This window comes from Burkholderia sp. DN3021 (assembly GCF_049805555.1).
Taxonomy (GTDB): domain Bacteria; phylum Pseudomonadota; class Gammaproteobacteria; order Burkholderiales; family Burkholderiaceae; genus Burkholderia; species Burkholderia pyrrocinia_C.
Genome location: NZ_JBNCAB010000041.1, coordinates 1 through 57,671, shown reverse-complemented (window position 1 = coordinate 57,671; position 57,671 = coordinate 1). Strand labels below are relative to the sequence as shown.

Here is a 57,671-nt window from a genome sequence, read left to right as displayed (position 1 = left end):
GACATCGTCGGCCTGAACATCCCGAACGGCGTGCCGCTCGTGTACGAACTCGACGAGGACCTGAAGCCGATCCAGCACTATTACCTCGGCGACCAGGACGCGATCGCGCAGGCGCAGGCCGCCGTCGCGAAGCAGGGCAAGGCGGGCTGACGCCCGTCGCGCCGGGCGAGCCGCGTCCGGCGCGGCACGCCGCGCGAACCTTCGCGGCCCCGCTGCGGTCGAATCCGCTTTCGAACCCGCAGCGCGCCCGGCGGCGCCCCGCCGGGCCTGCTCCGGGCCCGGCTCATGGCACCTGTTCGCCGCTTTTCGCGGCGTTCCACTGAGTTATCGGACGAACAGTTATACTTGTCCGCTACATCCCCGCTACCGCCACGCGCTTCCCGACCGCACCAGACTCTCTATGCGAATGAAATTGAAGAACATCGGCCTGATTGCCGCGGGCCTCGCCACGGGCGTGTTCGCCACGCTGCAGATTTCCGCGTCGGCCGAGCAGACCGCCACGGCGCCGCTTCCCCTCGACCAGCTCCGCCTGTTCGCGGAAGTATTCGGCCAGATCAAGCGCGAGTACGTCGAACCGGTCGACGACAAGAAGCTGCTGACGGCGGCGATCAAGGGCATGGTGTCGAGCCTCGATCCGCACTCGTCGTTCCTCGACAAGACCGACTATGACGAGCTGCAGGAGCAGACGAAGGGCCGCTTCGCGGGTCTCGGCATCGAGATCTCGCAGGAAGACGGCCTCGTCAAGGTGATCTCGCCGATCGAGGACACCCCCGCATTCCGCGCCGGCATCCGTCCGGGCGACCTGATCACGCGCATCAACGACAAGCCGGTGCGCGGCATGACGCTCGACAAGGCCGTCAAGCAGATGCGCGGCGAGCCGGGCACCAAGGTCACGCTGACGATCTTCCGCAAGAGCGACGACCGCACGTTCCCGGTCACGGTCACGCGCGCGATCATCAGGGTCCAGAGCGTGAAGATGAAGATGCTCGACCCGGGCTACGCATATATCCGCATCACGAGCTTCCAGGAGCGCACGACGCCCGATCTCGCCGCGAAGCTGCAGGACATCGCGCGCCAGCAGCCGAACCTGAAGGGCCTGGTCCTCGACCTGCGCAACAACGGTGGCGGCCTGCTGCAGAGCGCGGTCGGCGTTGCCGGCGCGTTCCTGCCGCCCGACTCCGTCGTCGTGTCGACCAACGGCCAGATCCCCGATTCGAAGCAGGTCTACCGCGATACGTACGACAACTATCGCCTGCCGTCCTTCGACGGCGATCCGCTGAAGAACCTGCCGCCGGTCTTCAAGACCGTGCCGATGATCGTGCTGACGAACGCGTATTCGGCGTCCGCGTCGGAAATCGTCGCCGGCGCGCTGCAGGATTCGAAGCGCGCGCAGATCATGGGCAAGACGACGTTCGGCAAGGGCTCGGTGCAGACGGTTCGCCCGATGACGGCCGACACCGCGCTGCGCCTGACGACCGCGTATTACTACACGCCGAGCGGCCGCTCGATCCAGAACAAGGGCATCGCGCCCGACGTGCCGGTCGATCAGTACGCGGACGGCGATCCGGACGACGTGCTCGTGACGCGCGAGGTCGACTACACGAACCACCTCGCGAACACGCAGGACCCGAACGAGAAGAAGGAACAGGAAGAGCGCGAGCAGCGCCGGATGGATCAACTGCGCGTCCTCGAAGAGCAGAACGACAAGAAGACGCCGGAGCAACGCCAGAAGGATCGCGATCGCAAGCCGATCGAGTTCGGCAGCGCCGACGACTTCATGATGCAGCAGGCGCTCAACAAGCTCGAGGGCAAGACCGTCCAGGAATCGAAGTCGCTGCTCGCCGAGAGCACGACGAAGAGCCCGGCCGGCAAGGCTGCCGCGGCCTCGAAGGCATCGGGCGCGGGCGCGAAGCCGGCCGCACCGAAGCCCGCGTCGGCGCCGAAGTAAGCGCCGGCCGGCATCCGACGGGCCATCGCGGGAAGACCGCGATGGCCCGTTTTTCATGTGCGCCTAGAATACGCAGATACGCCCGCGCCACCGGCGGCGGCATGCTTCGCCCGATCTCCCCATGAACGACGATCAACTCCTTCGCTACTCCCGCCACATCCTCGTCGATGAAATCGGCATCGAGGCGCAGCAGCGCTTTCTCGACGCGCACGCGATCGTCGTCGGCGCGGGTGGCCTCGGCTCGCCTGCCGCGATGTACCTCGCGGCATCGGGAGTCGGCACGATCACGCTCGTCGACGCCGATACCGTCGACCTCACGAACCTGCAGCGGCAGATCCTGCACGTGACGGCATCGGTCGGCCGCGCCAAGGTCGAATCGGGGCGCGACGCGCTCGCGCAACTGAACCCCGAGGTGAAGGTGAACGCGGTCGCGGAGCGCGTCGACGACGCGTGGCTCGACGCGCACGTGCCGGCCGCGACCGTCGTGCTCGACTGCACCGACAACTTCGCGACGCGGCATGCGATCAACCGCGCGTGCGTCGCGCACGGCGTGCCGCTCGTGTCGGGCGCCGCGCTGCGCTTCGACGGCCAGATCAGCACGTTCGATTTCCGCGATGCAACCGCACCCTGCTATGCGTGCGTGTTTCCGGAAGACCAGCCGTTCGAGGAAGTCGCATGCGCGACGATGGGCGTGTTCGCGCCGACGGTCGGGATCATCGGCGCGATGCAGGCCGCCGAAGCGCTGCGCGTGATCGGCGAAATCGGCACGACGCTCAACGGGCGGCTGATGATGCTCGATTCGCTGCGGATGGAATGGACGACGATGAAAATCGCGCGCCAGGCCGACTGCCCCGTGTGCGGGGGCCGGCACTGACGCGCGTCGGACGCATGCGCCGGCCGGCGCATGCATGACCCTTCACGGCGGTTAGCGGCGACGCTGGCGCCTGAGCGGCATAAGCGGCATAAGCGACCTAAGCGGCCGCATCCGCGCGCGGCTCGGCGACCGACAGCCGCTTCAGCGCCGCCTGCACTTCCTCCGGCTCGAATGCGGCAAGCACGTCGGCCGTCGGTTTCTCGAGCGCCTTCAGGTGCGCGCGCAGGATCTCCTGCTTCACGACGAGCAGCTGGCTCGGGTGCATCGAGAACTCGGTGAGCCCCATCCCGAGCAACAGGCGCGTGAGCGCCGGATCGCCCGCCATCTCGCCGCACACCGACACGGACACGCCCGCGCGCTTCGCTTCGCGCAACGTATAGGAGATCAGGTGCAGCACGGCCGGATGCAGCGGGTCGTACAGGTGCGCGACCGCGTTGTCCGCGCGGTCGATCGCGAGCGTGTACTGGATCAGGTCGTTCGTGCCGATCGACAGGAAATCGAACCGCTTCAGGAACAGCGGCAACGCGATCGCCGCGGCCGGAATCTCGATCATCGCGCCGATGCGCACGTTCGGATCGTACGCGAGCCCCGCGTCGTCGAGCTGGCGCTTCGCCTCGCGGATCAGGTCGAGCGTCTGGTCGATCTCCTGCGCGTGCGCGAGCATCGGGATCAGGATCTTCACCTGGCCGAACGCGGACGCGCGCAGGATCGCGCGCAACTGCGTGAGGAACATCTGCGGCTCGGACAGGCTCCAGCGGATCGCGCGCAGGCCGAGCGCCGGGTTCGGCGCCGTCTCGTAGCCCTCGTCGAGCGCCTCGAGCGGCTTGTCCGCGCCGACGTCGATCGTGCGGATCGTCACCGGCATGCCCTTCATCCACTCGACGGCCCGCTTGTATGCGGCGAACTGCTCCTCCTCCTCCGGCATCTCCTTCTGATGCATGAACAGGAACTCGGAGCGGAACAGGCCGACGCCGACCGCGCCGGCCTCGACGGCCGCCTTCGCGTCGTCGGGCAGCTCGATGTTCGCGTACAGGTCGATCTTGGTGCCGCACAACGTTTGCGTCGGCGAGAATTTCAGGCGCTGCAGCTTGCGTTGCTCGAGCAGCTTCTCGGACTGGCGGTACGAATATTCCTCGAGGACGATCGGCGCGGGATCGACGATCACGATGCCCTGGTCGCCGTCGACGATGATCAGGTCGTCCTGGCGGATCAGCGCGCTCGCATGCTGCACGCCGACCGCGGCCGGAATGCCGAGGCTGCGCGCGACGATCGCCGTGTGCGACGTGCGCCCGCCGAGGTCGGTGACGAACGCCTGGAACGACTGCGTCTTGAACTGCATCATGTCGGCCGGCGCGATGTCGTGCGCGACGACGATCATCTCGTTGGTGCCGTTCGCGGCCGCGCGGTCGAGCGCCTGCGACGCGGACGGCGCACCGGCGAGTGCCTTCAGCACGCGCTCGACCACCTGCTCGATGTCGGCCTTGCGCTCGCGCAGGTATTCGTCCTCGATGTCGTCGAAGTGGCGCGTGAGCAGCTCGAGCTGCTCGGTCAGCGCCCACTCGACGTTGTAGCGGCGCGTGCGGATCAGGTCGATGGTTTCCTGCACGAGCATCGCGTCGCTCAGGATCATCATGTGGACGTCGATGAATGCGCCCACTTCGCTCGGCGTGTCGTCGGTCAGGTCGGCGCGCAGCGCTTCGAGTTCGTGATGCACGACGTCGAGCGCCGTGCGGAAACGCTCGACTTCGGCGTCGATCTGGTTCGCCTCGATCAGGTAATGGGCGACGTCGAGCGCCGCCGGCGCGATCAGATACGCTCGCCCGATCGCGATACCTCGTGAGACGGGAATGCCTTGCAGCGTGAAGGACACGCGCACCTCCTCTGTACAAGTAAAGCCGCGGCACACTGCTGCGATGCGCTTATGACCCCGGTTAGCGATTATAAATTCCGCGACTCCCCGCTGACTGCATGCACTGCAGCATTGCGCATTCCACATCAATGCTTCCGACGAAAAAAATGCCGCGAAATCCGCGGCATTCTGGCTGGAAACGGCAACGATCCCGCGCGATGGTTACTGGCCTTCGCCGAACTTGTCGGCGATCAGCTTCAGCAGCGCGTCCATCGCTTCCCGCTCGTCGGCCCCTTCGGTCTCGATCGTCACGGTGCTGCCGATGCCCGCCGCCAGCATCATCACGCCCATGATGCTCTTCGCATTGATCTTGCGCCCGTTGCGTGTCATCCAGACTTCCGACTGGAAGTTGCCGGCCAGTTGCGTAAGCTTGGCCGATGCGCGCGCATGGAGCCCCAATTTATTGACGATGGTGGTTTCTTGTTGAAGCATGATTCTCGGTCGGGTCGGTCGGGACCGCCGGCGTCGCGCGTCGGCGGTGCTGTCTAAAACGGAAAACGGATGATCAGTGCGATTCGGTGCGCGGTTGCGGTTCGGGCGGAATCGGCGCGCACTGGCCGCAGCCGGCTTCCGTCGGCGGCGGCGGCGTGCCGGCCGCCACTTCGTGGACGCCCTTCGCGCCGCCGGACAGCGCCTTGTCGACGAGCTTGTCGAGCGGCACGGTGCGATAGCAGACGGCCCGCACGAGCATCGGCAGGTTCACGCCCGCCAGCACGCGCACGTTGTCGATCTTCGCGAGCTGGCCCGCGATGTTCGCGGGCGTCGCGCCGTACATGTCGGTCAGCACGACCACGCCGTTCTCTTCCTTGAGCCGCGCGAGTTCCGCGTGCGCGAACGCCATCACCTGGGTCGGATCGCTGTCCGCCATCACGTCGATACAGCCGATGCGCGCGGGCACGCCGCCGTAGATGTGCGCGATGCAGTCCCGCAGCGCGGTGGCGAGCGGTGCGTGCGCGATGATCAGGATCCCGGCCATGTCAGATCGCTCCCGGCCGCCCCTGGCGGGCCGATACCCCGCGGCGGGGCAATGAGCGTAGCGAGTGTGGGAAACGTTTCATGTTCAGCCTTGCAACAGTGTCGGCCCGACCGCCGGGCCTTCGGTGCGCCGATCACGGCACCGGGCGAGCGGGCATTGTAGCAGGCCGGTCAAGCTGCTCCGGCGACGGGGGACCTGCGCGGGCCGCCGCCGGGGTTGCGCGGGAAAACGGCCTACGCGGCCGCACGCTCCAGCGCGTCGATGAACATCGCGGCGACGTCGAAGCCCGTCTGCTCCATGATCTCGCGGAAGCACGTCGGACTCGTGACGTTCACCTCGGTCAGCCAGTCGCCGATCGCATCGAGGCCGACCAGCAGCAGCCCGCGCGACGCGAGCACGGACCCGAGCGTCCGGGCGATCTCGCGATCGCGGGCAGTCAGCGGCTGCGCGACGCCGAGCCCGCCCGCGGCGAGATTGCCGCGTACCTCGCTGCCCTGCGGAATCCGCGCGAGCGAATACGGCACGGGCTCGCCCGCGATCAGCAGGATCCGCTTGTCGCCGGCCTTGATCTCGGGAATGAACTTCTGAATCATCAGCGAACGCGTGCCGTCGTGGCCGAGCATCTCGATGATCGCGCCGAGATTCATCCCGTCGGCCTTCACGCGGAACACGCCCATCCCGCCCATCCCGTCGAGCGGCTTCACGATCACGTCGCCGTGCTCGGCGTGGAACGCGCGCAACCGCGCGGCATCGCGCGTGACCAGCGTCGGCGCGACGAATTGCGGAAACTCGCCGATCGCCAGCTTCTCCGAATGGTCGCGGATCGACTGCGGCTTGTTGAACACCCGCGCGCCCGCGCGCTCGGCGAGTTCGAGCATCCACGTGGCCGTCACGTACTCCATGTCGAACGGCGGATCCTTGCGCATCAGCACCGCGCCGAACGACGTCATTTGACGGGATTCATGCGCGGCCGCCTCATACCACGGATGACGATGCAGGTCGGCCGTATCGCCGACGATCGTCACGCGCTGCACGTCCGCCTCGACGCCCGACCCGGTCCACGCAAGCTGGTGCGGCTCGCACGTGTAGATCACGTGCCCGCGCCGCGCGGCCTCCGCCATCATCGCGTAGGTCGAATCCTTGTAGATCTTGAAGCGCTCGAGCGGGTCGGCGATAAAGAGAATGTCCATGCGGGTCCTGTACGTAGCGAAGGTCCGTTACACCTGGATGGCTTCGGGATCGGTCTTTTCCAGTTCGATCGACGACGCGATCAGCGACAGCCGCGCGACGACGCCGTACATGTAGAAACGGTTCGGCGGCGCGGCGCCCGGCTTGGCGCCGGCATCCGGCAGCGCGGTGTGCTCGAAGCCGAGCGGCACGTAGTGCATGCCGGGCGCGTTCAGGTTCTGGTCGCGCTCGCGGCCGCCGTGCGTGCGGTAGAAACCGCCGACCACATAGCGGTCGATCATGTACACGACGGGCTCGGCCACTTCGTCGCCGACGCGCTCGAACGTATAGACGCCTTCCTGCACGATCACGTCGCGCACCGCGAGGCCGGCCTTCGACTCGGCCATCTGCGCGCGCTCGGCCTTCGACATGCGGCCGATCTCGGCCGCGTCGTGCACGGTCATCACGCCGCGCCCCGCCGTGCCCGCGTCGGCCTTCACGACGACGTACGGCTTCTCGCTGATCCCGTATTCGCGGTACTTGCGCGCGATCTTCTTCAGCACGCCGTCGATCGCATCGGCGAGCGCCTGCTCGCCTTCATGCGCCTGCCAGTCGACCCCCTCGACGTGCGCGAAATACGGATTCACCATCCACGGATCGACGCCGACCATCTTCGCGAACTTCTTCGCGACGTCGTCGTAGCACGAGAAGTGCGTCGACTTGCGGCGCACGGCCCAGCCCGCGTGCAGCGGCGGCAGCAGGTACTGCTCGTGCAGGTTTTCCAGCACGGCCGGGATGCCGGCCGACAGGTCGTTGTTCAGCAGGATCGAGCACGGATCGAAATTCTTCAGGCCGAGGCGGCGCTGCGAACGCTCGAGCGGTTCGAGCACGATCTTCTGGCCGTCGGCCAGCGTGATCGGCGTCATGTCGGTGATGCTCGGGTCGAGTGAGCCGAAGCGCACGTTCAGGCCGGCCTGGCGCATGATCGTCGCGAGCCGCGCGACGTTTTCCAGGTAGAACGCGTTGCGGGTCGGCAGCTCGGGAATCACGAGCAGGTTCTTCGCGTCCGGGCAGATCTTCTCGATCGCGGCCATCGCGGCCTGCACGGCGAGCGGCAGCACTTCGGACGGCAGATTGTTGAACGCGCCGGGGAACAGGTTCGCGTCGACGGGCGCCAGCTTGAAGCCGGCGTTGCGCAGGTCCACCGAACAATAGAACGGCGGGGTATGTTCCTGCCATTCGAGCCTGAACCAGCGTTCGATCGCAGGCGTCGCGTCGAGGATCTTCCGCTCGAGTTCGAGCAGCGGACCGTTCAACGCGGTAACGAGGTGGGGAACCATGAATCACTCGCGAGCGGGAGAATGAAGATTGTAGAGCAATTGCCCTGTCCATTTGGGGATTGTTCCCGGCTTCGCAAGGGTTTGGGGGAAGTTTTCGGCTATTGACCCGATAGCGCGAAGGGTTATGCGCTACGGCAGCACGCGGCAGGAGAAAAAAAGCCCGCCGGGTGGGCGGGCCGAAGTCGCTGCGCTCATTCGTGGCGGGCGCCGTCTCCGCGGCGGCCCGCCGTGCGTCCTTACGACTTATTCGACATGCTCGCCGTGCAGGATCACGTCGAGGCCTTCGCGCTCTTCCTCTTCGGACACGCGCAAGCCCATCGTCAGGTCGATCAGCTTCAGCAGCACGAAGCTCAGCACGCCGCTGTAGACCAGCGTGATCAGCACGCCCTTCGCCTGCAGCAGCAGGCTGCCGTCGGCGCCGCCGATGTCCTTGACCGCGAACACGCCCGTCAGCAGCGCGCCGAGAACCCCGCCCACGCCGTGCACGCCGAACGCGTCGAGCGAATCGTCGTAGCCGAGCTTCGACTTGAGCCACGTGGCCGACCAGAAGCAGATCACGCCCGCCGCGATGCCGATCACGAGCGCGCCCGCCACGCCGACGAAGCCGGCGGCCGGCGTGATCGCCACGAGACCCGCGACCGCGCCCGACACGATACCGAGCACCGACGGCTTGCCCTTCGCGATCCATTCGGCAAACATCCAGCCGAGCGCCGCGCAGGCCGTCGCCACTTGCGTGGTCAGCATCGCGAAGCCGGCACGGCCGTCGGCCGCGACCGCGGAGCCCGCGTTGAAGCCGAACCAGCCGACCCACAGCATCGAGCCGCCGATCATCGTCAGCACGAGGTTGTGCGGCGCCATCGATTCGCGACCGTAGCCGACGCGCTTGCCGAGCACCAGGCACGACACGAGGCCCGCGATACCGGCGTTGATGTGCACCACCGTGCCGCCCGCGAAGTCGAGCACGCCGTCGGCCGACAGCCAGCCGGTCGGCTCCCACACCATGTGCGCGATCGGCACATAGACGATCAGCGACCAGAGCGTCATGAACACGAGCATCGCCGAGAACTTCATCCGGTCGGCGAACGCACCGCAGATCAGCGCCGGCGTGATGATCGCGAACGTCATCTGGTAGACGAAGTAGACCGATTCCGGAATCGTCGTCGCCAGGTGGCTGACGGTCAGCGTCGTCGCCTTGTCGCCCTTGATGTAGTTCATCCCGTGCAGGAACACGCGCGACAGGCCGCCGATGAAGCCGTTGCCCGGCGTGAACGCGAGGCTGTAGCCGACCACCGTCCACAGCACCGTGATCACCGCGGTGATCGCGAAGCTCTGCATCACGGTCGCGAGCACGTTCTTCTTGCGGACCATGCCGGCGTAGAACAGCGCGAGGCCGGGGATCGTCATGAACAGCACGAGCGCGGTGGAGGTCAGCATCCACGCGGTGTCGCCGGCGCTGATCTTCGACGAATCGACGGAGAACGGCGCGGTCGGCGCGGCGGGTGCGGCCGGCGCAGACGCTGCGGCGGCGGCCGATGCGTCGGCGACAGCGCCCGAAGCCGGTGCGGCTGCGGCCGCTGCGGCGGATGCGTCGGTTGCAGCCGGCGCCGAAGCTGCCGGAGCAGCGGCAGCCGATGCGTCGGAAGCCGTTGCGGCGGGCGCGGACGCAGCCGCGGCGGACGCCGCGTCGTCGGCGAGCGCGGGGCCGACGCCGGCCGCGATCAGCGAGCCGGCCATCAGCAGGGACATCAGAAGTTTGCGCATCTTGGGTTTCCTCTTGTCGCTTGTCTTGTCTGTTCTGTTACAGCGCGTCAGCGCCCGTCTCCCCGGTGCGAATCCGGATCACTTGTTCGATCGGCGTGACGAAGATCTTGCCGTCGCCGATCTTGCCGGTGCGCGCGGCCCGCTCGATCGCCTCGACCGCCTGGTCGACGAGATCGTCGGACACGGCCGCCTCGATCTTCATCTTCGGCAGGAAATCGACCACGTATTCGGCGCCGCGATACAGCTCGGTATGCCCTTTCTGGCGCCCGAACCCTTTCACCTCCGTCACCGTGATACCCGAGACGCCGAGCGCCGACAGCGCTTCGCGCGTCTCATCGAGCTTGAACGGCTTGATGATTGCGGTAATGAGTTTCATGAAGTCCTCTCGCTGGGTTGTCCCGTCGAATTGGTTGGATGTTGTAACGGACTCTTCTCAGCAACTCGCATGCCATGTTCGTCCGAGCGCCGTCTCGAAGGGCTCTGTAACGGGGTCGCATCCCGTGATGTAAGGCGCGGAAGCCCGGCCGAATGGCCAACATGGCCCGGTTTGCTGGCGCGGCGAAAGGATCGTTGCTAGAGTGCACGCACGTCCCGGCTCGCCGGGACATTCACCCATGCGGGCGCCATGCCCGGAATTCGCGCTCCGGGCGCACCATTTCCGGTCATGCGTGCATCATGGGCACGTACGCAACTGAAGATGCACAATTTTTGTGCAAGGAAGGGGAATCACATGAAGCAACCCAGCGACGTTTTCCACGATCTGCAGTCGCGCGTCAGCGATCTGCTGAAAAACTCGCCGGCCAAGGACGTCGAGCGCAACGTGAAGGCCATGCTGTCGCAAGGCTTCTCGAAGCTCGATCTCGTCACGCGCGAGGAATTCGACACGCAGGCGCAGGTGCTCGCCCGCACCCGCGTGCGCCTCGAGGAACTCGAAAAGCGCGTCGCGGAGCTCGAGCAGAAGCTCGCGGCACCGCAGGCCTGACGCCCGCCACCCGACCGCAAGGTCCGGGGGGGGGGGGGCCCCCCCCCCCCCCCCCCCCGCGGGGGGGGGGGGGGGGGCGCGCCGCCCGCCCCCCCCCCCCCGCCGCCCCGAAGCCGTACCGCCGTTCTTCGTAGTCCGTCGTTCTTCGCAGCTCCCCGCTCTTCGCTGTTCATCGCTCTTCGCAGTCCGTCGATCCGCAGTCCCTCGTTCTTTCCCCGCGCCACGCCGGCAAGCGCGCACCGATTCCTCCGATTCCCGCGGCATGCGGCCCCGACGGCCGTCGCCCGTCCGTTTACAGGAGCCTCGCCATGTCGCTCGCCGTGGTGCGCAGTCGCGCGCCCGCATCCGGCCGCGCGCCGGACGTTACCGTCGAAGTCCATCTCGCCAACGGGTTGCCGTCGTTCTCGATCGTCGGCCTGCCCGATCTCGAAGTCCGCGAAAGCCGCGAGCGCGTCCGCGCCGCGCTGCAGAACTGCGGATTCGAGTTCCCCGTGCGCCGCATCACCGTCAACCTCGCGCCGGCCGATCTGCCGAAGGAGTCGGGCCGGTTCGACCTGCCGATCGCGCTCGGCATCCTCGCCGCGAACGGCCAGATCCCGGCCGATGCGCTGGCCGGCCGCGAATTCGCGGGCGAGCTGTCGCTGACCGGCGCGCTGCGGCCGATGCGCGGCGCGTTCGCGATGGCGTGCGGTGCGGCACGGGACTGGCGCGCGAGCGAAACCGGATCGGGCCTCGGTTCCGGTCCGGGCCCGGATTCGGTCGCCCTGTCCGGCTCCGCGGCAACGGCGCGCCCGCCCGAGCTGTACCTGCCGCTCGACAGCGCGGCCGAGGCGGCGCTCGTGCCGGGCGTCACGGTATTCGGCGCGCCCGACCTGCCCGCGCTGTGCGCACACCTCGCCGATGCGCCCGACGGGCGACTGATGCCGGTCGCGGCGCCCTGCCTCGACGGCCTGCCGGCGCCAGCCGCGCCCGACCTCGCGGACGTGGTCGGCCAGCGCGGCGCCCGGCGCGCGCTGGAAGTCGCCGCCGCGGGCGGTCATCACATGCTGATGGTCGGCCCGCCGGGGGCCGGCAAGTCGATGCTGGCCGCGCGGTTGCCTGGCCTCCTGCCGCCGCTGACCGACGACGAGGCGCTGACGTCGGCCGCGCTCCTTTCCGCGAGCCGCCTCGGCTTCTCGCCCGCGCAATGGCGCCGGCGGCCGTTCCGCGCGCCGCATCACTCGTCGAGCGCCGCCGCGCTGGTCGGCGGCCGCAACCCGCCGCAGCCGGGCGAAATCACGCTCGCGCACCTCGGCGTGCTGTTCCTCGACGAACTGCCGGAATTCGACCGACACGTGCTCGAGATGCTGCGCGAGCCGCTGGAAGCCGGCCGCATCACGATCTCGCGCGCAGCGCAGCAAGCCGACTTCCCGGCCGCGTGCCAGTTGATCGCCGCGATGAACCCGTGCCCGTGCGGCTGGCACGGCGATCCGTCCGGGCGCTGCCGCTGCACGCCGGACGTCGCCGCTCGCTACCTGCGCAAGCTGTCGGGGCCGCTCGTCGACCGCATCGACATCCAGATCGACCTGCCCGCGCTGTCGCCGGCCGAACTCGCGTCGCGCGCGTCGGCGCCCGGCGAGCCGAGCGCAGCGGTGGCCGCGCGGGTTGCGCAGGCGCGCGCGCTGCAACTCGGCCGGCAGGGCAAGACGAATCACATGCTGAGCGGGCGCGAGACCGACGACCTGTGCCGGCCGACCGACGAAGGCGAGCGGCTGCTGCGCGAGGCCGGCGAGCGCTTCGGCTGGTCGGCGCGCGCGTATTTTCGCGTGCTGAAGGTCGCGCGGACGATCGCCGACCTGGCCGGCGACCCGCTGCCGACGGCCACGCAGATCGCCGAGGCGATCCGCTACCGGCGCGTGCTTACGTCGCTCTGAGCGCCGTCGGAGGACAAAATCCGGCTGCCGAGACTTGATCTATGCACAATTTCGCGAATCCGGCCCCGGATTGCAGCTCGCCGGGGCCCACTCATCGAAAAATTCGCATCTCTTTGTTTTTATTGATTTTTCAAAACCCGACGAATTGTAAAACGGGTCAGAGGGTCGCCCGGCGCGGTTCGGCAGCCCCGCGAAATCACGCTGTTCCTCGACGAATTTGAGGTTAGGTGTTCTTTTAGGTTGTATGTCTGCTTTATATATCTATCGAGACACTTTGGGGAATACCGGGGGGAGGTCAACATTTGCTTGTGGACAAGTCATACACCCCCTCAGCCATTCACACGCCAGAGTCCGAGCCTACCAAGGCTCGCTGCTAGCCCGAGGCGCGCGGTCCGCCACTTCGACAAAGCAACCGCACGCTGCTTTTGCGCATCGGCGAGAGCCATCTGTGCGTTCAGCAATTCAGTGAATACTCCCACGGGTCGCAGAAGTACGCGCGCACGCCGGTGGCGGCGCTCAATTCAGCGTGCCGGACCATCTCTCGGCCCTGATCATAGGTCAGCGTCTGACGCAGCGGCGCCACCAGGGTTCGCCGCGTCGTCGGTGGCGCACGGGATCAGGCCACCCGCGATGCACGCGTAGTCAGGGGCGTGCAGATTACGGTATTGCTGGCGCCCTGCACAAGGGAGCCTTAGTCATCATTCATTTCAAATCGGGTCAATCAGTCGACCGCACAATTCGAACGACTACAGTCGAGGTGCTTACGCGCCGCCCCCTCTTACAGGCCGTATCTAGTCAAAGAACTCAATCAGCGCGATTGGAGTGCAGCCGATTACGCGCGATTACATCCTGCCAGTTCGATCGCCCGCAAGCACTTCCCTGGCAACCGATTACGGGATAGACGCCATAATTTCCTCAAGTGTTGTTTACACAATCTCCGGATATCGACTCCGGGAAATTCGGACGTTTGGAATCTATATTTTTATCTTATTTTTTGCAACCCCACGTACATTAAACAATTGTTACGTCAAGACAGTGCCAAGGCAAAATTACAAATGAAAACGATATAACGCGAACCCAAGCCAAGTGCGAGCCTCATGAAAAATGCTGAAAACTCATTTTGCCGATCACTTTTCTCCTGTGAAGATTCGAGGCAAAAGTCCACAGTCGATGGCTCGCGCATACGAGCCGCTTATTTCGTCCGATAGCCCGATAATAGCCGGCACACGGATTCCGTCGCTGCCTCGTTAGCATCGACCGTATCAGTGTGTTGCATCGGCTTCACACAGAGCTCGCCGACCCACGTCACGGGCCACTCACTCAAGCCGCCGACAGCGATGTATTCCACATCAGCTCGCCCTGGGCGGTGATTCCGGCGAGCCGTGCAGGCTGCGGGGCACTTTGCCATTCAGCCCGCTCGTCCAGTGCGCCCGGCGCTTGAATAACCCAGTAAAACTCCCCCGACGACCAACCCGTCTCTTTGCACCATCTCACACCTTGCGCAAAATCGCTTCGTCAACTCGATGGTAGCCGAGATCGTCGGCAGACAAACGTGGTCAGTGATTTTCTTGTCGAAATTCCCATCGAATCTCACTATTTGCGCCGCAAGATCGAAAGCACCGTTATGAATTTCCGCTGACGATTTGTAAGGGCGTTAACCAGGATCGGATCACTCATGAAAACACACCTGTCCACCGATATTCTCATCGAGATGGCGCCCATACCCGGCCAAGGAAAGTTTCATCACTTTCAAGAGCACTCATTTCAGGGTCAGATAATCGGCCACCGAAAACTCAACCTGTCAACGTTAACAGCTATTCCTTTATCTTCTCGGCGAGTGGAATCAACGAAAATTCGCGGGCCTGCCGTTTAGATCCTAGAATTGTCGAAAACCAACGTCGGCAACTACCATTTAAGGCGGGCATATGGACCGGGGATTTCCATCGCAAGCGGTTACGGTCGCTGCGAATCAAACCTGGCACTCGACGGGAATCACGGTCGACGGCGACCTTGGCGTGACCATCGCCTATCAATCCGGCATGTGGCAAGTGGATGACGACGGCGTGGACTTCGATGCGAACGGTAACCCGATGTACGACGCCTCTGGTAGCAGTGCTCCGTTACCCGGCTGCGCGGTAGGCGGGCTTGTCGGGCGGATCGGCACGGGCCATCCGTTCCGGGTCGGCGACGGTCCCACGGTAGTTCCGAAAGGCGAGTCGGGCCCGCTCGAGCTGGTCATCAATGACGATCTGACCTACACGTCAAATCCGAACCAAGCGCTCGTTGACGCGCTCGCCATCCAAGCACCGAGCGATTTCATAACGTTGGCCGTCAGCTCTTCCAACGGAAACGGCGCTGTCGGCAATATCGGCTTCGAACAAAAGAACAGCAATGTCACCGCCTACGACTTTACCTGCTGGCTGGAAAGTTTTGATGGGGGAACCAGCTTTCCGCAGCTGCAATACACCCAGACCATCACGATGCTCCTGACGGTACGCGGCGGCCGCGCGTCCTTCCCGCATGTGACGGCCAATACGTTGACGAAGAAATCATCATGACCGACCTGGAGAAATGAGCATGTCCCATCTCGCCTCAACGGACAAAGATATTCCCGTGCGCCCCCTCAGCGACGCAGAGCAACGCCTGGTGCGCCATATCGACGAGCATTGGAATCGCGCCCGCGCGTTGACGGAATTGCGCGACGGGTTGCAGACCGCGGTCGAGATCGAACTGGCGACGGTGCCGCTCTATTTGTTCGCCTACTACTCGATCAACCGCACCCCGGAAGGCTTTCCGGCAACGGACCTGTCCCGCTTCGCCGGCCAGGCGGGGGGCATCATGATGAGCGTGGCTGTCGAGGAAATGCTGCATTTGTCCTTGTCGTCCAACATGCTTTATTCGCTCGGCGTACAGCCCCAGCTCTATTTGCGCTCGCCCTCACCGTACCCGACCGACCTACCCGGTCATGCGAGGCTCGGCCCGGACCATAAGCCAATGGCGCTTCCGCTGGCTAAATTCTCGTCCGAGCAGTTATGGCATTTCCTCGAAGTCGAATACCCGGCCGCAGCGGACGCCCCGCCCGAGCTGAACAATTGGCAAACAATCGGCCAGATCTATTCCTACCTTCGGTGCATCATTAGCTCGCAGCACATCACCGACGACGATTTCAAAGCGGGGCGGGCGCCGGCCCAGATCCAGCCGTCCAACTATTCGCCGAACAATATCGACTCGGTCTATCCGACTGCCAGCTTCAATTTCGGTTGCCCGGTACCGACACCGGTTGGCGGCTCCGCGGCGAACGCAGCCGCCTATGCGAGCCGCGGCGACAGCCATGCCGGCCGCAGCGCGCTGATGACCATTGCGTCACGCCAAGATGCTTTGAAGGCGATCCAGACGATCGACGCCGAAGGCGAAGGCTTCGGCCCTCACAAGTTCGACGATGAGTCGCATCACGAACTCTCGCATTACTACAAGTTCCTGACTTTGCAATCGCAACTCGCAGGCTACGATCCCCACGACGAAAAACTGCCGAACCTGCCGCCTCCGCCGCCGCCGGCGGCACGTCAGTTCGGCCGCGAAGAGCTGGCAAAAATCATGTTCGATTTTCCCGACAATCCGGTGGCCGCCGCATACCCGCCTGGGCGCCGCGAGCTCGCCGACATCGTCAGCGGCCTATATCAGTACATGCTGATCATGACCGAGAGCATCTTCCTCATTGAACCAAGTCAGCAGAAGCTGTATTTCAATCAAACGCTGCACCGATCGATGATTTGGATCCTGGATAAGGTCATCCAGGCCATGCGGAAAATCCCCTTGTCCGGGACCGACAGCTACCCCAGCACTTTAAAGTTGGCGCCGACTTTCGAGAATATCAATCTTGGCCCGCGTAACCAGGCCTTCGCTACGCTGGTCGCGATGTGTAACGGGATGGACGCCAAATATGGCAGCGAATCTTGGTACAGCAGCGACGCGCAATACTTCGTCGACATGATCCCCTCGTTGCCGGATGTCAGCGGCCTATGGCAGGCACAGCCCGATCAGCCGACCTTGGGCAAGCCCGGCTGCGATGTCAGTAAGTATCAGGGCATTCCAGTGTTCCCCGGGGCGCCGCCCGCGCCGGGCGTCTTACTGCCTGGCGAGGTACGGCATGCCTGTATGGGACTGAACCAATGCAAGGGGCAAGGCCGTACTCGTGATAACGCGTGCGCAGGCCAAGGGTATTGCTCGACCGCGCTTGAATTCAACTTTGCCGAACCGAACTCGCCAAGCGTATCGGATCACACCTGTCGCGTCCAAAACGCGTGTGCAGGTCAAGGTGGTTGCGGCCTGTATGGCACAGGACGGGAGCAGGAAGCGCCTGGTGCGAACGCTTGCTCCACACAAGGCTGCTGTGCCACGCCGATCAATGCCGAGCGCTTCAGCACCGACGGGCGCAACCGCGGCAAGAGCGTCTGGCTGCGTGCACGTGAAGTGTTCGCCGAGCAAACCTGGCCCGAACTGCGCAAGAAAAACGCGGCGTTGCCGCCCCAGCCGCCACAGCCACCGCATCCCGAATTGTTCCAGTACGGCCCGACCATCGAATGGATCCAGGAATATAGCGGTCATGGCATGACGGCGTGCGGCTCCAGCGGCATGAGCGGCGCCGGCAGCTGCAGCTAAGGAGCGCCGCATGATTGAACTTCGAAGGGGTGCGGCCGGACACCAACTGGGATTCGGTGTCGGGCTGCGCAACCAGCATTTCGACCACATCTTGACAACGCGGCCGCCGGTCGATTGGTTCGAAGCGATCTCGGAGAATTTCATGGATTCGGGTGGACGGCCGCGCGCCGTCCTGCGACAGATCGCTGAGCGATATCCGATCGTGCTACACGGTGTATCGATGTCGATCGGCAGTACCGACCCGCTCGATCGCGACTATCTAGCCCGCTTGCGGCGGCTGGCCGACGAGGTATCGGCGCGCTGGGTCAGCGACCATCTGTGCTGGACCGGCGCGCTCGGGATCAACAGTCATGATCTCCTTCCGCTGCCGCTCAACGAAAGGACGCTCGAGCATGTGAGCGCCCGGGTCGTCGCGGCACAGGAGTTACTGGGACGGCCGTTGGTGTTGGAAAATCCCAGCACCTATGTCCGCTTTCGCCAGTCGACTACGGACGAACCCACCTTTCTGCGCGAGCTCAGCCGCGCAACGGGCTGCTGGCTGCTTCTCGATGTCAACAACGTTTATGTCAGCTGCTTCAATGCCGGCACCGATCCAATGGATTACCTGAACCAGTTCCCATTCGATCGCGTCGTGCAATTGCATTTGGCGGGACATCAGCATTGCGGCACTCATATCGTCGACACGCATGATCGCCCGGTTTCTCCTGCGGTGTGGAATCTGTTCCGCCTGGCTTGGCAACGCAGCGAGCAAGCTGCCACTTTGCTCGAATGGGATGGCGATGTGCCGGCCTTTGAGCGCGTGCACGCCGAATTGATGCGGGCGCGACAGATCATCGACGGCGACGCGCCCACCCGAGTCGAAGCTACCGGGCGGCCGCAGCCAGACAACGTCGAGGCCGTGTCCACCCCAGTTGCGTTCCTCGTGCCCGAGATCATGAGCAACAGCGCCGTGTGCTCGTCATGAACGCAGGAGACGATCGCTTGCAGTCGCTGCAACGCTGGATGCTCGACGCGCTGATCGCACCGGATGGCACCGATGCCGACACCATCGCCGACACGTTTCTACCGGGGCCGAATCTGTCATCCTCGGCTTGTCTGGCGATCTATCAGCGCAGCTATATTCTGCGCTTGCGAAAATGTTTGGAAGAGCAGTTTCCCGCCAGCCGCCACAGTTTGGGAAGCGCTCTTTTTGCCGATTTCGCCGACGAATATCTGCGGACGTATCCGTCCGACAGCTACACGCTGCACGAACTCGGTCGGCGCTTTCCGGAATGGCTCGAGGACAATCGTCCTGATCGGGACCAACCGCCGGAAAGACGCGAGTCATGGATCGACTTCATGATCGACCTGGCCGCTTATGAGCGCGATTTGTACCGCCTGTTCGACGCACCGGGCCACGAGGGACTGCCCTGGCCCGACGCGTCGGTCGACGATGAGGCACTGATCCTCCAGCCTTGCTTGGCTCTGATCGAGTATCGCTATCCTGTCGCCTGGTATTACCACGAGGTTCGCGCCGGCCGCTCGCCACGGTTTCCCGCTGCCAAGGATTCCTATGCGGTGATCCTACGTCGCGACTTTCTCACCCACACTTTTCCGGTCACCCGCCTACACCATCGATTCTTGTCGCTGGTGGAACGAACCCGACACGTCCCAACATCGATCAAGGCAATCGCGGTCGAGGCGGAGTATCCCGTTGATGAGGTATGGCGATCCTGGCGCCACGAGGTACGCCACCCTTGGCTAGAGGCGGGCTTCTTCATCGAGAGGGCGGTACTGGAAGGCTAACGGAACGCTGCCAGGCTTTAGATTCGTACAGCAACGGAGGAATGCGGGTGCCTCCGATGACTCTCAGCGGCCATGAAGAGACATTGGACGAACTCGGAAGGACTGTCGACAATCCACCCCTCGTCTGCGGCGGCTCGATGGCGGACTCGTTAGTGTATTCACGCTATCCGCTATCGGCGCGTGCTTACGTCGCTCTGAGCGCCCTTGGAGGACAAAATCCGGCTGTCAAGACTTGACTTATGCACAATTCCACGAATCTGACCCCGGATCACGGCTTGCCGGGGCCTTTCCGGCACGGAATCCATATCCCTTTGTTTTTATTGACTTTTCACAAAACAGGAACAAGCCGCGAAACGGGCCGGAGGGCCGTCCGGCGCGGCTTGGCGGGAAATCCGGCCGACTTTTCAACAAAGTTATCCACATGCGCTGTGGATAGCCGAAAAAACCTCGCAAAATCCGGTGACTAGCGCAGAAAGCTGCGAATGAACTTTCAGTTGTCACACAGTGTCTGAGCGCCCTCTCCGGCCGTCGTCAATCGAGTTTGAACGAGCCGAAAAACTGGTCGAACTGCTCCTGGGCGATCGGCCCGTCGGCGATCACGACAGCCTGGTACGCGTGCCGGCCGCGCGCGGCAAGCCGCGCGACGATCGTCTTGCGTGCGCGATCGCCGCCGGCCGCCGCACCCGCGATGCGCAATTCGAGCCCGTTCACCGCGCCGCCGGCCGCCAGCGGCACGGGCACCGAAGCCGTCTGCGGCGCACCCTCGAGATTGCGCGACAGCCCGGCGCGCAGGAACTCGAGCGCCGCGCGGCGCGTGTCGTCGCGGTCGTCGGGCAGCGTCAGCGTGCCGACCGCGAACACCGCGCCGTCGACGTGCGCGGCCTGCATCCGCATCGGCATCGACGTGCCGCCGAGCGCAACCGGCTGCTCCTCGACGGTTGGCTTCGCCGGCAGGTCGATCGTGTAGCCGGCGTCGTTGTGCAGCGTGCGCCAGTCGTACGACGGCGAGCACGCGGCCAGCACGGCGCTCGCGCAGGCGAGCGCGGCGAAGTGTCGCAGCGGACGAAACAGGGGGCGCAACGAATCGAAGACTTCCTTCGGCATGGCGTGGATCGGGCAGGCAAAACGGCCATTATCCGCCGAACGTGAAAACCGGGATGCGTGGTGGCCGCCGGTGCGCGCACCGCATTCGCGCTAAAATGAGCGACGATTTCGACGTCCTTTGCATCGATCCGCGTCATCGACCGACTCCGAGAGCCCCGCAGATGAACACCACGCCTCCCGCCCGCCGCAGCGCCGGCCCTGTCCGCTACATCGTCGCCGCCGTCGTCGTCGCGGCCATCGCCGTAGCCGGCTTCTTCGCGTTCAACGGCAAGTCCAGCGCGCCGGACGCGACGTTCACGCTGCTGTCGGGCCAGAAGGTCTCGACCGCCGGCGACCTGAAGGGCAAGGTCTATCTCGTGAACTTCTGGGCGACGAGCTGCGCGACCTGCATGCAGGAAATGCCGCAGATGGTCGATACCTATAACCGCTTCAAGGGTCAGGGTCTGGAATTCGTCGCGGTCGCGATGAACTACGATCCGCCGATGTACGTCGCGAACTACGCGCAGACGCGCCAGCTGCCGTTCAAGGTTGCGCTCGACGACGGCAGCGTCGCGAAGCAGTTCGGCAACGTGCAGCTCACGCCGACGACCTTCGTCGTCGACAGGAACGGCAAGATCCTGAAGCGCTACGTCGGCGCACCGCAGTTCGCGGAACTCGATGCGCTGCTCAAGAAGGCGCTCGACAGCAACGCTGCCTGAGCGCCGCCCGACAACGCTCGAAGGGCCGCGCGCAGCGCCCTTCCCCGCCAACGGACCGCACGACCGGCCAGCCCGGTTCCGCGGTCCGTTTGCTTTTCAGCGCTCGGTTTCGCCTTTCGCCGACAGCCCGTAGCGCTTCATCTTCTCGTACAGCGTCGCCTTGCCGACATGCAGCCGGTCGGCGGTCGCGGCGACCGCGCCGCCCGTCTGGTTCAGTGCCTCGGCGATCACCGCGCGCTCGAACTGCTCGATGCGCTCCTTCAGCGTCTGCTCGTTGTCGGCAGCGTCGCCGCCCGCGCCCGTTTCCTGCGGCATGTCGGCCACGCCGAGCACGAAACGGTCGGCCGCGTTGTGCAGTTCGCGCACGTTGCCGGGCCAGTCGCGCTGCATCAGGCTCGCGCGCTGCCGGTCGGTCAGCACGGGCGCGGGCCGCCCGTAGCGCACGGCCGCATCGAGCATGAAGTGCTCGAACAGCGGCACGATGTCCTCACGGCGCTCGGCGAGCGGCGGCAGCGCGATCGTCACGACGTTGAGCCGGTACAGCAGGTCGCGCCGGAACGTGCCGGCCGCGACGAGCTCGCTCATGTCGCCCTTCGCGGCCGCGACGACGCGGCAGTTCACGCGGATCGGCTGGTTCGAGCCGAGCCGCTCCAGCACGCCGTCCTGCAGCACCCGCAGCAGCTTCACCTGCAGCGCGAGCGGCATGCTTTCGATTTCGTCGAGGAACAGCGTGCCGCCGGACGCGTATTCGAGCTTGCCGACGCGCCGCTTCGCGGCGCCGGTGAACGCGCCGGGCTCGTAGCCGAACATCTCCGACTCGAACATCGGCTCGGGCAGCGCGCCGCAATTCACCGCGATGAACGGCTTGTCGCGGCGCGGCGACAGCTCGTGCAGGCTGCGCGCGATCAGTTCCTTGCCGGCGCCGGTGTCGCCGTTGATCAGCACCGACGCGTCGGTGGGCGCGACGTTCGCGATCAGCTTGCGCACCTGCTCGATCGCGGGGCTGCGGCCGATGATGCGCGGCGCGACGACGTTCTGCCCGGCCAGTTCGCGCCGCAGCGCATGGTTCTCGAGCACGAGCTCGCGCCGCTCGAGCGCACGGCGCACCGTCTCGATCAGGCGCTCGGCCGCGAACGGCTTTTCGATGAAGTCGTATGCGCCGTCGCGCATCGCCTGCACGGCCATCGAGATGTCGCCGTGCCCGGTGACGAGGATCACGGGCACGTCGGGCACGCGCTCGCGGCACTGCGCGAGCACGTCGAGCCCGCTTGCGCCGGGCAGCCGGATGTCGCTGACGATCGCGCCCGCGGTGTCCGCGACGATCGCCTTCTCGGCCGCTTCGGCCGACTCGAAGCCGGCGACGTCGAAGCCCGCCAGCTGAAGGCTCTGCACGCTCGCCCGGCGAACGAGCGCATCGTCTTCGATATAGATCACTTGCAGCCGGTTGGCCATCGTACTCACTTGCTCCTGACGGGCCGCGCGGCAGGGTTGCGCGCGCGGCGGCGTTGATGCCGGTCGTTCGCCGACCGGGCCTAGTGCGAGCCCGCCGGCTCGGACACGGAGTCCGGATGATGCGTGCGCGCGCGCCGCAGCGTCAAGACGAACAGCGCGCCGCCCGACGGCGCGTTGCGCGCGGTCAGCGCACCGCCCGCGTCGCTCGCGATCGACGACGAAATCGCGAGGCCGAGCCCGAGCCCGCGCCCCATTTCCTTGGTCGTGAAGAACGGCTCGAACAGGCGCGGCAACAGGTCGGGCGCGATGCCGGGGCCGTTGTCGCGCACCTCGACCGCGAGCGTCGCGGCCGACACCGAGATCGTCACTTCGATCGCGGGCGCCGCGATGCCCGCGACCGCGTCGAGCGCATTGCCGAGCAGGTTGATCAGCACCTGCTCGAGGCGCAGGTCCTCGCAACGCGCGACGAGCTCGGGGTAGTCGCGCGCCAGATCGAGCGGCACGCCGTGCGCGGGCGATACGGTCGCGTCCTGCAGCGTCAGCGTAAGCGCGACGCCACGCAGGCGATCGCCGAGCAGCGACAGCACGCTGCGCAGCGCACGCACGACGAGCGCCCGCTCGTTGCGCGGCTTCGCGCGGCCGACGAACAGCTTCAACTGGTTCGTGATCTTGCCCATCCGCTCGGTGAGCGCGGCGATCGCCTCGAGGTTCTCGCGCGCGGCCGCCTGCTCGCCGCGATCGAGCAGCACGCGCGTGTTGTCCGAGAAGCTGCGCAGCGCCGCGAGCGGCTGGTTCAGTTCGTGCGTGATGCCGGCCGCCATCTGGCCGAGCGCGGCCAGCTTGCTCGCCTGGATCAGTTCGTCGTGCGCCGCGCGCAGCTCCTGCTCCGCGCGGATCCGGTCGCCGACTTCCTTCTGCAACTGCTCGTTCGCTTCCGACAGGTCGGCCGTGCGCTCCTCGACGCGCCGGTTCAGCTCCGCGTACGCCTGCTGCAACAGCGCGCGACCGCGGATCATTTCGCGCACGCGCGCGCGGCGCATCCGCCAGTAGAACGCGAGCAGCGCGACCGACACGAAGCCGAAGCCCGTGACGATCGTCGCGTTGCGCGCATCGGCGTCGATGGGCGCGATCGGCGCGAGCGTGACGAGCAGCCAGTCGGGCTCGCCGATCCGCCGCTTGCTGGCCAGGAAACGCGGCGCGCGCAGGCCCGCGCCGAGGCGCACGATCTCCGCATCGGCGCCGAGCGTCTGCTCGATGCGCAGCGGCAGCGGCGTGACGGGCTGCTGCGCGTACTGGCGCGTCTCGTAGATCGACGCGGCCACGGGCCCCGTCAACGGCCGCAGCGTGTGGTACTTCCACGCGGGCACCGACGACAGGAACACGACGCCGTGATCGTCCGCGACGACGAGCGGCTCGGACGCATCGGCGCCCTGGAACCATTCGAGATTGAGCTTCACGACGACGACGCCCGCGATCTTGCCGTCGCGCCACACGGGCTGCGAGATGTAGTAGCCGGGATCGCGCGAGATCGTGCCGATCCCGAAGAAGCGGCCGACCCGGCCGTTCATCGCGTCGAGGAAGTAGGGGCGGAAACGGTATTCGATCCCGACGAAGCTGTCGGGCGCGCGCCAGTTGCTGGCGGCGACGCACAGGCCGTCCGCGCCGATCACGTAGGTGACGGTCGCGTGCGCGTGTTCGTTGAGATCTTCGAGATAGCGGTTGACGCGCGCGGTGTAGTCGCCGCGCTTCGGCTCGGCGAGCAGGTCCTGCACATACGGATGGCTGCCGAGCAGATAGGGCAGCGATTCGTAGCGGTCGAGCGTGCTCTTGAGCGCGCTGGTGGTGCGGTCGACGCGCACCGCGGCGTTGCGCTGCAGCTCGGCGACGCCGCGTTGCCAGGTAATCGTCCACGTCAGCGCGCACGCCGCGACGAGCGCGGCGGCAAGCACGACGAGGATGAGCAGGCGGCGCGTCACGGTCGAGGCTTCCTGGCGATGCGGATCGCCTATTGTGTCATAGGCCTCCAGATTGCCGCCGCGTGCCGCGCCGCCGGCGGGCGGTGCCGCCGCCTGCTCCTTCATGACGTCAGACGCCGGCCGTCTCGGTCGCCGAAACCTCGCCGCCGCCCTTCAGCGCCTGGCGCAGCTTGTTGCGGTCGAGCTCCTTCTCCCAGGCGGACACGACGACCGTCGCGACGCCGTTGCCGACGATGTTGGTCAGCGCACGGCATTCGCTCATGAAGCGGTCGATGCCGAGGATCAGCACCATGCCCGACAGCGGGATCGTCGGCACGACGGCCAGCGTCGCGGCGAGCGTGATGAAGCCCGCGCCCGTCACGCCGCTCGCGCCTTTCGACGTCAGCATCGCGACCGCCAGCAGCGTGAGCTGCTGCATCCACGTCAGTTCGATGTTGGTCGCCTGCGCGATGAACAGCACGGCCATCGTCATGTAGATGTTGGTGCCGTCGAGGTTGAACGAATAGCCGGTCGGCACGACGAGGCCGACGACCGAACGCGAGCAGCCGGCCTTCTCGAGCTTTTCCATCAGCTGCGGCAGCGCGGCTTCCGACGAGCTCGTGCCGAGCACGATCAGCAGCTCTTCCTTGATGTAGGACACGAAGCGGATGATCGAGAAGCCCGTGAAGCGCGCGATCGCGCCGAGCACGACGAGCACGAACACGACCGACGTCAGGTAGAACGTGCCGATCAGCTTGAGCAGCGGCACCAGCGAGCCGACGCCGTACTTGCCGATCGTGAACGCCATCGCGCCGAACGCGCCGATCGGCGCCAGCTTCGTGACGATGTGCACGATGCCGAACAGCACGCGCGTGAGCCCGTCGATGAAGTCGGTGACGACCTTGCCGCGTTCGCCGAGGTGCGCGAGCACGCTGCCGAACAAGAGCGCGATCAGCAGGATCTGCAGGATTTCGCCCTGCGCGAACGCGTCGACCATCGTGTTCGGGATGATGTGCATCAGGAAGTCGACCGTCGACTGCCCGTGCGCCTTCGCCGCGTACGACGCGACGGCCTTGCCGTCGAGCGTCGCCGGATCGATGTTGAAGCCGACGCCCGGACGCAGGATGTGCGTGGCCGCGAGGCCGAGCAGCAGCGCGAAGGTCGACACGACCTCGAAGTACAGCAGCGCCTTGCCGCCGACGCGGCCGACCTTCTTCATGTCCTCCATGCCGGCGATGCCGGTGACGACCGTACAGAAGATGATCGGACCGATCACCATCTTGATCAGCTTGATGAACCCGTCGCCGAGCGGCTTCATGTCGGTGGCGAGCGCCGGGTAGTAGTGGCCGAGGATCACGCCGACGATGATGGCGAAGATCACCTGCACATAGAGCACTTTGTAGAAGGGTTTCTTCTTCACGATGGTTCCTGCTGAAGTAGATGAGCCGGTGGAAACGGCGTCACGCGCGCAGGCGAATGCCAGGGGAGTCATTCGCCCGCGCGGCTGCCGTGCCGCAACAAGCGATGCCTCACGACATCCGGAGGGGGAGGAAGGCAGTGGTCATCGATTGTCTCCTGTGGACCCGAGTCGGCGTTTCGGCGCTTACCGGATCTCATGCAACGCTTGGTTTAATAGTCCGGCCGGGGGATGGCCGTGCGCTTTATAACGCAAGGTCGATGCCAGGTTTCCGTAACCCCTCAAACCATTGTTTTCATTGTATTTCTCATAATGCGGCAGGCAAGGAAATCCGGGATTCCGGATTTCCGGAAAATATCCGTCCGGCGATCCGGACGGACCAGCACATTTGTCAGACCCATCAGTGCTGCACGGCCTCGCCGGCCAGCAGGCCGGTTTGCGCGTAGAACTCCTGCTGCGCGAACGCGTCGCGCTCGCGCCGCGCGCGCTCGCTGCGATCCGCGAGCGAGCCGACGACGATCCCGATGAACGCGAGCGGCACCGACACGAGCGCCGGGTTGTCGAGGAACACCGGCGCGTGCGCGTGGTGCAGCACGTCGACCCACACCGACTTCGACAGCACCGTGAGCACCACCGCCGACGCGAGGCCGAGGCCGCCGCCGAGCACCGCGCCGCGCGTCGTCATGCCGCGCCAGAAGATCGACATCGCGAGCACCGGGAAATTCGCGCTCGCGGCCACCGCCGCGACGAGCCCGACCATGAACGCGACGTTCACGTGCTCGAACAGGATCGACAGCCCGATCGCGACGGCCGACAGCACGATCGTCGCCGCGCGCGAGATGCGCATCTCGAGGCGCTCGTCGGGCTTGCCGCGCGCCCACATCTGCGCGTACAGGTCGTGCGAGATCGTCGTCGCGCCGGCGAGCGTCAGGCCCGCGACCACCGCGAGGATCGTCGCGAACGTGACGGCCGCGATAAAGCCGTAGAACCAGTTCCCGCCGACCGCCTGCGCGAGCTTCACCGCGACCATGTTCGAGCCGCCGAGCAGGTCGTGCGTGAGGTTGAACGTGCCGTTCGCGCCGAGCTTGAAGAACTCGGGATGCTGCGCGAGCAGCACGATCGCCGAGAAGCCGATCACGAAGGTCAGCAGGTAGAAGTAGCCGATGAAGCCGGTCGCGTAGAGCACCGACTTGCGCGCCTCCTTCGCGTTCGGCACCGTGAAGAAGCGCATCAGGATGTGCGGGAAGCCGGCCGTGCCGAACATCAGCGCGATGCCGAGCGACAGCGCGTTGGCCGGATCGCGGATCAGCTTGCCGGGCCCCATGATGCCGAGCGCGCCCGGATGCACGGCCACCGCGCGGCGGAACATCTCGTCGACGCTGAAGCCGAATTCGCCGAGCGCGAGCAACACGAGCAGCGTCGCGCCGCACAGCAGCAGCACGGCCTTGATCACCTGCACCCAGGTGGTCGCGGTCATCCCGCCGAAGAACACGTAGACCACCATCAGCACGCCGACGATCAGCTCCGCCGTGCCGTACGACAGCCCGAACAGCAGCTGGATCAGCTTGCCCGCGCCGACCATCTGCACGACGAGGTACAGCACGACGATCGTCAGCGCGTTCGCGGAAGTCAGCAGCCGGATCGGCCGCTGCGCGAAGCGGTACGCGACGACGTCGACGAACGTGAACTTGCCGAGGTTGCGCAGCGGTTCGGCGATCAGGAACATCACGAACGGCCAGCCGACCAGAAAACCGATCGAATAGATGAGCCCGTCGAAGCCGAACATGAACACCATCCCGGACAACCCGAGGAATGACGCAGCCGACATGTAGTCGCCCGCGATCGCGAGCCCGTTCTGCAGCCCGGTGATGCCGCCGCCGGCCGTGTAGAAGTCGCGCGTCGAGCGCGTGCGGCGCGCGGCCCAGCGCGTGAGCGCGAGCGTCGCGAACACGAACGCGAAGAACATCCCGATCGCGACCGGGTTCAGCTCGACCTTGTCGGGCATCGGGCCTGCGACCGATACCGCATGGGCGGCGGAGGAAACGAGAACGGCAAGCGCGCCGAGCGCGATCGATGTGCGTCGCATGTCGGCCTCCGTCAGGAACGCTGCAGGATTGCGTCGACCCGGCGGTCGAACGCACGATTCGCGCGCAGCACGTAGCACGCGGTCAGGCCGATCGCGACCAGGATGATCGCGACGCCCGCGGCGATCCCGACCGTCGTCGTCGCGCCGCGATACAGCGGCGCCGCGAGCACGTGCGGCGCAAGCGCGACGAGCAGGATGAAGCCGTAGTAGGTCGCGATCATCAGCGCCGTCAGCGTGAAGCTGAAGCGGCGCCGCGCACGCACGAGTTGCTGGTAGTCGCGGCGCGCCGTGACCGATTCGATGACGGAAAGCTCCATGGTGTCTCCTATGTCGACCAGAGTTAGCGCTTTAGCGCTTACTCTGGTCCCATGCTTCGCGGTGGACCGAAGTTGGCGCTTTGGCGCCTTACTCCGGTCCCATGCTTCGCGGTCGACCGGAATCGGCGCTTCAGCGCTTGCTCCAGTCCCCGCAGGGCGCCCCGTCGTTTCGCGAGGCTTGTCTTGTAGATGGCCGGCGCGTCAACCGCCCCGCCCGCGCCGCGGCGGCAAATATCGATTCAGACCACGCGATCCGCGCGCAGACGCGCGACCTCGTCGGCCGACATCCCGAGCCAGGCGCCGAGCACCGCGTCCGTATCGGCGCCCAGCACCGGCGGCGCGCCGCGCACCGGCAGCCGCGCGCCGTCGAAGCGGTACGGCGGCGCGAGCACGTCGACACCGCCCGCGACCGGATGCGGCTGCCGCGTGACGAGCCCCGCACTGGTCGCACGCTCGGACCTCAACGCTTCGTGCAGCCCGAGCACCTCGCCGCACGGGATGCCCGCGTCGGCGAGCGCCGCAAGCAGCGTCGCGCGCGACCGGCGCGCGAGTTCGCGGCGAAGCTCGGGCAGCAAGTCCGCGCGGTTTTCCGAGCGGCCGAGATTGGTCTTGTAGCGCGCATCGGCCGCGAGGTCGGGGCGCTCGATCGCATCGCAGAAGCGCGCGAACTGCGTGTTGTTGCCAACGGTGATCACGAGCGGGCCGTCGGCCGCATCGAACACGCCGTACGGCACGATCGACGGATGCGCGTTGCCGTAGCGCGGCGGGTCCTCGCCCATCAACAGCGCGTCGAGCCCGTAGTACGCGGTGATCATCAGCCCGCAGTCGAACAGCGCCATCTCGATGCGCCGCCCGCGCCCGGTCGCATGGCGCTCGTACAGCGCGGCGAGGATCGCCTGCGCCGAATACATGCCGGTGAACAGGTCGACCGCGGCGACGCCGAACTTCAGCGGCGGCTGGCCGGCCTCGCCGTTCAGCGCCATCAGCCCGGCCTCGCCCTGCACGACGAGGTCGTAGCCGGGCCGCGCGGCCTCGGCACCCGAACGGTCGTAGCCGGAAATCGCGCAGTGCACGAGGCGCGGGTTCAGTTCGGCCAGCGCGTCGTAGCCGAGGCCGAGCTTTTCCGCGCCGCCGAACTTGAAGTTGTGGATCAGCACGTCGGCCTGCGCGGCCAGCTCGCGCGCGACGCGCTGCCCGGCTTCGGTCTGCAGGTCCACGCAGATCGAACGCTTGCTGCGATTCACGCTGTTGAAGTAGGTCGTCTCGGTATCGCCGATCCGCAGCCCCCAGTCGCGCGTGTCGTCGCCGCGCGCCGGATGCTCGACCTTGATCACTTCCGCGCCGAAATCGGCGAGCACCATCGCGCACCACGGGCCCGCGAGCACGCGCGAGAAATCGAGCACCTTCACGCCGGCCAGCGGCAATGCGCGCGGTTCGTTCGTCATTCTTGTCTCCTCCGTTCGCGTTGTCCGCTTTTAGTGTTTCGACAGCGCGATGTAGCGCGCGAGATGGTGATCCTCGTCGCCGAGCTGGTGATCGATCATCACGAGGCGCTTCGCGTAATGCGACAGCGGCAGCTCCCACGTCATCCCGATGCCGCCGTGCAACTGGATGCTCTCCTCGGCGACGAGTGTGCCGATCCGGCCGATGCTGTATTTCGCTGCCGCGAGCGCACGTTCGCGCACCGCGCGCGGCGCATCGAGCTGCGCAGCCGCGTTGATCACGGCCGAACGCGCCTGCTCGACTTCGAGCAGCAGGTCGGCCATCCGGTGCTGCAGCGCCTGGAAGCTGCCGATCGGCAAACCGAACTGCTTGCGCGTGCGCAGGTGGTCGAGCGTGTGTTCCTTCGCGACGTCCATCGCGCCGAGCGCTTCCGCCGACAGCGCGAGCAGCCCGTAACCGAGCACGCGTTCGAGCAGCGCCGCGCCCGCCTCGCCGCCACCGTCGCCGTCCGGCCCGCCGAGCGCGGCATCGATCGGCAGCGCAACGCGATCGAAACGCACCTCGGCCGCGCGACCGCCGTCGATCTTCCGGTAATCGCGCAGCGATACGCCCGGCGCATCGGCCGGCACGACGAACAGGCCGATGCCGGCCGCATCGTCGTCATGACCGGACGTGCGCGCGCTGACGACGAAGAACGCCGCCTGCGCGGCCTGGTCGACGACGCCCTTCGCGCCCGTCAGCACCCAGCCGTCGCCCGAGCGTTCGGCGCGCGTGCGCACGGTCGTCAGTTCGTAGTGCGAGCCCGGCTCGTCGTGCGCGAACGCGGCGCTCGCGCTGCCGTCGATCAGCGCCGCGAGCTTGTCGCGATGCGCATCGCCGCCGGCGAGCGACAGCGCGCGGCCAGCCAGCAGCGCGCCGAGAAACGGCTCGACGACGAGCCCGCGCCCGAGGCATTCGAACACCACGGCGATGTCGAAGCCCGCGCCGCCGAAGCCGCCGTCGGCTTCGGGAAACAGCGCGCCGACCGTGCCGAGCTCGGCAAAGCGCTGCCACATCGCGCGATCGAAGCCTTCGGCCGACTGCGCGATGCGATCGCGCACCGGGAACGCGTACTGTTCGGCGATGAAGCGGTTCAACGTGTCCGCCAGCATCCGGCGGTCTTCTGTGTGCTGGAAATCCATCGTCGCGCTCCTCGTTACAGCCCGAGCATCATCTTCGCGATGATGTTCTTCTGGATCTCGTTCGAGCCGCCGAAGATCGACAGCTTCCGGTTGTTGAAGTACTGCTGCGCGGCGCTCGCGGCGTCGTCCGGGCCGACCGGTTCGCCGTCGTAGTCCGCATCGAGCGCTTCGTCGACGAACGGCAGCGCGTACGGCCCCATCGCGCGCCGCATCAACGACGCGATCTCCTGGCGGATCTGCGTGCCGCGGATCTTCAGCATCGAGCTTTCCGCGCCCGGCGCGCCGCCGCCCGCGACCGCGGCCAGCACGCGCAGGTTGGTCGTGCGCATGTTCTCGAGCTCGATCTCGACACGCGCGACGCGCGCTGAGAAAAACGGATCGTCCGCGAGCGGCTTGCCGTTCTTCGTCACCTTCGCGGCGACCGCGCGTAGCCGGTCGAGCGCGGCCGTCGAGAAGCCGATCCCGGCGATGTTGGTGCGCTCGTACGTGAGCAGGTATTTCGCGTAGGTCCAGCCGCGGTTTTCTTCACCGACGAGGTTTTCCGCCGGCACGCGCACGTCGGTGAAGAACACCTCGTTCACTTCATGCTCGCCGTCGAGCGTGATGATCGGGCGCACGTCGACGCCCGGCGTGTTCATGTCGATCAGCAGGAAGCTGATGCCCTCCTGCTTGCGCACGTCGGTCGCGGTGCGCACGAGGCAGAAGATCATGTTCGCGTAGTGGCCGAGCGTGGTCCACGTCTTCTGGCCGTTCACGATGTAGTGCTCGCCCTGCGCGTCGATGCCGCGCACCGCGCTCGTCTTCACCGCCGCGAGATCGGAACCGGCGCCCGGTTCCGAGTAGCCCTGGCACCACCAGTCGCTGCCATCGAGGATGCGCGGCAGCCAGCGGCGCTTTTGCGCTTCGTTGCCGTACTTGATCAGCACGGGGCCGAGCATGTTCACGCCGAACGGCACGATGCGCGGCGCACCCGCGAGCGCGCATTCGTTGTCGAACAGGAACTTCTGCGCGACGCTCCAGCCGGGGCCGCCGTATTCGCGCGGCCAGTGGCTCGCGAGCCAGCCGCGCGCGTTGAGTGTCGCGTGCCATTCGCGCATGTCGTCGCGCGTGAGGTGCAGGCCGCCCTTCACCTTGCGCGCGATGCGCTCGGGCAATTCGGCTTGCAGGAAGCGCTGCACTTCCGTGCGGAAGGCTTCCTCTTCGGGAGTGAAATCGAGGTTCATCTTCGGTCCGTTGCGAATGCGGTTGGCGGTCAGTCGATGCGGTTCAGGCTCGCGAAATCGGCGCCGCGCGCGACGAGTTCGACGATCAGCGGCGACGGCTTCCAGAACAGCGGATCCTCCTTCGCGAACGCGCGGATATCAGCGAGCACGTTCGCGAGACCGAGCGTGTCCGCGTAGTGCATCGGGCCGCCGCGATAGCGCGGGAAACCGTAGCCGTACAGGAACACCGCGTCGACATCGAGCGGGCGCAGCGCGATCTTCTCGTGCACGACGTTCGCGCCTTCGTTGATCATCGCGGCGAGGTAGCGGCGCAGGATCTCGTCGTCGGTGAACGTGCGCGGCGTGACGCCCTTCTTCGCGCGTTCTGCCGCGACGATCGCTTCGACTTCCGGGTCCGGCGTGCCGACGCGCGCGCCGTCCGGATACAGGTAGTAGCCGCGCGACGTCTTTTGCCCGAACCAGCCGCGCTCGCACAGCCGGTCGGAAATCTCGACATAGCGCGCGCGCGGATCGCGTGTCGCCGCGCGGCGCTTGCGGGTCGCCCAGCCGATGTCGCCGCCCGCGAGATCGACCACCTGGAATGGCCCCATCGGGAAGCCGAATTCGCGCACCGCGCGATCGATCTGGTACGGCGACGCGCCGTCTTCCATCAGGTAGTCGGCCGCCGTGCGATAGACGGCGAGGATCCGGTTGCCGATGAAGCCGTCGCATACGCCCGCGCGCACCGGCGTCTTCTTCAGTTGTTTGGCGAGCGCGAACGCGGTCGCGACGACGTCCGCGCTCACGCGCGCCGGCACGACGATCTCGAGCAGCTTCATCACGTTGGCCGGCGAGAAGAAATGCAGGCCGATCACGTCGGCCGGGCGGTCGATGCTCGCGGCCAGTTCGTCGATGTCGAGATACGACGTGTTGGTCGCGAGCACCGCGCCCGGCTTGCAGACGCGCGCGAGCTCGGCGAACACGGCCTTCTTCACGGCCATGTCCTCGAACACGGCCTCGATCACGACGTCGGCCTGCGCGAGCGCGTCGTACGACGTGCTGCCCTTGAAGCGCGCAAGCCGCGCCGCGTGCGCGGCCGGCGTCATCCGCCCTTTCGCGACGAGGCCGTCGTACACCTTCTCGACGTGCGCGCGGCCGCGCGCGAGCGACGCTTCATCGCGTTCGATCATCGTCACCGGCAGCCCGGCGTCGAGCGCCGCGACCGCGATGCCCGCGCCCATCGTGCCGCCGCCGACCACGCCGATCCGCTCGACCGGCCGCGCGCTCGCACGCCGCGCCTCGGGTGCCTTCGCGGCTTCGCGCTCCGCGAAGAACGCGTGCACGAGGCCCGCGCGCTGCGGGCTGTCGATGCACTGCAGGAACAGGCTGCGTTCGAACTTCATCCCCGCGTCGAACGACTGCGTGAGCGCGGCCTCGACCGCTTCGACGATCTTCGCCGGCGAGAACAGCCCGCGCGACTTCTTCGGCAGTTCCGCGCGCGCCGCGTCGATCGCGGCCTGCGCGGCCGCGCGATCGGCGAGCCCCTGCGCATCGCGCGTGCGGCGCACCGGCGCGCCGAGCGACACGAGTTCCTGCGCATAGGCAAGGCCTTCGGCGAGCGTGTCGTCGCTGTGCGCGACGCGATCGACGAGGCCGAGCGCGAGCGCTTCGTCGGCACTCGCGTGGCGGCCCGTCAGCATCAGGTCGAGCGCGGCCTTCGCGCCGATCAGGCGCGGCGCGCGCTGCGTGCCGCCCGCGCCGGGCAGCAGGCCGAGCGTGACTTCGGGCAGCCCGAGCTTCGCGCCGGGCACCGCGAGCCGGTAATGCGCGGCCAGCGCGACTTCGAGCCCGCCGCCGAGCGTCGCGCCGTGCAGCGCGACCACGACCGGCTTCGCGCTGGACTCGATCCGCTCGCACACGTCGGGCAGCGACGGCGGCACCGGCGGCTTGCCGAATTCGCGAATGTCGGCGCCCGCGATGAAGTTGCGCCCGGCGCCGACGATCAGCACCGCGCGGATCGCGTCGTCGGCCTGCGCGGCGTCGAGCGCGTCGGCGAGACCGCGCCGCACGTCGGCGGACAGCGCGTTGACGGGCGGGTGGTCGATCGTGACGATGAGCACCTTGTCGCGCCGCTCGCGCGTGACCGTGCCGGTTTGGGGTGGGGTAGGTGAATTCATGGTGTCTCCTGTCTCTCTATGCACCAGACATGCACCGATTCTCGATTGATCGAGATTCATTGACAATTCCCGCACGCCTTTACAAGCTGTCAAGTCTGACTTGACACTGAATGCTTTCCGACCGTTAAACGGGACGGATCAGGAGCATACGCATGGACCTGAACGCGCTGACGCTGCTCGTCGAGATCCTCGACGCCGGCAATCTCAGCAAGGCCGCGCAGCGGCTCAAGATGAGCCGCGCGAACGTCAGCTACCGGCTGAACCAGCTCGAGCGCTCGATCGGCCAGCAGCTCGTGCGGCGCACGACGCGGCGCATCGAGCCGACCGAGATCGGGCTGAAGCTGTACGAGCACGGCCGGCGCATCCGCAACGAGCTGCTCGCCGCGGAGGAATCGGTGACGACGCTCGGCCAGGACCTGCAGGGCCGCGTGCGGCTGTCGGTGCCGAGCGGCTATGGGCAGATGGTGATGTCCGAATGGCTGCTCGCGTTCAAGCGGCTGCATCCGGGCATCGTGCTCGACGTCGTATTCGAGAACCGCGTGGAAGACCTGATGCGTGACGAGATCGACATCGCGGTGCGCGTGATGCCCGAGCCGCCGCAGAACCTCGTCGCGCGCGACATGGGCGCGGTGCGCTACGTCGCGTGCGCGTCGGCCGCATTCGCGGCCACGCACGGGATGCCCGCGAGCCTCGGCGCGCTGGCCGCCGCGCCGGTCGTCACCGCGACGGTGATGGGCCGCCAGCTCAGGATCGCCGCGTATCTCGGCGACGAGCGCCACGAGGTGCTGCTCGAGCCGACGCTGATTTCGGAGAACTTCCTGTTCCTGCGCCAGGCGATCCTCGCGGGGATCGGCGTCGGCATCGTGCCCGACTACGTGATGCAGGACGACATGCGGCGCGGCGCCGTCGTCACGTCGCTCGACGCGTACCGGCTCAGCATCTTCGGCACGCACATGTACATGCTCTACATGCCGAACCGGCACCACACGCGCGCGACGTCGACGTTCATAGAGTTCATCCTCGAACAGGCCGGAAAGGCCGGTCGGGGCGGGCCCGGCGCGATGCTTCAGGGTTTCCTGTCGGGTGACAATCCGCCGGCCGCGCGGCGACAATAGCGCGCCGGGCGCGCAGCCCCGTTGCGCCCGCACCATCGCTTCATTCGAATTCACTGCTGCCGAGGGTTCAATGTTCGACCGGATTCGTCCGCATTCGCGTCCCTGGACGCTGCTCGCCGCCATCGCGCTCGTCGCGTTCAACGCCGGCTGCGCGTCCCCGTCCGCGCCGTCGGGCGCCGTCGTCCCGGTTGCCCCCGCGTCGGGCGCCGCCGTCCCGCTGCCCGGCTTCCATGCGCCCGAGCTGTCGTCCGGCTGGGTCGACAAGCCGGGCTGGACTTCGCAGCACAGCATGATCGCGGCCGCGAACCCGCTCGCGACGCAGGCCGGCTACGAGATGCTGAAGGCCGGCGGCACCGCGATCGACGCCGCGATCGCGACTCAGATGGTGCTCGCGCTCGTCGAGCCGCAATCGTCGGGGATCGGCGGCGGCGCGTTCATGCTGTACTTCGACGGCAAGGCGGCGCAGGCGTACGACGGCCGCGAAACCGCGCCGGCCGCCGCGACCGACCGCCTGTTCTACGGGCCAACCGGGCAGCCGATGGGTTTCTACGAAGGCGTCGTCGGCGGTCGCTCGGTCGGCGCGCCGGGCGTGCTGCGCATGCTCGACGCCGCGCACCGCGCACACGGCAAGCTGCCGTGGCGCCGGCTGTTCCAGCCGGCGATCCGGCTCGCCGAGCACGGCTTCACGATCAGCCCGCGGCTCGCGATGCTGATCGCAAACGACAAGTACCTGAAGAACGATCCGGCCGCGCGCGCGTACTTCTACAACCCGGACGGCACGCCGAAGGCGGCCGGCACGGTGCTGAAGAACCCGGCGCTCGCGACCGTGCTGCGCCAGGTCGCCGAGCGCGGCGCGAACGCGTTCTATACCGGCGCGATCGCCCGCGACATCGTCACGAAGGTACGCAAGCACCCGACCAACCCGGGGCTGCTGTCGCTACAGGATCTCGCACGCTACAAGGCGAAGGTGCGCACGCCGCTGTGCGCCGACTACCGGCGCTCGGTCGTCTGCGGGATGCCGCCGCCGTCGTCGGGCGGCCTCGCGATCGCGCAGATGCTCGGCATCCTCGAGGCGATGCCCGACTGGCAGCAGATCGGCGCGCAGAAACCGGTGCGCAACGACGTCGGCTACGAGCCGACGCCGTTCGCCGCGCACCTGTTCAGCGAAGCCGGGCGCCTCGCGTATGCGGACCGCGCGCGCTATGTCGCCGATCCCGATTTCGTGCCGCTGCCGGGCGGCAACTGGGCGAGCCTCACCGACAAGTCCTACCTCGCGCAGCGCGCGCGGCTGATCGGCGACAGCAGCATGGGCGTCGCGCAGGCCGGCGCGCCGCAGGGCGCGACGCTCGCGATGGCCGACGATCGCAGCCCCGAATTGCCGTCGACGTCCGACATCGCGATCGTCGACCGCTACGGCCAGGCGCTGTCGATGACGACCAGCATCGAGGATGCGTTCGGCTCGCGGCTGATGGTGCGCGGCTTCATGCTGAACAACCAGCTCACCGATTTCTCGTTCGTGTCGAACGACAACGGCCGGCCGGTCGCGAACCGCGTGCAGCCCGGCAAGCGGCCGCGCTCGGCGATGTCGCCGGAGCTCGTGTTCGACAAGAAGACGAAGCAGGTGACGATGATCGTCGGCTCGGCCGGCGGCCCCGCGATCATCAATCACGTCGCGAAGACGCTGGTCGGCGTGCTCGACTGGGGCATGACGATGCAGCAGGCGATCGCGCTGCCGAACTTCGGGTCGATGAACGGGCCGACGCAGCTCGAGCGCGGCCGCGTGTCGGACGCGCTCGCCGACGGGCTGAAGGGCCGCGGGCACGACGTGCAGGTCGTCGAGATGAACTCGGGGCTGCAGGGGATCCAGCGGCTGAACGTGCAGGGGCAGACGGTGTGGTTCGGCGGCGCGGATCCGCGGCGTGAAGGAGTTGCGATGGGGGATTGAGCGGGTCCATGCGCGGCGGCGCGACGCACCGCCGCGATACCGTTCGCCCACCCCGCCGCGACGACATTTTGACTCGGCCGACGCGCGTCGGCCGCTTCCTGTTTGCGCGTCTTGTCCAATTACGACATCTCGATCGATACGCGATGTCCTGTCCCATACCGCCAACTTCAATTTCGTAACTGTCTGATCGACGACACATCAGCCGCTCCGTATAGTCGCTGACTCACGTCTCGGTCATTCGATCCCGGCGTGCAGTTCGCAGGCAACGGTACAACGTCCCGTTGCCGATGAAGCACATCGGCATTGACCGTCCGAATGCACGAAATCCATCATTCAGGACTACGATTCATGATTCGCCTCCTCGCCATGCCCTCCGGCAACGCACGCCCGCACGGTTCGACAAAACGGCAACGCCGGGCGGCCGCCCGCCTGTCCGTGCTGGCCCTCTCGACAGCCGCGTTCTTGCCCGGTTACAGCCATGCCGCCGATCTCGTTCTCGACAACCTGATCGTCAATTCCGGCACCGGCAACAATCCGACCGCGTCGGGTGCCGGCTCGATCGCCATCGGGCCCGGCGCGAAGGCGAACGGCGAGACCGGCGGCGACTACTCGGCGATCGCGATCGGCGCGCAGTCCGTCGCCGACGGACGGTCCACCGTTGCCGTCGGCGAACGGGCGAACGTCCACGGCGATCGCTCGAGCGCGTTCGGCGTCTCGTCGAACGTCAACGCGAACCGCGCCCTCGCGCTCGGCGCGGACACGACGGTCACCGCGCACGACGCGGTCGCGCTGGGACAGGGCAGCGTCGCCGATCGGGCGAACACCGTGTCGATCGGAAAAGCAGGCAACGAGCGCCAGCTCGTCAATCTCCGCGCCGGCACGCGCGACACCGATGCGACCAACCTGTCGCAACTCAAGCCTGTCGTCGAGGCGCTCGGCGGCGACGCCACGATCAACGCGGACGGGTCCGTGCGCGGCCCGAGCTACAAGATCGACGGCCAGACCTTCACCAATGTCGGCAGTGCGCTGACGAACCTCGACGGGCGCGTCTCGACGACCGAAGCCGACGTCAAGTCGATCCGCTACGACGTCAGCGATCTCGGCAATCGGCTCGACAACGGCACGACCGGCCTCGTGCGGCAGGATCCGGCCAGTCTCGCCATCTCGATCGGCGCCGACAAGGGCGGCGCATCGGTCAGTGTCGCCGGCACGAACGGCACGCGCACGCTGACCGGCCTGTCGAACGGCACCGGCGACACCGACGCCGTGACGGTCGCGCAGCTCAAGGCGGCCGGCCTGATCGACCCGAACGGCAAGCCGCTCGGCGCGATCGTGTACGACGACCTGACGCTCGGTAGCGCGACGCTCGGCGGTGTCGGCGGCACCTTGCTCAACAACGTCAGGGGAGGCGCAATCGCGGCCGGCAGCATGCAGGCCGTCAACGGTGGGCAACTCTTTGCGATGGAGCAGAAATTCCAGAACAGCGTCGATTCACTGAATTCTCGTCTGACGAATGTCGAACAGAACGGCACCGGCGTCAAACCGCCGACGGGCGAGCATGGCAACCAGTTGGCACAGCTCGGCGACGGCTCCGGAGCGACCGGATCGGATTCGATGGCGCTCGGCCAGAACTCGACCGCCTCAGGCAATGGCAGTGTCGCGATGGGGAACAATGCGAAGGCATCGGGCAATAATTCGGTCGCGCTCGGCGCGAATTCCGTCGCCGATCGCGACGACACGGTGTCCGTCGGCGCGCCTGGGCAGGAACGACAGATCACCAACGTCAAGGCCGGCACCGCGCCGACCGATGCCGTGAACGTGCAGCAGTTGAACGACAAGATCGGCAGCGTTCGATCCGACATCGATCACTACCGGCGCGACGCGAGCGGCGGCATCGCGTCCGCCGTCGCGATCGCGAACCTGCCGCAGGCGTCGCTGGCGGGCGAAAGCATGGTATCGGTTGCCGGCGGCACGTACAGCGGTCAGTCGGCCGTCGCGTTCGGTCTGTCGACTGCTACCCGCAACGGTCGCTGGGTCGTCAAGGCGTCCGGGTCGACCAATACACGAGGCACCGTGGCAGTCGGCGCCGGCTATCGCTGGTAAGCCGTCGCGGCATTGCCGACAGCATCATTCAGAACGGGCCGGGTTTCGATCGACACGAAACCTGACCCGTTCTGTTCGCGACCCTGTCCGCTCATCGCCGTCACGCCCCGCGCCATACACCGTGCGTACACTACCCGCGCGCCGTGCCGCCCCTATCCTCTCCCCTTCCACGGCACCACCCGCCGCTCGACCCACCGCATCGCGAGATCGAACAGCCACGCGATCGCGCCGATGATCAGGATGCCCATCACGACGATGTCGGTGCGCAAGAAGCTCGATGCGTTGAGCACCATCTGCCCGAGCCCGGCCGTCGCGGCGACCATCTCGGCCGCGACGAGCGTCGTCCAGCCGAACCCGATCGCGATCCGCAGCCCGGTGAGGATCTCCGGCAGCGCGGCCGGCAGCACCACGTGCCGCACGATCTGCGCGAAGCTGCCGCCGAGCGAATACGCGGCGTTGATCTGCTCGATCGTCGCCGCGCGCACGCCGGCGCGCGCGGCCATCGCGATTGGCGCGAAACATGCGAGAAAGATCACGACGAGCTTCGCCGTTTCGTCGATACCGAACCAGATCACGACGAGCGGCAGGTACGCGAGCGGCGGCAGCGGCCGGTAGAACTCCAGCAGCGGATCGAGCACGCCGCGCGCGACGCGGCTCACGCCCATCAGGATGCCGGCCGGCACGCCGATCGCGGTCGCGAGCAGGAATGCGCCGAACACACGCGCGGCGCTCCACAGCAGATGCTCGGACAGCGGCAGGCCGCCCTGGATGCGGCCGTGCCACGCGTCGACGAAGGCCGTCCATACGGCTTCCGGCGCGGGCAGGAACAACGGCGGCAGCCACTGGCGATGCGTCGCGACCCACCACAGCACGGCCAGCGCAGCGACCGTCGCCGCGCTCAGCCCTGCGGTCTTTCCTTGCCCCGGCAACCGGTAACGGTGCGACGCGCGCGTCGGGCGCGCCGCCGCGGGTCGCCGCGTCGTGTGTTCGTCCTGCTCGAAACCCGCGGCCGCGCGATCGGCCGTCCACGAATCCTGCGTGCTCATGCTGTCCTGCCTGTGCAAAGTGCTGATCCGACCGCGCCCGACGGACGCGCCCTGCCGCGCCAGCTCGCGCGTCACGCGGCTTCCCCGACGGCTTCGTCGCGATGCAGATACGCGATCAGCCGCTCGCGCCACCCGATGAAATCGGGCGACGACTTCACCGCGCGCGCATCGCGCGATTCGACGTAGCGTCGCGCGAACGGCAACTCGAAGGTTTCGGCGATCCGGCCCGGGCCCGGCGTCATCACGACGAGACGCGTCGCGAGGAACAGCGCCTCCTCGACGTCGTGCGTGATGAAGAACACCGTCTTGCCGGTGCGCGCCCACACGTCGAGCACGAGCGCCTGCATCGTGCCGCGCGTCATCGCGTCGAGTGCCCCCATCGGCTCGTCCATCAGCAGCACGCGCGGATCGCTTGCCAACGCGCGCGCGATGCCGACACGCTGCTGCATCCCGCCCGACAGTTCATACACGCGCGCATGCGCATGCTTGTCGAGCCCGACCAGCGCGAGCATCTCGCGCGCCCGCGCTTCGCGCTCGGCCTTCGACACGCGCGCGAAACGCAGCCCGAGCGCGACGTTGTCGAGCACGTCGAGCCACGGCAACAGCGCATATTTCTGGAACACGACGCCACGATCAGCACCGGGGCCCGAGACCGGCACGCCGTCGACGCGCACGTCGCCGGTCGTCGGCGCGACGAAACCGGCCATGCAGTTCAGCAGCGTCGTCTTTCCGCACCCGGACGCACCGAGCGCGACGACGAACTCACCGGCATCGATGCGCAGGTCGACGCGCGCGAGCGCCTGCGTCGTCGGCCGACCGCGCTCGCCCGGATAGGCAACCGATACCTGACGAACTTCCAGCGTGCTCATGAGCGATGCTCCGCGATGCGCTGCGTAGCCGCGCTCAGCGCGCGGCCTTCTGCACGAACTGCGGATCGACGCCGGCCGAATAGTCGGACAGCACCGTCTGGATCGTGCCCTGCGATTTGAGGAACGCGGCGGTGGCCGCGAGCGACTTCGCGGCGCCCGATTGCGCACCGCCGCCGAGCCACGTCGGCGACGCCTGCTCGGCCGCCGTCGGGAATGCGTAGAGCGCGAGGCTGGCCGGCACGTCCTGCACGTTCGCGCCCGATACCTTCGCCACCGCCGCGACCTGCGGCGACCCGGCCTTCCACGCGGCCGCATGCACACGGTAATCGGCATCGGCGGCGGCGAGCACCTTCACGAAGCGCGTGACGAACTCGGGGTTCTCGCGCGCGAACTTGCGGCTCACGACGAAGCCGTCGAAGGTGGCCTTGCCGCTTTCTTTCGCAACCTTGCCCGACGTCGTCAGCACGGTGCCCGACTGCTTGACCTTCGCCAGCACGGGATCCCAGATATAGGTCGCGTCGATGTCGCCGCGCGCCCACGCGGCCGCGACTTCGGGCGGACGCAGGTTGACGATCTTCACGTCGTTCGGATTGACGCCCGCGGCCTGCAGCGCGACGAGCGTATGGAAATGCGACGTCGACACGAACGGCACGCCGATCTTCCTGCCCTTCAGCGCCGCGATGTTGGTGACGCCCGAACCATTGCGCGCGACGAGCGCCTCGGCGTCGTTGATGTTGTCGAGCACCCAGAACAGCGAAATGTCGAGCCCCTGCGACAGCCCGGCCGCGATTGGGCTCGACCCGGCTTCGCCGAGCTGCACGGAGCCCGACGCGAGCGCGCGGATCACGTCGGCGCCGCTGTCGAGCTTGCGGAACGTTACCTTGTAGCCGGTCGCCTTTTCGACTTCACCGCTCGCCTGCGCGTAGCGCCACGGTACGACCATGTCCTGGTACGCGATCACGACTTCGCGCGATTCGGCGTGCGCCGCGCCGAGCGCGGCAAAGGCGGTCAGCGCGACGACGGCGCGGCGGATGAAGCTGAAACGGGACATGCGGCTCTCCTTCGGAATGCGGGCATTGCTGCGGGAGAGCCGACTATAGGAGCTTTGCGCGCGGCGGGAGCGAACTTATCCTGCGAAGCTATCGATGCCGCTCGAGCTTTGCTTTTCACGCTCGACTGGATCGCGCGTCCGGTCGGGTGGCGATTGCCGTGCGAATGCAGGGATTGCGGCCGCACCAGCAAAAAAGCCCGCATCGCTGCGGGCTTTTTCGACTGCGTGAAGGCTGCGGTAACGCTGACGCGGCGCTCAGACCACGCCGGCCCCATGCGCCTGCAGATCGGCGTGATAGCTCGAACGCACCATCGCGCCGACGGCCGCGTGCGTGAAGCCCATCTTGTATGCCTCTTCCTCGTACATCTTGAACGTATCCGGATGCACGTACGCACGCACCGGCAGGTGGTGCTCGGACGGCTGCAGGTACTGGCCGATCGTCAGCATGTCGACGTCGTGCGCGCGCAGGTCGCGCATCACCTGCAGGATTTCCTCTTCGGTCTCGCCGAGGCCGACCATCAGGCCCGACTTCGTCGCGACGTCCGGATGCAGCGCCTTGAAGTCCTTCAGGAGCTTCAGCGAGTGCGCGTAGTCCGAACCCGGGCGCGCTTCCTTGTACAGGCGCGGCACCGTTTCGAGGTTGTGGTTCATCACGTCGGGCGGCGCGGCGTTCAGGATCGAGATCGCGCGGTCGAGACGGCCGCGGAAGTCCGGCGTCAGGATCTCGATGCGCGTTTCCGGCGACTGCTCGCGCACTTCACGGATGCACTCGACGAAGTGGGCGGCGCCGCCGTCGCGCAGGTCGTCGCGGTCGACGCTCGTGATCACCACGTACTTGAGCTTCAGCGCGGCGATCGTGCGCGCGAGGTTCTTCGGCTCGTCGGTGTCGAGCGGATCGGGGCGGCCGTGGCCGACGTCGCAGAACGGGCAGCGGCGCGTGCACTTGTCGCCCATGATCATGAACGTCGCAGTGCCCTTGCCGAAGCATTCGCCGATGTTCGGGCAGCTCGCTTCCTCGCACACCGTATGCAGGTTGTGCTCGCGCAGGATCGTCTTGATCTCGTTGAAGCGCGAACTGCCGGTGGCCGCCTTCACGCGGATCCACTCGGGCTTCTTCAGCTTCTCGATCGGAATCACCTTGATCGGGATGCGCGCCGTCTTCGCCTGCGCCTTCTGCTTGGCGGTCGGATCGTAGGCAGCGGTCGCGGCCGAATCGGCCGGTGCGGGAGAAGCGGTAACGTCAGTCATTCGATTGTTCCAGTGCCTGCGGCTTGTCGGCGGCCGCGGATGCGCCGTCGAGGTTGGCGATCAGACGGCGCACCAGCGTGTGGGCGACGTCGTTCCAGTCGGCGGCAACCTCGAGGCTCGCCATGTCGACGGTTTCCAGTCCGGCATAGCCGCACGGGTTGATCGCAAGAAACGGGCGCAGATCCATCTTCACGTTCAGGCTCAGCCCGTGATAGCTGCAGCCGTTGCGGATCTTCAGGCCGAGGGCCGCGATTTTCGCGCCTTCGTGCACGCCGGATGCCACGTAGATCCCCGGCGCGCCCGCCTTGCGGACCGAAGCGAGATTATACGCCGCGAGGGTTTCGATCACGGCCTCCTCGATCTTCGTCACGAGCGTGCGCACCATCAGCTTGCGCCGGCGCAAATCCAGCAGCAGGTAGACGACGATCTGGCCGGGGCCGTGATAAGTGATTTGCCCGCCGCGGTCGACCTTCACAAGCGGCACGCCGCTGTCGGCCACCAGCAGGTGGGCCGGGTCGCCCGCCTGGCCGAGCGTGTAGACGGGCGGATGCTCGACCAGCCAGAGCTCGTCGCCGGTGTCGGCCGTGCGCGTGTCGGTGAACGCGCGCATCGCGTCGAAGCTCGTCTCGTAGGCCTCGACGCCCCGCCAGCGCACGGTGACCGGGTGATCCGGCGATTCGGCAGGCGATGCGGAAACGGCGACAGGCGTGGACACGATGGAAACCGGCGAAACGGACATGGGCGGTAGTTTACCGAAAACCCATGGGTCTCGCCGGCCGGGGAAAGGGACGGATGGTCAGTATCCGTCGGAGGAAATGGCGGTCAAACCGTGCGCCATCCGTCGTGGAGCAGCGCGGTGACACGTTCGCGCAGCCGTGCCAGCCCGCCGAGCGCGACTTCCTTGGGCGGCCGCGACACCGAGAACGCGACGCACGCGCCCTCCCGGCCTTCCGCGCTGAGCCACAGCCGCTCGCCGCGGCGCAGCTTCAGCGTCTCGCCATCGACCAGGAAGTAGTCGTCGACGTCGTTGCTGCGCGTCGCCCAGACCGGCCCGCACTGGACGATCAGCCGCGTGCTGCGTTGCACCTTCATCGGCACGGTTTCGCCAACGGGGATTTCGAACGTGATGCTTGAGGAAATTTCTTGCATGATCGACTCCGCCAATAAGTGCTTCGATGGCTACAATCGTAGTCACTTCAAGGCATCCGACAAAACGACCAATTTTCACGTCGATGTGAGGAAAATTAGCAAATGGACCTCCGCCAGCTGCCTGCATTGAACGCGATTCGCGCGTTCGAAGCCGCCGCCCGTCACGAGAATTTCTCGCGCGCCGCCGACGAGCTGTACGTCACGCACGGCGCGGTCAGCCACCAGGTGCGCGCGCTCGAGGAAGAGCTCGGCGTGCAGCTTTTCACGCGCAACGGCAAGCGGCTGTGCCTGACCGACGCCGGCATGCGCTACGCGCAGCAGATCCGCACCGCGCTGATGGTGATCGCCGACGCGACGCGCGACGTGCGCGCGAGCGACCGCGACCGGCGGCTCGTGGTGTCGATGCTGTCGTCGTTCGCCGCGCGCTTCATCACGCCACGCATCGGCACGTTCATCGAGCGGCATCCGGAAATCGACGTCGAGCTGCAGTCGACCAACTCGCTCACCGATTTCGCGCGCGACGACGTCGATCTCGCGATCCGCTTCGGCTTCGGCAGCTACCCGGGGCTGCACGTCGAGCCGCTGTTCGAGGAAGTGTTCTTTCCGGCGTGCGCGCCGACGCTGAACGGCGGCAAGCTGCCGCAGACGCCCGCCGATCTCGCGCACTACAACCTGCTGCGCTCGGACGACGAGCTGTGGCGGCCGTGGTTCGACGCGGCCGGGCTCGATACGCTGACCGAGCCGAAGCGGGGGATTCTGTACCAGGATTCGTCGAACCTGCTGCTGGCCGCGATCGACGGCCAGGGCATCGCGCTGGTGCGCCGCTCGCTCGCGGTGCACGACCTGCTGGACGGGCGCATCGTGCGCCTGTTCGACATCGACGGGCCGAGCCCGTGGCACTATTTTTTCGTGTGTCCGCCGCCGCTGCTGAACACGCCGCGCGTGCAGGCGTTCAGGACCTGGCTGCTCGAGGAAGTCGCCGAATACAAGCGGCTGTGCGACGAGCTGGACGCGCGGCGCGCGGCGGGGAAGACCCCCGCCGAATGCGCGCAGGAAGGAGGATGGAAGGCGCTTAGAGTACGACCTTGACCATCGGATGGCCGGTCAGTGCGCGGTAGATATTGTCGAGCTGTTCCTGGCTCGTCGCGCGCACGGTGATCGTGAGGCCCGTGTAATTGCCGCCGCTCGACGCGCGCTCCTCGATCTTCTCGACATCGATCTCGTTGTCGTGAACGGCGACGACCTTGAAGATCGTGTCCTTGAACTCGGGGTGCGCCTTGCCCATGATCTTGATCGGGAAATCGCACGGGAACTCCAGCAGCGACTCCTTCCGGGTCTCGATCGCGCCGGTGACCTCGACGGTTTTGGTCGGTTCGCTCATCATTTTCTCCGGGTTAGGTCAAACTGTTCAAACTCGCGTGCCTTCGCACGCTGGTACGCGTCGTACAGCGCCGCGAACACGGGGCCCGGCTTGCCGCCCTGCACGGGCAGATCGTCGAGCGACGTGACAGGCAGCACTTCCTTCGTGGCCGACGTGATCATGATCTCGTCGGCCGCGCGCAACTCCGCTTCGCTGATCTCGCGCGCGACGAACGGAATCCTGCATTCGTCGGCCAGCTCCTCGACCAGCGCGTAGCGGATCCCCTCGAGGATCTTGTTGCTGCGCGGCGGCGCGAGCAGCTCGCCATTCTTCACGACCCACACGTTCGACGACGAGCCTTCGGTCAGGTAGCCGTCGCGCAGTTGCAGCGTCTCGAACGCATCGCGTTCCGCCGCATGCTGCGCCATCAGCACGTTGCCGAGCAGCGAGATCGACTTGATGTCGCAATGCAGCCAGCGGCGATCCTCGGCCGTCACGCAACGCACGCCCTTCGCGCGCTCTTCTTCCGACGGCAGGCGCAGCGGGCTCGTCATCGCGAACACCGTCGGCACCGCGTTCGCCGGGAACGCATGGCCGCGCTTCGCGACGCCGCGCGTCACCTGCAGGTAGACGAGCGCGTTGCCGTCGCCGAGGCCTTCGGCATTCACCGCGACGACGCGCTCGATCAGCGCGCGCCAGCCAGCGGCGTCGTGCGGGTTGTCGATGCCGATCTTCTTCAGGCTGCGCGCGAGCCGCTCCAGATGCTGCTCGATCCGGAACGGCACGTGCGCGCCGTCGTGCGCATAAACGGGGACGACTTCATACACGCCGTCGCCGAAGATGAACCCGCGGTCGAGCACCGGGACACGGGCTTCGGACAGCGGCACCAGTTCCTCCTGCGACGAGACGCTGAGGTAGACGATCGGTTCGAATTCGGCTTGGCTCATGGTTATGACAGATGGGGATGAAGTCGTAAAAACAAAGGCCCGTCTCGCTTACTTCTTCTTGCTGAACATCAGCAGGATCGAGTCCCAGATACGGCCGAAGATACCGGCTTCCGGCACGGCCTGCAGCGCGACGACCGGGAATTCGGAAAGCGTCTTGCCGTCGGCGACGATCTTCACGGTGCCGACCTGCTGGCCTTCCGCGAGCGGCGCGATCAGCGGCGCGTTGACGTCGACTTCCGTCTTGACCTTGTCGCCGAGGCCGCGCGGCACGGTCGCCCACTGGTCGCCCTTCACGCCGACCTGCACGGTGTTCGCCTTGCCCTTGTAGATGCGCGGCGTCGAGATCGCCTGGCCGCCCTTGAACAGGCGCACCGAATCGAACGCGCTGTAGCCGTAGTTCAGCATCTTCATGCTGTCCTGCGTGCGCTCGCCTTCCTTCTGCTCGCCCATCATCACCGACACCAGGCGGCGCTGGCCGTCGACACCCGGAATCGCGCGCTTGGCCGACGCGATCAGGCAGTAGCCGGCCGCCTGCGTATGGCCCGTCTTCAGGCCGTCGACCGTCGGGTCGAGCCACAGCAGACGGTTGCGGTTGCCCTGGCGGATGTTGTTGTACTTGAATTCCTTCTCCGAGAAGATGCCGTAGTACTGCGGAAAATCGCGGATCAGGTGCGCGGACAGCTTCGCGAGGTCGCCGGCCGTCGTGTAGTGGTTCGGGTCGGGCATGCCGTTCACGTCGGCGAAGTGCGTGCCCTTCATGCCGAGGCGCTGTGCCTCGTCGTTCATCAGCGTGACGAACTGCCCTTCGCTGCCGCCGACGAGTTCGGCCAGCGCGATCGCGGCGTCGTTGCCCGACTGGATGATCATCCCGTACACGAGGTCGTGCACGGACACCGGCTTGTTCGCCTCGATGAACATGCGCGACTCGTCGCGGCCGACGCGGCGCACCGCGTCGCTCGGCGTGACGATCTGCTCCATCGAGATCTTCTTCTTGTCGAGCGCCTCGAACACGAGGTAGGCCGTCATCAGCTTCGTCAGCGACGCGGGCTCGACGCGCTCGTCCGCATTGCCCGATGCGAGCACCGTGTTGCTCGTCGCGTCGACGAGCACCCACGAACGCGCATTCACGCCCGGCGGCGGCACCGCGCCCGGCATGTAGACTGCGGGCGCGCCGGTGAACTGCTCGGCAGCGGCGGCCGGCGCCGCATGCGCGGCCTTGGCCTTGGCGGCCGGCTTCGCCTCGGCGACGACGATCGTCGACGCGAGCGCGACGGGCAGCATCACGCCGAGCGCGACGTTGCGCGCGGCGGTGCCGAAGGCGATGGAGGAAGCGAGGGACTTGAGGCCTTGGGGAGACAGACGCATGATCGATTCAGGCTGATGGCAGAAAGTGCGGTGCGAAACGCGCAGGGTTGAACGGCAAGGCGGCGGGCGTTTCGGGCACTCGCCCGACATCGTCGGGCGACGCGAAACGCGCCGGTTGGACTCGTGCGGACGCGTTCGGTTCGCGGCCGTCGCGAGCGGGCGGACAGGCGGCGAAACGAGCGCCGCATGCGCCCAGCCGGGCCGCGGGCGACGCGAAATGCGGCCATTATACGTGGCCGCGAACGGCGTTTTCGCGAACCTGGTGTCGCGTCCCGTGCCACGCGGTGTCGACGTGCCGGCGCAATCGTGCTCGCGGCAACGCGCAAACCGCGGCGATATCCGGCGGCATCGCGAGAATTTGCAGCGCCGCCACGGCGCCCGAAGGCGCAGCACGTCGGTGCCGATTTGCGCCGAACACCGCACGATCGCAGGACGGCCGCACACCGGCTTCAGGAGGATAGCGCGGGCACGCTGCGGGAAATCGCCCGAAGCCGCGCGAAAGGCGCGCGCAGGCGGTGTGCAAGTCCGGTTGCGCGCGCGGTGCGGCGCGATGTCGTGTGGTCGATCGCGCATTCGGCGGGTGCCGGTGCGCAACGCGAGCCGCCGGCCGTTACGCCGGCGCCCGCGTGCCGGCTAGCGCCACGCGTCGACGATGATGCGCTTCAGCACATGCAGCTTGCGATGGAGGAAATGCTCGGCGCCGGGGATCACGACGACCGGCAGCTCCTGCGGCCGCGCCCAGTCGTACACCGACGCGATCGGCACCGTGTCGTCGGTTTCGCCGTGGATCACGAGCGTGTTCTCCGGCACGTCGGCCACCTGCCAGCGGCTTGCGGCCGTGCCGACGAACACCATCCGCTCGATCGGCACGCCCGTGTCGCGCAGCCGCTTCGCGACATGCGACAGCACGAAGGTGCCGAACGAGAAGCCCGCGAGCACGAGCGGCAGGTCCGCATACGCGGGCTGCGCGCGCATGTGCGCGAGCACCGCGAGCAGGTCGTCGGCCTCGCCGGTGCCGTTGTCGTGCACGCCTTCGGTCGCGCCGACGCCGCGGAAGTTCGACCGGTAGACGACGTAGTCGAGCTGCACGAGCGTGCGCGCCAGGGTCTGCGCGACCTTGTTGTCCATCGTGCCGCCGAACAGCGGATGCGGATGCGCGACGAGCGCGATGCCGCGCGGCGCGGCGCTGCCTTCGCGCACGGCGTCGGGCAGGTCGACCGCGATTTCGATCTGCCCGACCGGGCCCGCGATCAGCGATTTCTGCGTATGAACGTTCATTCGGCCGGCCCGCTCAGATCTTCAGGCGATCGACGACCTTGCCGTCGCGCAGGTGCGATTCGACGATCTCGTCGATGTCGGCCTGGTCGACGTACGTGTACCACGTGCCTTCCGGGTACACGACCATCACGGGCCCTTCCTCGCAGCGGTCGAGGCAGCCGGCCTTGTTGATGCGAACCTTGCCGGGCCCCGCGAGGCCGAGTTCCTTCACGCGCTTTTTCGCGTATTCCTGCATGGTCTGCGCGTCGCATTGCGCGCAGCTCGGCCGTTCGGCGCCCGGTTCGCGCTGGTTCAGGCAGAAGAAGACGTGGTGCTGGTAGTAGGAATCCATGATGGTGACGAGCGGCCCGGCGCGATGCCGGGCGGAAAGAGGGGCGATAGCCGTTGCACAGTGCAACGGATGATGGTCCGGACGATTATAGCGACCGGCGCGCGCCGCTGCCCGCGATGCGGCCGGGACTGCGCTGCCCGGCCTGCACCGTCAGCGGCGCACCGCGGCCGGCAGCCACGCGCGCTCGACGCGCTGGCCGAGCCAGATCAGCGCCGCGTACGGCCAGATCCACGCGAGCCAGCGCGCGATGCTGTTGAAGTGCACGTAGCGGCCCTGCCGCCAGCCCGACAGCGTGAAGTCGAAGAACGGATTGACCGGCAGCAGGTTGACGAGCGCCACGCCGGCCAGCAGCGCAAGTGCCGCCAGCGTCGCGCGCCAGGTCGCCGGCACGTGCAGCGCGACGAGCGCGGCCGCGAAGCCGAGCTCGATGCCGAGCCGCGCGCCGGGCGTCGCCCACACGACGACGAGGCCGGTGGCCGACTGCATGAACGTCGCGGCCGCCTTCAGCACGAGCGTCGCGGCGACGAATGCGATCAGCAGCCGGATGCGCGGCGCACTCGGCCGCATCGCGAGCGACGCGATCGCCAGCACGGCGAACAGCATCAGCCCGCCGAGCGCGGCCTCCCACGCGGAATCGGACAGCCAGCCGTCGACGCGCTCGGGCCATTCGCTCACGTGCCACGCGGCCGGCAGCCAAGCGAGCAGCGTGTCCTGCATCGACGCGTCGGCGCGCTCCCACAGCGCGGCCGGCCAGTCGCCGATGCCGAACAGGAACGGCGACGGAAACAGGATCGCGAACGGCCACAGCACGGCCAGCAGCAGCGGCGTCGCGCCATCGGCCTCGAACCACGCGAAGCGCAGCCGGCGCAGCGCGCCGCGGTCGAGCAGCGCACCGGTGGCCGGCGCGACGAGCGCCGCGCCCAGCAGCGCGCCGAGCGCGTTGGCCGCGAGATCGAGATTCGACGCGATGCGCGTCGGCAGGTAGGTCTGCAGCGCCTCCATCGAGCCCGACAGCAGCACGCCGAGCGCGCCCGCGATCAGCGTCGCGGCAACCCCGCGCCAGCGCGGGTGCAGCGCAAGCACGCCGAGCGCGCCGAACGGCAAATAGCCGAGCACGTTCGTGACCACGTCGAACGCGGTCACGTAGCGCTGCATCGGCGCGAACAGGTAGTCGAACGGCCCGATGCCGAGCGACACCCAGCCTTCGAACGGATACAGCGACGCGTAGACGATAAGCGCCGCGTAGGCGGCAAAGGCCTGCCGCGCGAGCGGCGATTCGCGATGCGGGCCGGTCGCGTTCATCGCGGCTGCGCGGCGTGCGTCACGGCGTGCCCGCGTACGCCTGCATGCCGACCCACGCGGCGATCTGCGACACGAGCTCGTCGCTCGCCGTCGCGAGCGCACGCGCGCCGCCGGCCGCGTCGGGCGTGCTCGACGGCGCGCGCGCGACGAACGTGCGCTGGCCGAGCACCTTGCCGTCGAGCGTCAGCGTCGCGCGCGCGGTGACGGCGCCGTGGCTTTGCGACTGCCCGTCGAACACCTGCTCGAATTCGTTCAGGTCGACCTTGAGGGTCGGCGCGCGCACGCCGTCGGACCCTTCGAGCACCGTGCCGCGCGACGACAGCGCGCCGCGCAGCCGCTGCGTGAGCAGTTGCGCGGGCGGTGCGGTCCAGCGGCTGTCGCGATAGACGGCCACGTGCTGCGCATCCGCGTACGCGAGGCGGTACGCGAACTTGTCCGAATCGAGCGCGTCGGGCGCGGCGACGTCGAGCACCTTCAGCGCGGGGCCCGCACCGGCCGTCACGACCGGAGAAGCCGGCCCGAGGTCGTAGCGGACATTCGACAGCACCGCGCTGTTGCCGGCGCAGCCGGCCGCAAGCGCAAGCGTCAGCACGGCGAGCGCGGTCGCAGCCGGACGCAGCGCGCGTTCAAGGATTCGTGGCATGGCGTGTTCCTGCATGATGTTTCCGGTTTCGATGGGCGTCACTGCCCGGCCGTTTCCGGCCAGGCGATCGACGGGTTTCCGGCCTGCTTCACTTCCCGGCCGTCGCACCCGGCCAGACGAAGCCCGCTTCGCCGGGCCCCGGCGCCGCGCCGGGCGAACCGAACAACAGACTGCGCGGGTTGCGGCCGAGTTCACCGGCGACGTCCTTCAATTGCTGCGACGCGTCGCCGACGCTGCCGGCCAGCGCATTGAAGCGCGGCAGCGTGTCGTACTGCACGCGCGCGTTGAGATCGTTCAGCGCGACGCCGACCTGCTCGGCGGCCGTGCCGGCCTTGTTCAGGTTCGACACGAGCGGCCCGTTCGGCTGCAGCAGCGTGTTCGCCGACGCCATCGTGCGGTTCACCTGGTGCATCGTTTCCGGTAGCGCGGCGACGGCCGGGGCGAGTTGCTTCGACAGCGTCGTCGCGCCATCGGCCGCGTGCTGCAGGCTTTCGGCCGTCGCGCGCAACTGCTCGCGCATCTCGGGCGACATCAGCGCGTTCGCGCTTTTCGCGGCCTGTTCGAGCTGCCGCAGCAGCACGTCGCCGCGCTCCTGGATCTGGTCGAACAGGCTCGGCCGCATCGGGATCTGCGCAATCGCCTTCGGCGACGACGGCAGCGGCGCCAGGTCGCGGCCCGTATCCTCGAGCTGCACGAACGCGATGCCCGTCACGCCCTGGAAGCCGAGGCTGCCGTAGGTCGACTGCGTGATCGGCGCGTCGTGGTCGACGAGAATCCGGATCCGGATCTGGCCCGGGTGCGTGCGGTCGAAGCCGATCGACTGCACCTTGCCGACGTCGAGACCGCGAAAGCGCACGGCCGCGTCCGGGAACAGCCCCGTCACGTTGGTGCGCGCGAGCAGGTCGTACGGCACGCGCACGGTGCGGTCGACGTTGAACCAGAACACGGTGCCCGCGATCGCGAGCGTCAGCGCGATCGTGAACAGGCCGGCCCAGAACGCATGTGATTTGTTTTCCATTCGCGGGTTCCTTGCTCCTTGCCTTGCCTACAGATCGACGCTCGACAGCGCCGGTTCGAGGGCCGCCTTCGGCAGCTTCGCGCGCCGCTCGGGCGGCAGCGCCTGCAATGCGCGGCGCCCGCGCAGCCCCAGGAAATATTCGTGGATGAACGGATGGTCGACGTTCGCGACCTCCTCGACCGGCGCGGCGACCAGCACCTTGCGGTCGGCCAGCACCGCGACGCGCGTCGACAGCGCGACCATCGTGTCGAGATCGTGCGTGATCATCACGACGGTCAGCCCGAGCGTGCGGTGCAGCGTCGCGATCAGCTCGACGAACTCGTCGGACGCCTGCGGATCGAGGCCGGCCGTCGGCTCGTCGAGGAACAGCAGCTCGGGCTCGAGCGCGATCGCGCGCGCGATGCCGACCCGCTTCACCATCCCGCCCGACAGCGCGGCCGGCATCTTCGACGCGTGCTTGCACGGCAGCCCGACCATCTCGAGCTTCAGCATCACGATGTCGTGCAGCAGGTCCGGCGGCACGCGGCCGAGCTCTCGCAGCGGCTGCGCGACGTTGTCGAACACCGTCATCGACGAGAACAGCGCGCCCTGCTGGAACAGCATCCCCGAGCGCGTGCGCATCATCCGCGCGCTCGCGTCGTCGATCGTCGCCGTATCCTCGCCGAACACCTTGATCGTGCCCGACGTCGGTCGCTCGAGGCCGAGGATCTGGCGCACGAGCGTCGTCTTGCCGGAGCCCGAGCCGCCGACGACCGACACGATCTCGCCGCGCCGCACGTCGAAGTCGAGCTTCTGGTGAATGATGTTGCGCCCGTAGCGCTTGGTCAGGTTGCGCACCTCGATCACGAGGTCGCCGGCCTCCGCCGCAGAGGCCGGCTGTGCGCCGACCGCCGCGACACCGACGGCCGCGGCGTGGGCGGGCGCGGCACCCGCCGCCGATTCGTTCGATGCGTTCATCCGAGCCCCACGTTCTGGAACAGGATCGCGAACACCGCGTCGGCGAGGATCACGACCGTGATCGACGACACGACCGACGTGGTCGTCCCTTCGCCGAGGCTCTGCGAGTTCGCCTTGATCCGGAAGCCGAAATGGCAGGCGACCAGCGCGATCAGCATGCCGAACACGACGCCCTTGCCAACGCCGATGTACAGGTTCGCGATCGGCACGACGCCCGGCAGCGAGCGCACGAAATAGTTGACGTCGATCCCGAGCACGAGCTTCGCGGCGAGCGCGCCGCCCGTCAGCGCGATGATGTTGGTCCACATCACGAGCAGCGGCATCGCGACGCCGAGTGCAAGCACGCGCGGCAGGACCAGCCGCAGCCCGTGCGGGATGCCCATCACGCGCATCGCGTCGAGCTCCTCGGTCACGCGCATCACGCCGATCTGCGCGGTGATCGCCGAGCCCGAGCGGCCCGCGACCAGGATCGCCGACAGCACGGGGCCGAGCTCGCGGATCACCGACAGCCCGAGGATGTTCACGATGTAGCGGTTCGCGCCGAACATCTGCAGCTGCTGCGCGGACAGGTAGCTGAGCACGATGCCGATCAGGAACGCGACGAGCGCGGTGATCGGCAGCGCCTGTGCGCCGGCGCTGTAGATGTTCGCCGAGGTTTCCTTCCACGGCATGGTCTGCGGACGGCGCAGCACCGACAGCGCGTCGAGGATCACGAGGCCGAACATCGCGATGCCGCCCTGCAGGTGTTCGCCGAACGTGAAGATCGCCTGGCCGAGCCGCGTGACGGGATCGACGCGCACGACGCGCTCGGGCGCCTCGCGCCCGCTGTCGAGCCGCTCGATGCGCTCGAAGATCGTGCGCTGCGTGTCGCTCAGCGCGACGCCGGCCGGCAGCTTGCGGCCCCACACGCGCCACAGCGCCTGGCCGCCGACGTGATCGAGCCGCTCGATGCCGGACAGATCCCATTCGCTCACGCGCCCGGACCCGATGCTCGCGACGCGGCGCGCGACCGCGCCGCGATTGCGCGCAAGCGCGATCGCGGTCCACTGGCCGGTCAGGCGCACCGTCTGGCCCTGGCTGCCGGCGTCGACCGACAGGCCGGGAGGAGTCTCGAAGTCCAAGGGCAGGTTGTTTGCAAAAGGATGACAGCGGCCATTGTAGCGAACCGCCCGGCGCAGCGACGTGAGGATGTCGGTGGGGGCGCCTGGCCGGGGGCGCCCGGCCGAGAGCGCCCGGCCAAGGCCTGCCCGGAGGCCGCCGCACAGCGCGGCCCGCTGCCGGCATCATCGCCTTTCATTCTTCCGTCACGTTTCCTTTCGATACTCTCACGCGCCGCACCTCAGGCCGTCGGCGCCCCGCGCCGCCATTTCGTTGCGCACCTCGCCATAACAGAACACTAAACAGGACAACCGATGCGTTTCCCCCCGCTTTCCCGCCGCCGCGTACCGGCCGCCGCCGCGCTCGCCAGCCTGGCCTTTGCCCTCGCCGGCTGCGGCGGCGACGACGTCACCGCCCCGCCGCCGTCGCAGGCCCAGGCGCCCGTCGGCACGACGGCCACGCTCGCGCTGCTCGAAACGACCGACCTGCACACCAACGTGTTGTCGTATGACTATTTCAAGCTCGCCGCCGACAATTCGCTCGGCTTCGAGCGGGTGTCGACGCTGATCGCGCAGGCGCGCGCGCAGTACCCGAACACGCTGCTGCTCGACAACGGCGACACGATCCAGGGCACCGCGCTGTCGGACTACCAGGCGCTCGTGAAGCCGATCGGCTGCGACCAGACGCTGGCGATCTACAAGGTGATGAACGCCGCTAAATTCGACGGCGGCGGGATCGGCAACCACGAGTTCAACTACGGGCTGCCGTACCTGTCGCAGGTGACCGGCAACACGTTCGAGGTCGACGGGCTGCCGGCTCCGGCCCAGCAGAAGAAGTGCGCGGGCCCGAACTTCCCGCAGGTGCTCGCGAACGTGATCAGCGCGAAGACCAACGCACCGCTGTTCACGCCGTACACGATCCTGACCCGCACGGTGACGGCGACGACGCCGGACGGCAAGACGGTCAGCGCGCCCGTGAAGGTCGGCATCATCGGCTTCACGCCGCCCGCGATCATGAGCTGGGACAAACGCTGGCTCGACGGCAAGGTCTACACGACCGGCCTGAAGGAAGCCGCCGAGAAGTACATTCCCGAGATGCGCGCAAAGGGCGCCGATCTCGTCGTCGCGATCTCGCACGGCGGCCTCGACAATTCCGCGTATTCGCCGACGATGGAAAACGGCAGCTGGTGGCTGTCGACCGTCTCCGGCATCGACGCGATGCTGATCGGCCACTCGCACCAGGTGTTCCCGGACGCGAACAGCACCGTGTCGCAGTTCAACCTGCCGGGCGTCGACAAGGTCAAGGGCACCGTCAACGGCGTGCCGACCGTGATGGCCAACTACTGGGGCAAGCACCTCGGCGTGATCAAGCTCGGCCTGAAGTTCGACGGCAAGACGTGGAGCGTCGACAAGTCGCAGACGACCGTCGAGGCGCGGCCGATCCAGAACGCCGACAAGACCTACGTCGCGGCCGACCCGTCGGTATCCGCGGCGATCGCGGCCGAGCACCAGGCGACGATCGACTACGTGAAGACGCCGATCGGCTCGACCGACTACCGGATGAACTCGTACTTCGCGGATGTCGGCGATCCGGGCGCGATCCAGATCGTCAACGAGGCGCAGGCCGACTACGTGAAGACCTACGTGCAGGCGAACCTGCCGCAGTACGCGTCGCTGCCGGTGCTGTCGGTCAGCGCGCCGTTCAAGAGCGGCTTCGGCGGCGGCAGCGACTATACCGACGTCGCGCCGGGCGCGCTCGCGATCAACAACGCGGCCGACCTGTACCTGTATCCGAACACCGTGTACGCGGTGAAGGTGAGCGGCGCCGACGTGAAGAACTGGCTCGAGACCGCCGCGAAGCGCTTCAACCGGATCGACCCGACGCAAGCGACCGTGCAGAAGCTCGTCAGCAGCTTCCCCGGCTACAACTTCGACATGTTCACGTCCGCCGATCTGTCATACGAGATCGACGTCACCCAGCCGCTCGGTAGCCGGATCAGGAACCTGACGTACAAGGGCGCGCCGATCGACCCGAACGCGCAATTCATCGTCGCGACCAACAACTACCGCGCGAGCGGCGGCGGCAACTTCCCGGGCCTCGACGGCAGCAAGACGATCTTCGCGTCGCCCGATGCGAACCGCGACGTGCTGATCTCGTTCATCAAGAAGCGCGGCGCGATCACGCGCACGGCCGACGGCGCGCAGCGCAGCTGGCGCTTCACGAAGCTCGCGAGCTCGGTCGCGCACGTGCAGTTCGCGTCCGCGCCGAACCGCCTCGGCGATGCTGCCGCCGCCGGCCTGGCCGGCATCACGCAGGTCGCGGCCGACGACGGTTCGGGCAAGAACCTCGCCACCTACGAGATCGACCTCACGCAATGAGACACGCGATGCAACCGATCCGGACGATGCGGCCGGCCGAAACCGGCTTCGCCGCCGCCGCGCGGCGCCTGCTGCGCGCGAAACTCCCGCCGGCCGCGCTGCTCGCGGCGGCGGCCGTGACC

At 67.2% G+C, this 57,671-nt stretch carries 48 protein-coding genes and 2 pseudogenes (1 of these 50 running past the window's edge); 15 read left to right on the top strand and 35 right to left on the bottom strand.

Annotated elements, in window-relative coordinates; all coding sequences use genetic code 11:
• The 3 genes from gpmA to ACPUER_RS20575 form a co-directional block, all read left to right on the top strand.
• Window positions 1-150 carry the 3' end of a 2,3-diphosphoglycerate-dependent phosphoglycerate mutase gene (gene gpmA, locus ACPUER_RS20585; protein ID WP_175963615.1) on the top strand. It extends 597 nt beyond the left edge of the window, so 150 of the gene's 747 nt are visible here — the last part of the coding sequence; its start codon lies off the left edge, out of view; it ends in the stop codon at window positions 148-150.
• A 250-nt stretch (window positions 151-400) separates the two neighbouring features.
• The gene (locus ACPUER_RS20580; RefSeq protein ID WP_425131988.1) at window positions 401-1,948 is read left to right on the top strand and encodes a S41 family peptidase; all 1,548 of its coding nucleotides are present in this window, start codon (window positions 401-403) and stop codon (window positions 1,946-1,948) included.
• 121 nt (window positions 1,949-2,069) lie between these two features.
• Window positions 2,070-2,822, top strand: coding sequence for a HesA/MoeB/ThiF family protein (locus ACPUER_RS20575; protein ID WP_072437288.1), 753 nt, complete (start codon window positions 2,070-2,072; stop codon window positions 2,820-2,822).
• Between the two features lie 97 nt (window positions 2,823-2,919).
• On the opposite strand, the gene ptsP is transcribed toward ACPUER_RS20575, so the two are convergent.
• The 7 genes from ptsP to ACPUER_RS20540 form a co-directional block, all read right to left on the bottom strand.
• The gene (ptsP, locus tag ACPUER_RS20570; RefSeq protein WP_131949220.1) at window positions 2,920-4,692 is read right to left on the bottom strand and encodes a phosphoenolpyruvate--protein phosphotransferase; all 1,773 of its coding nucleotides are present in this window, start codon (window positions 4,690-4,692) and stop codon (window positions 2,920-2,922) included.
• 201 nt (window positions 4,693-4,893) lie between these two features.
• Window positions 4,894-5,163: an HPr family phosphocarrier protein gene (locus ACPUER_RS20565; RefSeq protein ID WP_072437289.1), complete on the bottom strand. Its 270-nt coding sequence runs from the start codon at window positions 5,161-5,163 to the stop codon at window positions 4,894-4,896.
• Between the two features lie 73 nt (window positions 5,164-5,236).
• Entirely contained in the window at window positions 5,237-5,707 is a 471-nt protein-coding gene (locus ACPUER_RS20560) for a PTS sugar transporter subunit IIA (RefSeq protein WP_034179121.1), read from the bottom strand.
• Between the two features lie 233 nt (window positions 5,708-5,940).
• Window positions 5,941-6,897: a glutathione synthase gene (gshB, locus tag ACPUER_RS20555; RefSeq protein ID WP_310135289.1), complete on the bottom strand. Its 957-nt coding sequence runs from the start codon at window positions 6,895-6,897 to the stop codon at window positions 5,941-5,943.
• A gap of 27 nt (window positions 6,898-6,924) precedes the next feature.
• Complete coding sequence (gene gshA, locus ACPUER_RS20550) at window positions 6,925-8,214, bottom strand: glutamate--cysteine ligase (RefSeq protein ID WP_034179123.1); 1,290 nt, start codon at window positions 8,212-8,214, stop codon at window positions 6,925-6,927.
• Between the two features lie 243 nt (window positions 8,215-8,457).
• Window positions 8,458-9,975, bottom strand: a complete 1,518-nt coding sequence (locus tag ACPUER_RS20545; protein ID WP_425131987.1) for an ammonium transporter — start codon at window positions 9,973-9,975, stop codon at window positions 8,458-8,460.
• A 37-nt stretch (window positions 9,976-10,012) separates the two neighbouring features.
• On the bottom strand, window positions 10,013-10,351 hold the full coding sequence (locus ACPUER_RS20540) for a P-II family nitrogen regulator (protein ID WP_006398175.1): 339 nt from the start codon (window positions 10,349-10,351) through the stop codon (window positions 10,013-10,015).
• A 354-nt stretch (window positions 10,352-10,705) separates the two neighbouring features.
• Here ACPUER_RS20540 and ACPUER_RS20535 point away from each other — a divergent pair, with 354 nt between their 5' ends.
• Both ACPUER_RS20535 and ACPUER_RS20530 read left to right on the top strand, forming a co-directional pair.
• Complete coding sequence (locus ACPUER_RS20535) at window positions 10,706-10,957, top strand: accessory factor UbiK family protein (RefSeq protein ID WP_034179125.1); 252 nt, start codon at window positions 10,706-10,708, stop codon at window positions 10,955-10,957.
• A 308-nt stretch (window positions 10,958-11,265) separates the two neighbouring features.
• A complete protein-coding gene (locus ACPUER_RS20530; RefSeq protein WP_310135296.1) occupies window positions 11,266-12,870 on the top strand; it encodes a YifB family Mg chelatase-like AAA ATPase in 1,605 nt (534 codons plus the stop codon).
• A gap of 329 nt (window positions 12,871-13,199) precedes the next feature.
• On the opposite strand, the pseudogene ACPUER_RS20525 reads toward ACPUER_RS20530, so the two are convergent.
• Both ACPUER_RS20525 and ACPUER_RS20520 read right to left on the bottom strand, forming a co-directional pair.
• Window positions 13,200-13,349: pseudogene (locus ACPUER_RS20525) on the bottom strand (TolC family protein); the annotation flags it as partial.
• Window positions 13,331-13,444, bottom strand: a pseudogene (locus tag ACPUER_RS20520) (IS30 family transposase); the annotation flags it as partial. The pseudogenes ACPUER_RS20525 and ACPUER_RS20520, both read right to left, overlap by 19 nt.
• 1,441 nt (window positions 13,445-14,885) lie before the next feature.
• On the opposite strand from ACPUER_RS20520, the gene ACPUER_RS20515 reads away from it, so the two are divergent.
• The 4 genes from ACPUER_RS20515 to ACPUER_RS20500 are packed head-to-tail and all read left to right on the top strand — an operon-like array spanning window position 14,886 to window position 19,314.
• A complete protein-coding gene (locus ACPUER_RS20515; RefSeq protein ID WP_425131986.1) occupies window positions 14,886-15,428 on the top strand; it encodes a hypothetical protein in 543 nt (180 codons plus the stop codon).
• Between the two features lie 19 nt (window positions 15,429-15,447).
• The gene (locus ACPUER_RS20510) at window positions 15,448-17,529 is read left to right on the top strand and encodes a ferritin-like domain-containing protein (RefSeq protein WP_425131985.1); all 2,082 of its coding nucleotides are present in this window, start codon (window positions 15,448-15,450) and stop codon (window positions 17,527-17,529) included.
• A 10-nt stretch (window positions 17,530-17,539) separates the two neighbouring features.
• Window positions 17,540-18,493: a DUF692 domain-containing protein gene (locus tag ACPUER_RS20505; RefSeq protein ID WP_175963609.1), complete on the top strand. Its 954-nt coding sequence runs from the start codon at window positions 17,540-17,542 to the stop codon at window positions 18,491-18,493.
• Window positions 18,494-18,510: 17 nt separating this feature from the next.
• Window positions 18,511-19,314 (top strand): DNA-binding domain-containing protein, encoded by an 804-nt coding sequence (locus tag ACPUER_RS20500; RefSeq protein ID WP_175963608.1) that lies wholly within the window; start codon window positions 18,511-18,513, stop codon window positions 19,312-19,314.
• A 531-nt stretch (window positions 19,315-19,845) separates the two neighbouring features.
• On the opposite strand, the gene ACPUER_RS20495 is transcribed toward ACPUER_RS20500, so the two are convergent.
• Window positions 19,846-20,418 (bottom strand): hypothetical protein, encoded by a 573-nt coding sequence (locus ACPUER_RS20495; RefSeq protein WP_425131984.1) that lies wholly within the window; start codon window positions 20,416-20,418, stop codon window positions 19,846-19,848.
• Between the two features lie 161 nt (window positions 20,419-20,579).
• Here ACPUER_RS20495 and ACPUER_RS20490 point away from each other — a divergent pair, with 161 nt between their 5' ends.
• Entirely contained in the window at window positions 20,580-21,116 is a 537-nt protein-coding gene (locus tag ACPUER_RS20490; protein ID WP_175963606.1) for a peroxiredoxin family protein, read from the top strand.
• A gap of 96 nt (window positions 21,117-21,212) precedes the next feature.
• Here the strand turns inward: ACPUER_RS20490 and ACPUER_RS20485 are convergent, their stop codons facing one another.
• The 9 genes from ACPUER_RS20485 to ACPUER_RS20445 form a co-directional block, all read right to left on the bottom strand.
• Entirely contained in the window at window positions 21,213-22,568 is a 1,356-nt protein-coding gene (locus ACPUER_RS20485; RefSeq protein ID WP_034179129.1) for a sigma-54-dependent transcriptional regulator, read from the bottom strand.
• Between the two features lie 80 nt (window positions 22,569-22,648).
• Window positions 22,649-24,649, bottom strand: a complete 2,001-nt coding sequence (locus tag ACPUER_RS20480; protein WP_425131983.1) for a sensor histidine kinase — start codon at window positions 24,647-24,649, stop codon at window positions 22,649-22,651.
• A 4-nt stretch (window positions 24,650-24,653) separates the two neighbouring features.
• Window positions 24,654-25,943, bottom strand: coding sequence for a dicarboxylate/amino acid:cation symporter (locus tag ACPUER_RS20475; RefSeq protein WP_034179131.1), 1,290 nt, complete (start codon window positions 25,941-25,943; stop codon window positions 24,654-24,656).
• A gap of 397 nt (window positions 25,944-26,340) precedes the next feature.
• Window positions 26,341-28,026: a cation acetate symporter gene (locus ACPUER_RS20470; RefSeq protein ID WP_175963603.1), complete on the bottom strand. Its 1,686-nt coding sequence runs from the start codon at window positions 28,024-28,026 to the stop codon at window positions 26,341-26,343.
• 11 nt (window positions 28,027-28,037) lie between these two features.
• A complete protein-coding gene (locus ACPUER_RS20465; RefSeq protein ID WP_014895931.1) occupies window positions 28,038-28,343 on the bottom strand; it encodes a DUF485 domain-containing protein in 306 nt (101 codons plus the stop codon).
• 239 nt (window positions 28,344-28,582) lie between these two features.
• Entirely contained in the window at window positions 28,583-29,788 is a 1,206-nt protein-coding gene (locus ACPUER_RS20460) for a CaiB/BaiF CoA-transferase family protein (protein WP_310135319.1), read from the bottom strand.
• A gap of 30 nt (window positions 29,789-29,818) precedes the next feature.
• Window positions 29,819-30,967, bottom strand: coding sequence for an acyl-CoA dehydrogenase family protein (locus ACPUER_RS20455; RefSeq protein ID WP_425131982.1), 1,149 nt, complete (start codon window positions 30,965-30,967; stop codon window positions 29,819-29,821).
• Window positions 30,968-30,981: 14 nt separating this feature from the next.
• The gene (locus ACPUER_RS20450) at window positions 30,982-32,190 is read right to left on the bottom strand and encodes an acyl-CoA dehydrogenase family protein (protein WP_425131981.1); all 1,209 of its coding nucleotides are present in this window, start codon (window positions 32,188-32,190) and stop codon (window positions 30,982-30,984) included.
• Between the two features lie 29 nt (window positions 32,191-32,219).
• Window positions 32,220-34,346 carry a 3-hydroxyacyl-CoA dehydrogenase NAD-binding domain-containing protein gene (locus ACPUER_RS20445; protein ID WP_425131980.1) on the bottom strand — a complete coding sequence of 709 codons (2,127 nt, stop codon included), beginning with the start codon at window positions 34,344-34,346 and terminating at the stop codon, window positions 32,220-32,222.
• A gap of 152 nt (window positions 34,347-34,498) precedes the next feature.
• Here ACPUER_RS20445 and ACPUER_RS20440 point away from each other — a divergent pair, with 152 nt between their 5' ends.
• The 3 genes from ACPUER_RS20440 (at window position 34,499) to ACPUER_RS20430 (ending at window position 39,509) form a co-directional block, all read left to right on the top strand.
• Entirely contained in the window at window positions 34,499-35,461 is a 963-nt protein-coding gene (locus tag ACPUER_RS20440; RefSeq protein ID WP_425131979.1) for a LysR family transcriptional regulator, read from the top strand.
• A gap of 70 nt (window positions 35,462-35,531) precedes the next feature.
• Window positions 35,532-37,406, top strand: coding sequence for a gamma-glutamyltransferase (ggt, locus tag ACPUER_RS20435; RefSeq protein ID WP_425131978.1), 1,875 nt, complete (start codon window positions 35,532-35,534; stop codon window positions 37,404-37,406).
• 348 nt (window positions 37,407-37,754) lie between these two features.
• Window positions 37,755-39,509: a YadA family autotransporter adhesin gene (locus tag ACPUER_RS20430; RefSeq protein ID WP_425131977.1), complete on the top strand. Its 1,755-nt coding sequence runs from the start codon at window positions 37,755-37,757 to the stop codon at window positions 39,507-39,509.
• Window positions 39,510-39,661: 152 nt separating this feature from the next.
• Here the strand turns inward: ACPUER_RS20430 and ACPUER_RS20425 are convergent, their stop codons facing one another.
• The 6 genes from ACPUER_RS20425 to ACPUER_RS20400 all read right to left on the bottom strand — a co-directional run bounded on the left by ACPUER_RS20425 (window position 39,662) and on the right by ACPUER_RS20400 (window position 44,872).
• Window positions 39,662-40,630, bottom strand: a complete 969-nt coding sequence (locus tag ACPUER_RS20425) for an ABC transporter permease subunit (RefSeq protein WP_425131976.1) — start codon at window positions 40,628-40,630, stop codon at window positions 39,662-39,664.
• A complete protein-coding gene (locus tag ACPUER_RS20420) occupies window positions 40,627-41,424 on the bottom strand; it encodes a taurine ABC transporter ATP-binding protein (protein ID WP_425131975.1) in 798 nt (265 codons plus the stop codon). Before ACPUER_RS20420 ends, ACPUER_RS20425 begins: the two co-directional genes overlap by 4 nt.
• Window positions 41,425-41,458: 34 nt before the next feature.
• A complete protein-coding gene (gene tauA / locus ACPUER_RS20415; protein WP_425131974.1) occupies window positions 41,459-42,475 on the bottom strand; it encodes a taurine ABC transporter substrate-binding protein in 1,017 nt (338 codons plus the stop codon).
• A 255-nt stretch (window positions 42,476-42,730) separates the two neighbouring features.
• On the bottom strand, window positions 42,731-43,723 hold the full coding sequence (gene lipA, locus ACPUER_RS20410) for a lipoyl synthase (protein ID WP_105389606.1): 993 nt from the start codon (window positions 43,721-43,723) through the stop codon (window positions 42,731-42,733).
• Entirely contained in the window at window positions 43,716-44,462 is a 747-nt protein-coding gene (gene lipB / locus ACPUER_RS20405; protein ID WP_425131973.1) for a lipoyl(octanoyl) transferase LipB, read from the bottom strand. The genes lipA and lipB overlap by 8 nt, the downstream gene beginning before the upstream one ends.
• Before the next feature lie 83 nt (window positions 44,463-44,545).
• Window positions 44,546-44,872, bottom strand: a complete 327-nt coding sequence (locus tag ACPUER_RS20400) for a DUF2917 domain-containing protein (protein WP_425131972.1) — start codon at window positions 44,870-44,872, stop codon at window positions 44,546-44,548.
• Between the two features lie 102 nt (window positions 44,873-44,974).
• On the opposite strand from ACPUER_RS20400, the gene ACPUER_RS20395 reads away from it, so the two are divergent.
• Window positions 44,975-45,961 (top strand): transcriptional regulator GcvA, encoded by a 987-nt coding sequence (locus tag ACPUER_RS20395; RefSeq protein ID WP_425131971.1) that lies wholly within the window; start codon window positions 44,975-44,977, stop codon window positions 45,959-45,961.
• Here ACPUER_RS20395 and ACPUER_RS20390 read toward each other — a convergent pair.
• The 10 genes from ACPUER_RS20390 to ACPUER_RS20345 form a co-directional block, all read right to left on the bottom strand.
• The gene (locus tag ACPUER_RS20390) at window positions 45,945-46,253 is read right to left on the bottom strand and encodes an HP0495 family protein (protein WP_011546305.1); all 309 of its coding nucleotides are present in this window, start codon (window positions 46,251-46,253) and stop codon (window positions 45,945-45,947) included. The two genes, ACPUER_RS20395 and ACPUER_RS20390, sit on opposite strands and share 17 nt — an antisense overlap.
• Complete coding sequence (locus ACPUER_RS20385) at window positions 46,253-47,179, bottom strand: D-amino acid aminotransferase (RefSeq protein WP_310135349.1); 927 nt, start codon at window positions 47,177-47,179, stop codon at window positions 46,253-46,255. Before ACPUER_RS20385 ends, ACPUER_RS20390 begins: the two co-directional genes overlap by 1 nt.
• 48 nt (window positions 47,180-47,227) lie before the next feature.
• Window positions 47,228-48,544: a D-alanyl-D-alanine carboxypeptidase family protein gene (locus ACPUER_RS20380; RefSeq protein ID WP_175963816.1), complete on the bottom strand. Its 1,317-nt coding sequence runs from the start codon at window positions 48,542-48,544 to the stop codon at window positions 47,228-47,230.
• Between the two features lie 633 nt (window positions 48,545-49,177).
• Window positions 49,178-49,822, bottom strand: a complete 645-nt coding sequence (locus tag ACPUER_RS20375) for an alpha/beta hydrolase (RefSeq protein ID WP_425131970.1) — start codon at window positions 49,820-49,822, stop codon at window positions 49,178-49,180.
• Window positions 49,823-49,835: 13 nt separating this feature from the next.
• A complete protein-coding gene (locus ACPUER_RS20370) occupies window positions 49,836-50,153 on the bottom strand; it encodes a (2Fe-2S) ferredoxin domain-containing protein (RefSeq protein WP_011694422.1) in 318 nt (105 codons plus the stop codon).
• Between the two features lie 150 nt (window positions 50,154-50,303).
• Window positions 50,304-51,455: a VanZ family protein gene (locus ACPUER_RS20365; RefSeq protein ID WP_175963814.1), complete on the bottom strand. Its 1,152-nt coding sequence runs from the start codon at window positions 51,453-51,455 to the stop codon at window positions 50,304-50,306.
• 19 nt (window positions 51,456-51,474) lie between these two features.
• Window positions 51,475-52,113: an ABC-type transport auxiliary lipoprotein family protein gene (locus ACPUER_RS20360; protein ID WP_425131969.1), complete on the bottom strand. Its 639-nt coding sequence runs from the start codon at window positions 52,111-52,113 to the stop codon at window positions 51,475-51,477.
• A gap of 73 nt (window positions 52,114-52,186) precedes the next feature.
• On the bottom strand, window positions 52,187-53,116 hold the full coding sequence (locus ACPUER_RS20355; RefSeq protein ID WP_425131968.1) for an MlaD family protein: 930 nt from the start codon (window positions 53,114-53,116) through the stop codon (window positions 52,187-52,189).
• A gap of 27 nt (window positions 53,117-53,143) precedes the next feature.
• Window positions 53,144-54,073 carry an ABC transporter ATP-binding protein gene (locus ACPUER_RS20350; protein ID WP_175963813.1) on the bottom strand — a complete coding sequence of 310 codons (930 nt, stop codon included), beginning with the start codon at window positions 54,071-54,073 and terminating at the stop codon, window positions 53,144-53,146.
• Window positions 54,070-55,194, bottom strand: a complete 1,125-nt coding sequence (locus ACPUER_RS20345; RefSeq protein ID WP_072437319.1) for an MlaE family ABC transporter permease — start codon at window positions 55,192-55,194, stop codon at window positions 54,070-54,072. Before ACPUER_RS20345 ends, ACPUER_RS20350 begins: the two co-directional genes overlap by 4 nt.
• Before the next feature lie 291 nt (window positions 55,195-55,485).
• Here ACPUER_RS20345 and ACPUER_RS20340 point away from each other — a divergent pair, with 291 nt between their 5' ends.
• Window positions 55,486-57,549, top strand: coding sequence for a bifunctional 2',3'-cyclic-nucleotide 2'-phosphodiesterase/3'-nucleotidase (locus ACPUER_RS20340; protein WP_175963811.1), 2,064 nt, complete (start codon window positions 55,486-55,488; stop codon window positions 57,547-57,549).
• The last annotated feature ends 122 nt before the right edge of the window (window positions 57,550-57,671 follow it).

Bases quoted from the DNA above. Each gene is read 5' to 3' on its own strand.
- ACPUER_RS20580 (WP_425131988.1), top strand. From the start codon at position 401: ATGCGAATGAAATTGAAGAACATCGGCCTGATTGCCGCGGGCCTCGCC.
- ACPUER_RS20575 (WP_072437288.1), top strand. From the start codon at position 2,070: ATGAACGACGATCAACTCCTTCGCTACTCCCGCCACATCCTCGTCGAT.
- ACPUER_RS20565 (WP_072437289.1), bottom strand. From the start codon at position 5,163: ATGCTTCAACAAGAAACCACCATCGTCAATAAATTGGGGCTCCATGCG.
- ACPUER_RS20560 (WP_034179121.1), bottom strand. From the start codon at position 5,707: ATGGCCGGGATCCTGATCATCGCGCACGCACCGCTCGCCACCGCGCTG.
- gshB (WP_310135289.1), bottom strand. From the start codon at position 6,897: ATGGACATTCTCTTTATCGCCGACCCGCTCGAGCGCTTCAAGATCTAC.
- gshA (WP_034179123.1), bottom strand. From the start codon at position 8,214: ATGGTTCCCCACCTCGTTACCGCGTTGAACGGTCCGCTGCTCGAACTC.
- ACPUER_RS20545 (WP_425131987.1), bottom strand. From the start codon at position 9,975: ATGCGCAAACTTCTGATGTCCCTGCTGATGGCCGGCTCGCTGATCGCG.
- ACPUER_RS20540 (WP_006398175.1), bottom strand. From the start codon at position 10,351: ATGAAACTCATTACCGCAATCATCAAGCCGTTCAAGCTCGATGAGACG.
- ACPUER_RS20535 (WP_034179125.1), top strand. From the start codon at position 10,706: ATGAAGCAACCCAGCGACGTTTTCCACGATCTGCAGTCGCGCGTCAGC.
- ACPUER_RS20530 (WP_310135296.1), top strand. From the start codon at position 11,266: ATGTCGCTCGCCGTGGTGCGCAGTCGCGCGCCCGCATCCGGCCGCGCG.
- ACPUER_RS20510 (WP_425131985.1), top strand. From the start codon at position 15,448: ATGTCCCATCTCGCCTCAACGGACAAAGATATTCCCGTGCGCCCCCTC.
- ACPUER_RS20505 (WP_175963609.1), top strand. From the start codon at position 17,540: ATGATTGAACTTCGAAGGGGTGCGGCCGGACACCAACTGGGATTCGGT.
- ACPUER_RS20495 (WP_425131984.1), bottom strand. From the start codon at position 20,418: ATGCCGAAGGAAGTCTTCGATTCGTTGCGCCCCCTGTTTCGTCCGCTG.
- ACPUER_RS20490 (WP_175963606.1), top strand. From the start codon at position 20,580: ATGAACACCACGCCTCCCGCCCGCCGCAGCGCCGGCCCTGTCCGCTAC.
- ACPUER_RS20485 (WP_034179129.1), bottom strand. From the start codon at position 22,568: ATGGCCAACCGGCTGCAAGTGATCTATATCGAAGACGATGCGCTCGTT.
- ACPUER_RS20480 (WP_425131983.1), bottom strand. From the start codon at position 24,649: ATGAAGGAGCAGGCGGCGGCACCGCCCGCCGGCGGCGCGGCACGCGGC.
- ACPUER_RS20470 (WP_175963603.1), bottom strand. From the start codon at position 28,026: ATGCGACGCACATCGATCGCGCTCGGCGCGCTTGCCGTTCTCGTTTCC.
- ACPUER_RS20465 (WP_014895931.1), bottom strand. From the start codon at position 28,343: ATGGAGCTTTCCGTCATCGAATCGGTCACGGCGCGCCGCGACTACCAG.
- ACPUER_RS20460 (WP_310135319.1), bottom strand. From the start codon at position 29,788: ATGACGAACGAACCGCGCGCATTGCCGCTGGCCGGCGTGAAGGTGCTC.
- ACPUER_RS20455 (WP_425131982.1), bottom strand. From the start codon at position 30,967: ATGGATTTCCAGCACACAGAAGACCGCCGGATGCTGGCGGACACGTTG.
- ACPUER_RS20450 (WP_425131981.1), bottom strand. From the start codon at position 32,190: ATGAACCTCGATTTCACTCCCGAAGAGGAAGCCTTCCGCACGGAAGTG.
- ACPUER_RS20445 (WP_425131980.1), bottom strand. From the start codon at position 34,346: ATGAATTCACCTACCCCACCCCAAACCGGCACGGTCACGCGCGAGCGG.
- ACPUER_RS20440 (WP_425131979.1), top strand. From the start codon at position 34,499: ATGGACCTGAACGCGCTGACGCTGCTCGTCGAGATCCTCGACGCCGGC.
- ggt (WP_425131978.1), top strand. From the start codon at position 35,532: ATGTTCGACCGGATTCGTCCGCATTCGCGTCCCTGGACGCTGCTCGCC.
- ACPUER_RS20430 (WP_425131977.1), top strand. From the start codon at position 37,755: ATGATTCGCCTCCTCGCCATGCCCTCCGGCAACGCACGCCCGCACGGT.
- ACPUER_RS20420 (WP_425131975.1), bottom strand. From the start codon at position 41,424: ATGAGCACGCTGGAAGTTCGTCAGGTATCGGTTGCCTATCCGGGCGAG.
- tauA (WP_425131974.1), bottom strand. From the start codon at position 42,475: ATGTCCCGTTTCAGCTTCATCCGCCGCGCCGTCGTCGCGCTGACCGCC.
- lipA (WP_105389606.1), bottom strand. From the start codon at position 43,723: ATGACTGACGTTACCGCTTCTCCCGCACCGGCCGATTCGGCCGCGACC.
- lipB (WP_425131973.1), bottom strand. From the start codon at position 44,462: ATGTCCGTTTCGCCGGTTTCCATCGTGTCCACGCCTGTCGCCGTTTCC.
- ACPUER_RS20400 (WP_425131972.1), bottom strand. From the start codon at position 44,872: ATGCAAGAAATTTCCTCAAGCATCACGTTCGAAATCCCCGTTGGCGAA.
- ACPUER_RS20395 (WP_425131971.1), top strand. From the start codon at position 44,975: ATGGACCTCCGCCAGCTGCCTGCATTGAACGCGATTCGCGCGTTCGAA.
- ACPUER_RS20390 (WP_011546305.1), bottom strand. From the start codon at position 46,253: ATGAGCGAACCGACCAAAACCGTCGAGGTCACCGGCGCGATCGAGACC.
- ACPUER_RS20385 (WP_310135349.1), bottom strand. From the start codon at position 47,179: ATGAGCCAAGCCGAATTCGAACCGATCGTCTACCTCAGCGTCTCGTCG.
- ACPUER_RS20380 (WP_175963816.1), bottom strand. From the start codon at position 48,544: ATGCGTCTGTCTCCCCAAGGCCTCAAGTCCCTCGCTTCCTCCATCGCC.
- ACPUER_RS20375 (WP_425131970.1), bottom strand. From the start codon at position 49,822: ATGAACGTTCATACGCAGAAATCGCTGATCGCGGGCCCGGTCGGGCAG.
- ACPUER_RS20370 (WP_011694422.1), bottom strand. From the start codon at position 50,153: ATGGATTCCTACTACCAGCACCACGTCTTCTTCTGCCTGAACCAGCGC.
- ACPUER_RS20365 (WP_175963814.1), bottom strand. From the start codon at position 51,455: ATGAACGCGACCGGCCCGCATCGCGAATCGCCGCTCGCGCGGCAGGCC.
- ACPUER_RS20360 (WP_425131969.1), bottom strand. From the start codon at position 52,113: ATGCAGGAACACGCCATGCCACGAATCCTTGAACGCGCGCTGCGTCCG.
- ACPUER_RS20355 (WP_425131968.1), bottom strand. From the start codon at position 53,116: ATGGAAAACAAATCACATGCGTTCTGGGCCGGCCTGTTCACGATCGCG.
- ACPUER_RS20350 (WP_175963813.1), bottom strand. From the start codon at position 54,073: ATGAACGCATCGAACGAATCGGCGGCGGGTGCCGCGCCCGCCCACGCC.
- ACPUER_RS20340 (WP_175963811.1), top strand. From the start codon at position 55,486: ATGCGTTTCCCCCCGCTTTCCCGCCGCCGCGTACCGGCCGCCGCCGCG.